This window comes from Spongiactinospora sp. TRM90649 (assembly GCF_029382225.1).
Lineage (GTDB): Bacteria > Actinomycetota > Actinomycetes > Streptosporangiales > Streptosporangiaceae > Spongiactinospora.
This window is the reverse complement of the sequence record NZ_JARLTC010000038.1, coordinates 1-56289: the sequence shown is the minus strand read 5'-3', so window position 1 is coordinate 56289 and position 56289 is coordinate 1. Positions and strand designations below refer to the sequence as shown.

Below are 56289 nucleotides of genomic sequence, written 5' to 3'. Positions count from 1 at the left end.
GCACCTGGCCAGGGTCGTCATGACCCGGGACGGCAAGGCCTACCCCGACACCTGTGTGGGCACCGACTCCCACACCACCATGGAGAACGGCATCGGCGTGCTCGGCTGGGGCGTCGGCGGCATCGAGGCCGAGGCCGCGATGCTCGGCCAGCCGATCTCCATGCTGATCCCCAGGGTGCTCGGCTTCAAGCTGACCGGCAGGCTGCCCGCGGGCGCCACCGCCACCGACCTGGTGCTGACCATCACCGAGATGCTGCGCGAGCACGGCGTGGTCGGCAAGTTCGTGGAGTTCTTCGGCGAGGGCGTCTCCAGCGTGCCGCTGGCCAACCGCGCCACGATCGGCAACATGAGCCCCGAGTTCGGCTCCACCTGCGCGATCTTCCCGATCGACGGCCAGACCATCGACTACCTCACCCTGACCGGCCGCTCCGCCGAGCAGATCGCGCTGGTCGAGGCGTACGCCAAGGCCCAGGGCCTGTGGCACGACCCGTCGAACGAGCCGGTCTACTCCGAGTACATCGAGCTCGACCTCGGCACCGTGGTCCCCTCCATCGCCGGGCCCAAGCGGCCCCAGGACCGCATCGCCCTGTCGTCGGCCAAGGAGACCTGGCGCCGCGACGTGCGCGCGTTCGTGGCCGACCAGGACGGCGTGGACGAGGCCGTCAAGGAGACCTTCCCGGCCTCCGACCCGCCCGCGTCCAACGCCGTCGCCAACGGCGGGCGCAGGCCGCACCAGCCCACCCTGGTCGAGTCCGCCGAGGGCGGCTCCTTCGAGCTCGACCACGGCGCCGTGGTGATCGCCGCGATCACCTCGTGCACCAACACCTCCAACCCCTACGTCATGCTCGGCGCGGCCCTGCTGGCCAAGAACGCCGTGGACGCGGGGCTGGCCACCAAGCCGTGGGTGAAGACCTCGCTCGCGCCCGGCTCCCAGGTCGTCACCGGCTACTTCGAGCGGTCCGGGCTCCAGCCGTACCTGGACAAGCTCGGCTTCAACCTGGTCGGCTACGGCTGCACCACCTGCATCGGCAACTCCGGCCCGCTGCCGGACGAGATCTCCGCCGCCGTGCAGACCGGCGACCTCGCGGTCACCGCGGTGCTGTCCGGCAACCGCAACTTCGAGGGCCGGATCAACCCCGACGTCAAGATGAACTACCTGGCCTCGCCGCCGCTGGTGGTCGCCTACGCGCTGGCCGGCACGATGGACATCGACCTGGACACCGAGCCGCTTGGCACCGGCACCGACGGCAAGCCGGTGTACCTGGCGGACATCTGGCCCACGCCGGAGGCGGTGGCCGAGGTGGTCGGCTCCTCGATCGGCCAGGACATGTTCAAGCGCGACTACGCCGACGTCTTCAAGGGCGACGACACCTGGCGCTCGCTGCCGATCCCGACGGGCGACACCTTCGAGTGGGACCCGGACTCGACCTACGCGCGCAAGGCGCCGTACTTCGACGGCATGCCGTCCGAGCCGACCCCGGTCACCGACGTCGCCGGGGCCAGGGTGCTGGCGCTGCTCGGCGACTCCGTCACCACCGACCACATCTCCCCGGCGGGGGCGATCAAGGCCGACTCCCCGGCCGGGCGGTACCTGCGCGAGAACGGCGTCGAGGTCAAGGACTTCAACTCCTACGGCTCGCGCCGGGGCAACCACGAGGTCATGATCCGCGGCACGTTCGCCAACATCCGCCTGCGCAACCAGCTCGCGCCGGGCACCGAGGGCGGCCTGACCCGCGACTTCACCACCGTGGACGCCCCCGTGACCACCATCTACGACGCCTCGGTCAACTACCAGGCCGCGCAGGTGCCGCTGGTGGTGCTCGCAGGCAAGGAATACGGCTCCGGCTCCTCGCGCGACTGGGCCGCCAAGGGCACCGCCCTGCTGGGCGTCCGGGTCGTCATCGCCGAGTCCTACGAGCGCATCCACCGCTCCAACCTGATCGGCATGGGCGTGCTGCCCCTGCAGTTCCCCGAGGGCGCGTCGGTCGCCTCCCTGGGCCTCACCGGTGAGGAGAGCTTCGACTTCATCGGCGTCGAGGCGCTGAACGAGGGCGGCATCCCCCGGACGGTGAAGGTCCGCGCCGGCGACGTCGAGTTCGACGCCGTAGTCCGTATCGACACCCCCGGCGAGGCCGACTACTACCGCCACGGCGGCATCATGCAGTACGTCCTGCGCTCTCTTCTCAAGAAGAGCTGACACCCGCACTCCCTTCAGGGCCGCCCGGCACACCGCCGGGCGGCCCTGTCGCATGTCCGGCCCCCTCGCGTCCCCCGGCCCGGCCTCGTCAGAGGCGATGATTTGATCATTTGCATGGATCATGAGGCTTTGGTGCTGATATTTGTGGGTTTGGCGGTATTCGTTGGTGCGATCGTGCAGGGCGGAGTCGGGTTCGGGCTGGGGCTGGTGGCCGCACCCGTGGTGACGATCCTGGCTCCGGAGGTGGTGCCCGGGGCACTGCAGGTGGTGAACATGACGCTTCCGCTGTTCACCCTGGCGGCCGAGTGGCGGCGGGCCGACCTGCGCGGCGTGTTGTGGGCGATGCTCGGCAGGCTGCCCGGCAGCGCCCTTGGGGCGCTCGTCGTCGTGTACGTCTCCGTCTCGGCCCTCGGCGTCTTCGTCGGCCTCATGGTGCTGGTCGCGGTGGCGCTCACCGCGCGCTCGGCCGGGGTGCCGCGTAACCCGGCCACCGTCGCCGCCGCGGGGTTCGTCTCCGGTGTCACCGGCACCGCCACGGGCGTCGGCGGCCCGCCGATGGGACTGGTCTACCAGGACGCCAAGGGCCCGCAGATCCGCGCGACCCTCGCCATGTACTTCTTCCTCGGCGCCGCGCAGTCACTGGTCGTCCTGTGGTGGGTGGGGGAGCTGACCGCCGAGGCCGTGCGGTTCGGCGTCGTCCTGGTCCCGTGCCTGGTCGCGGGCTTCCTGCTGTCGGGACGCCTGCGCCGATATCTGGACCGCGGACGGGTTCGTGCGGGGGTCCTGGGCCTGGCCACCGTGTCGGCCCTGGCCCTGATCGCGCAGAGCCTGGTGCGGTGACCCGCGTTTCTGAATTGTTATTGGCAACAACAAACTGACCTTCCAGGAGTCTTCCCAAGCAGGCCGTGGCGGTTTACGTTGCCGCAAACAACATTCAAACCCCCCAACAGAAATCCCCCCAGAAAGGACCCATGCGATGCGCAAGGGGATCCTCAGCCTGCCTGCCGCCCTGGCGGCGTTGACCCTCGGTCTCACCGCCTGCGGGGGCCAGAGCGGTGACACCAGTGCACAACCCGGCGGCCCGGCGTCGGCCAAGGCCGCCGGGAAGATCGGCGTCATCCTGCCCGACAGCAAGTCCTCGGCCCGCTGGGAGACGGCGGACCGCAAGTACCTGACGCAGGCGTTCAAGGCCGCGAACGTCGCCTACGACATCCAGAACGCCCAGGGTGACAAGAACGCGTTCCAGACCATCGCCGACCAGATGGTGACCAACGGGGCCACCGTCCTGATGATCGTCAATCTGGACAGCGGCACCGGCAAGGCCGTCCTCGACAAGGCCAAGGCCCAGGGCGTCGCGACGATCGACTACGACCGGCTGACCCTCGGCGGCGGCGCCGCCTTCTACGTCAGCTTCGACAACACCAAGGTCGGGCAGTTGCAGGGCGAGGGTCTCAGCAAGTGCCTGACCGACGGCAAGGCCGAGAAGCCCATCGTCGCCTACCTCAACGGCTCGCCCACCGACAACAACGCGACCCTCTTCAAGGCCGGCTACGACGGCGTGCTGGCGCCGAAGTTCGAGTCCGGCGAGTACGCCAAGGGCCCCGACGAATCGGTGCCCGAATGGGACAACGCCAAGGCCGGCACGATCTTCGAGCAGATGCTCACCAGCGAGCCCAAGATCGCCGGAGTGCTGGCCGCCAACGACGGCCTGGGCAACGCCGCGATCACCGTGCTGCGCAAGAACAACCTCAACGGCAAGGTGCCGGTGACCGGCCAGGACGCCACCGTGCAGGGGCTGCAGAACATCCTCGCCGGCGACCAGTGCATGACCGTCTACAAGGCGATCAAGAAGGAGGCCGACGCCGCCGCCGGGCTGGCCGTGGCCCTGGCCAAGGGCGAGAAGCCCACCGCCACCGGCACCGTCAAGGACACCGAGTCCGGTAAGGACGTCCCGGCCGTGCTGCTCGACCCCCAGGCGATCCACCTCGACAACGTCAAGGACGTCGTCGCGGACGGATACGTCACCAAGGAAGAACTGTGCACCGGCGACTTCGCCGACAAGTGCGCGAAGGCCGGAATCCAGTAGCGAATCCGTAGGAGCGGTACGGCGGGCGGTCCCGCCGTACCCTCCGCGCCCGGCGGCCAGAGCGTCCCCCGAGGCGTTCCGCGAAGGAGCTTCCCATGACCCCCGTGCTGGAGCTACGCGGGATCGACAAGCGGTTCGGTCCCGTGCAGGTGCTCCACGACGTCGCCTTCTCCGCCTACCCGGGTGAGGTGACGGCGCTCGTCGGCGACAACGGCGCAGGCAAGTCCACACTCGTCAAGTGCGTCGGCGGCATCTACCCGATCGACTCAGGCGAGTACCTCTTCGAGGGCAGGCAGGTCCATGTGAGCGGCCCGCGCGACGCCGCGGAACTGGGCATCGACATCGTCTACCAGGACCTCGCGCTGTGCGACAACCTCGACATCGTGCAGAACATGTTCCTCGGCAGGGAACGGCGCAGCGGGCTGGTCCTGGACGAGGCCACCATGGAGGAGATGGCCGCGCAGACCCTCGCGAGCCTGTCGGTCAGATCCGTCATCTCGATCAGGCAGCACGTCTCCAGCCTGTCCGGAGGGCAGCGGCAGACCGTGGCCATCGCCAAGGCCGTGCTGTGGAACAGCAAGGTCGTCGTGCTGGACGAGCCGACCGCGGCGCTCGGCGTCGCGCAGACCGCCCAGGTGCTCGAACTCGTGCGCAGGCTGGCCGACAAGGGGCTGGCCGTGGTGCTGATCTCGCACAACATGAACGACGTCTTCGCGGTCTCCGACCGGATCGCGGCCCTCTACCTGGGGCGGATGGCCGCGCAGGTGAAGACCGCCGACGTCACGCACGCGCAGATCGTGGAACTCATCACCGCCGGCCGCAGCGGCGAGCTCGGCCTCAGGAACGGCAACGGGGGCGCTTCATGAGCCGGGTCAAGGACCAGGAACTGCCGCGCGACGCGCTCGCCGTCGCCGCGGAGTCGCCCTCGATCGCCGCCAGCGCCCGCGCCTACGTGCTGCGGGTCCGGGGCGGCGAGATGGGCGCGCTGCCCGCCGTGCTGGGGCTGGTGGTGCTGTGCACGGTCTTCACCGTGCTGCGCCCGGTGTTCCTGACGCCGGGCAACTTCGCGAACCTGTTCACCCAGGGCGCCCAGGTCACCGTGATCGCGATGGGCCTGGTGTTCGTGCTGCTGCTCGGCGAGATCGACCTGTCGGCGGGCTTCGCCAGCGGCGTCTGCGCGGCGGTGCTCGCGGTGACGATGACCAACATGGGCCGGCCCTGGTACGTCAGCGTGGCGGCGGCCGTCGTGGCGGGGGTGGTGATCGGGCTGATGCTGGGCCTGCTGATCGCCAAGCTCGGCATCCCCTCATTCATCGTGACGCTCGCCGCGTTCCTCGCCTTCCAGGGCGTGCTGCTCGTCCTCGTCGAGGAGGGCACCAACATCTCCATCCGCGACGAGACGATCCTCGCCATCGCCAACAAGAACCTGCCGCCCGCGCTGGGCTGGGCGGTGCTGGCCGTGGGCGTGGCGGGCTACGCGGTGGTGCAGCTCGCCCGGGCGCGTAAGCGCGCCGCGCGCGGGCTGGCCGCCGACCCGCTGTCGCTGATCGCGGTGCGGGTCGGCGGGCTCGCGCTGTTCGCCGGGCTGGGCGTGTGGGCGCTGAACCTGGAGCGCAGCCGTACCGCGCTGGCCTCGCTGACCGGGGTGCCGATCGTGGTCCCGCTGATCCTGGCGCTGCTCGTGGTGTGGACGTTCGTGCTCCAGCGGACCGCGTTCGGGCGGCACATCTACGCGGTGGGCGGCAACGCGGAGGCGGCGCGCCGGGCGGGCATCAACGTGGACCGGATCAAGATCAGCGCGTTCGTGATCTGCTCCGCGCTCGCCGCCGTGGGAGGGATCATCGCGGCCTCCAGAGGGGCCTCGGTCGATCCCAACACCGGCGGCAGCCAGGTGCTGCTCTACGCCGTGGGCGCCGCTATCATCGGCGGGACCAGCCTGTTCGGCGGCAAGGGCAGGGTGATCGACGCCATCCTGGGCGGCGCCGTCATCGCGGTGATCGACAATGGCATGGGCCTGATGGGCTACGGCTCCAGCGTCAAATTCATGATCACCGGGTCCGTGCTGCTGCTCGCCGCGGGGGTGGACGCCCTCGCGCGCAGGCGGGCGTCGGCCACTGGTCTAAGGTGATCGGCGACTTCCATTCCCCAACCGAACGGCGGGCACCCACGGCCATGCGCGCAGGCCCCTCCCAGGAGGAGATCCGGCGCCACAACCTCGGCGCGCTGCTCCGCCATGTCCACCTCGGCGGGCCCACCTCGCGAGCCGAGCTGACCAGCCGGATGGGGCTGAACCGCAGCACCATCATGGCGCTGACCGCAGATCTCACCGCGGCCGGGCTGGTGCGCGAGGAGCTTCCCCGGGTGACCGGCCGCGCCGGGCGGCCCTCCCTGGTGGTGAGGCCCGAGTCGGCGAAGGTGTACGTCTTCGCCTTCGACGCGGGCGTCGACCGGCTGCGGGCCGCGCGGGTGGGGCTGGGCGGCGTCATCCTGGACCGCCGCGAGGCCGACCGCGAGCGCGGCCCCTTCTCGCTCGACGGCGACGTCGCGACGCTGGTCTCCTTCGCCCGCCAGATGCAGCGCAAGACCCGCGACGACACGGTGTGCGTGGGAGCGGCGGCGGCCTTCCCCGGCGGGATCGGCAACCCGGGCGGCGTGGTGCGGTTCGCCCCCAACATGGGCGCGAGTGACGTGCCGCTGGGCGAGGAACTGGCCAGGCGGCTCGGCCTCGGGCTGCCCGTGACCGTCGGCAACGACGCGAACCTGGCGGCGCTGGCCGAGCAGTCCCGGGGCGTCGGCGTGGGCAGCCGCGACCTCATCTACCTGCACGGCGACGTCGGCATCGGCGGCGGGGTGATCGTCGGTGGCCAGTTGCTCGGCGGGCACCAGGGCTACGGCGGCGAGGTGGGCCACATGGTGGTCAACCCGGGTGGACGGCCGTGCGGATGCGGCTCGCGGGGCTGCCTGGAGGCCGAGGTGGGGGAGCGGGCGCTGCTCGAACAGGCCGGGCGGTTCGGCGGCGGCAAGATCGGCAGGGAGGCCGTGCGCGCGATCGTGGATGCTGCCGACCGCGGCGACGTGATGGTCCAGGAATCGCTCGGCCATGTCGGCGACTGGCTCGGGTTCGGCGTCGCCAACCTGGTCAACATCTTCAACCCGGAGATCGTGGTGTTCGGCGGCATGCTGCGCGAGATCTATCTGGGCGCGGCGGCCCGGGTGCGCAGCCGGATCACGCTCACCGCGCTGGCCGCCGCGCGCGAGAACCTGCGGCTGCGCACGTCGGCCCTGGGTGACGACGTCCTTCTCGTCGGCGCCGCGGAGCTGGCCTTCTCCCACGTGCTCGCCGACCCGCTGGAGGCGCTGGCCAGGGTCGGCTCCTAACCCGGACGCGCGTACGGCCGCGCCCGCCGGGCGCGGCCGTACACTCGGTCATCGGTCGTCGGGGCGGATCAGATCACGCCACGCGGCTCAGGGACGCGGTCCAGGTGTTGCACCCACCAGGTCCGCCCGAGCTGAAACCCCGCTGCATCCAGGACGCCTGGCTGTACCCCTTGCCGTGGTCGTTCTTCGGCCAGGCCTTGTGGCCGTTCTTACGGGTCCAGTCCACCATGCCCTGCCACTCGGTGGAGTTCACCGGCAGCGAGCCCTGGACGCTCCGCAGGAACGCCGAGGCCAGGCAGTCGGCCTGCAGCTCGAAGCGCCGCGACAGCAGGAGCTTGGCCGATCCCCTGGCCCGGTTGAACGAGGGGAAGTAGTAGTTCGGCCCGATCTTGCTGATCGTCTGCACGTGGTGTGCGTACTCGTGCGCCATGAACTGGGCGGAGCCGAGCCCGAAGCCCTGGCCGACGACCTTCCGGGTCACCCCGATGTACATGGTGCGGTTGGAGGAGCAGTAGTAGCCGCCCGCTCCGGTCGGCCACCTGCCACAGGGGCTGCTCACCTTGCTCGTGACAAAGCGCAGCCGGGGCTTGGCGAACGGCAGGCGCGCCTTGCGGAACTGGCGGGCCCACGCGTTGTTCAAACAAGTGTTGATCTTGGTCATGAATCGCTTGTACGACGCGGAGCTGCCCTTGCGGAGCGTTCCCGCGGCGCAGTTGGCGGTGCTGATCCGTCCCGTGCGATAGAGCGGATTGTGGGTGGCCGCGCGCTTGCCGTAGGGGACGGAAGCCTGCACGGCCCGCTGTGTCTGCTCGGCCTCCTTCACGGCGGCCGGTGCTGCGGTGGCCGACGCCTGCGCGGCGGTCCCCGTCCCGAGGAGGGCGAGCACGGTGGCCGCTGCGGCTAGGGTGGAAAATTTCCTGATGGGGAGGGTGTTCATAATGATGCAGAGATTAGACGAATCCGTCGTAAATCGGTGCAGTTTCGGGATCCTTTGAAGGATTCGGGGGCACTGGTGCACTGGCGAACTAGACTCGACCTCATCGGCGAGGGCGAGCAGAGGGGATGGTTCCGTGGGCGAGCTGCCTGGACTCCTGAAGACCATTGAGGGGCCTGGCGACCTCAAGAACGTGGAGGTGGCGGACCTGCCCCGGCTCGCCGCGGAGATCCGCGACCTATTGATCAACTCGGTTGCCGAATCGAAGGCCGGCGGGCACCTGGGGCCCAATCTCGGTGTGGTGGAACTCACGATCGCCATTCACCGCGTTTTCGACTCGCCGCACGACAAGGTGCTGTGGGACACCGGTCACCAGGCGTACGTCCACAAGATGCTCACCGGCCGCGCCGACGACTTCGGCTCGCTGCGCCAGGAGGGCGGCCTGTCCGGCTACCCCAGCCGGGCCGAGTCCGAGCACGACCTCATCGAGAACTCGCACGCCTCCACGGCCCTGTCCTACGCGGACGGCCTGGCCAAGGCGTTCCGCGTGCGCGGCGAGTCCGACCGGTCGGTGGTCGCGGTGATCGGCGACGGCGCGCTGACCGGCGGCATGGCCTGGGAGGCGCTGAACAACATCGCCGCCTGCCGCGACCTGCCGCTGATCATGGTCGTCAACGACAACGGCAGGTCCTACTCCCCGACGATCGGCGGCCTGGCCAGGCACCTCGGCTCGCTGCGGATGACCCGCGGCTACGAGGAGGCGCTGGAGTTCGTCAAGGAGACCCTGGCGCGGGTCCCCGTCGTCGGGTCGCCCTTCTACGAGACCCTGCACGGCGTCAAGAAGGGCCTGAAGGACATCCTGGCCCCGCAGGCGATGTTCGAGGACCTCGGGCTCAAGTACGTCGGGCCGATCGACGGCCACGACGAGCAGGCCGTGGAGACGGCGCTGCGCAAGGCCAGGGGCTTCCGTGGCCCGGTCATCGTGCACGTGATCACCCGCAAGGGCTACGGCTACACCCCCGCCGAGAACCACGACGAGGACTGCTTCCACTCCCCGCAGCCCTTCGACCCTGCCACCGGCCAGGAGCGCCCCAAGGCACGCGGCTGGACCGACGTGTTCGGCGAGGAGATCGTCCGGATCGGCGGCGAGCGCCCCGACGTGGTGGCGATCACCGCCGCCATGCTGCACCCGGTCGGCCTGGCGTCCTTCGCCGAGGCGTATCCCGACCGCATCTACGACGTGGGCATCGCCGAGCAGCACGCGCTGACCTCCGCCGCCGGTCTGGCCATGGGCGGCGTGCACCCGGTGGTGGCTCTCTACTCCACGTTCCTCAACCGCGCCTTCGACCAGTTGCTGATGGACGTTGCGCTGCACCGCCTGCCGGTCACCGTGGTCCTCGACCGCGCGGGCGTCACCGGCGACGACGGCCCCAGCCACAACGGCATGTGGGACCTCTCCATCCTCCAGGTGATCCCCGGCCTGCGCCTGGCCGCCCCGCGCGACGGCGCCCGGCTGCGCGAGCTGCTGTCGGAGGCCGTCGAGGTGAACGACGCGCCCACCGTGGTGCGTTATCCCAAGGGCCCGGTGGCCGACGACATCGAGGCGGTGGGCAGGCTCGGCGAGATGGACGTGCTGCGCGCGGCCGACCCCGACGTGCTGCTGGTGTCGGTCGGCTGCATGGCCGAGACGTGCATGGAGGCCGCCCGCCTGCTCGACGCCCAGGGCATCTCCGCGACCGTCGTCGATCCGCGCTGGGTCATGCCGATCGACCCGGCCCTTCCGCTCGCCGCCGCCGCGCACAAGCTGGTCGCGGTGGTCGAGGATAGCGGCAGGGTGGGCGGCGTCGGCGACGCCGTGGCCCGTGCCCTGCGCGACGCCGACGTCGACGTCCCGGTCCGCACGTACGGCATCCCGCAGACCTTCCTCGACCACGCCAAGCGCGCCAAGATCCTCGGCGAGGCCGGGCTGACCGCCCAGGGCCTGGCCCGCGAGATCACCGAGGCGATCGCCCGGCGCAGCCCCGTGCTGGAGCATCACCCCACCCGATGACCCGGGTTCCCCGCGCCCCAGGCATGACGGCGGCGGCGCGGGGAAAGGACCTCCCACGATCACAGACGATCCCGTGGGAGCTCAAATGAGACCGCCGCGCACGAAAACCGTAGAGGAGTCGATCCGGGACACAGAGGCGCCCGAGCATCGGCTGCGAAGGCACCTCGGGGCGTTGGACCTCACCGTGTTCGGCGTCGGTGTCATCGTCGGCACCGGCATCTTCGTGCTCACCGGTCGCGTCGCCCGCGACAACGCGGGCCCGGCGGTCGCGCTCTCGTTCGTGGTCGCCGCGATCGTGTGCGGGCTGGCCGCGCTGTGCTACGCCGAGTTCGCCGCCACCGTGCCGGTCGCGGGCTCGGCCTACACCTTCGCCTACGCGACGCTCGGCGAGTTCCCCGCCTGGGTGATCGGCTGGGACCTCGTCCTGGAACTGGCACTGGGCGCGGCCGTGGTCTCCGTGGGCTGGTCGGGATACTTCACCACGCTGCTGGCCACACTGGGGGTGGAGCTACCACCCGCGCTGGCGGGCGAGGACGCCACGATCAACATCCCGGCCATGGTCATCGTGCTGATCCTCACCCTCATCCTGGTCCTCGGGATCAGGGTGTCCGCGCGCACCAACCTGGCCCTGGTGATCCTCAAGGTCGCCGTGGTGCTGCTGGTGATCGTCGCCGGGATCTTCTTCATCCGTGGCGCGAACTACACCCCGTTCATCCCGCCGGCCCAGGAGACGCCGCACGTGGAAGGGCTGGGGGCGCCGCTCATCCAGGTGTTGTTCGGGGTCACCCCCACCGCGTACGGCGTCGCCGGGATCTTCTCCGCCGCGGCCATCGTGTTCTTCGCCTTCATCGGGTTCGACATCGTCGCCACCGCCGCCGAGGAGACCAAGAACCCCCCGCGCGACATGCCGATCGGCATCCTCGGCTCGCTGGCCGTGTGCACCGCCCTCTACGTCGGGGTGTCGCTGGTGGTCGTGGGCATGGTGCCGTACCAGCGGCTCAGCTCGGCCGCGCCGCTCGCCGACGCGTTCCGCGAGGTGGGCCAGCCGTGGCTGGCCACGGTGATCAGCATCGGCGCGATCGCCGGGCTGACCACGGTGGTGCTGATCATGATGCTCGGGCAGAGCCGGGTGCTGTTCTCGATGAGCCGCGACAACCTGCTGCCCCGGCCGCTGGCCACGGTGCACCCCAAGTACGGCACACCCGCCCGGGTGACCGTGATCATCGGCGTGGTGACCGCACTGCTCGCCGGGTTCATCCCGCTGTCGGCGCTGGCCGAGCTGGTCAACATCGGCACGCTGTTCGCGTTCGTGATCGTCTCGATCGCCGTCGTGGTGCTCCGCCGCACGCGTCCCGACCTGCCCCGCGCCTTCCGCACCCCGCTGGTCCCGCTGATCCCGATCCTGTCGGTGCTGGCGTCGATCTATCTGATGCTGAACCTGCCGGTCGAGACCTGGCTGCGGTTCATCGTATGGATGATCATCGGCGTGGTCGTCTACTTCCTGTACGGCCGGCGGCACAGCCGCGTCGGCCGCAGCGCGGCCGGAACCAAGGAGGCCCCCCTGGTGTAAGAACACCGGAGGTGCCCAATGAGACGACTGATCGCGCGGATCGCGACGGCCATGACCATCCTCGCCGCCCCGGTGCTGCCCGGGGCGGCGCACGCCGCCGGAGGGTGGGCGGCGACCACGCTCGACCCCGTCCCCGCCCGGTTCACCGCCGGCACGACCTACACCCTCGGCTTCTGGCTGCTCCAGCACGGCTCCCATCCGTACTGGGGGGATGAGAAGTCGCTGGGCCGGGTCGCGCTGCGGTTCATCCCGCAGGGCGGCGGCCGGACGCTGACCTTCGACGGCGTCCGGCTGAGCGAGCCCGCGCACTACGCGGCGGCCGTCGCGCTGCCCGCGGGCGACTACCGGGTCGAGGGGCAGCAGGGCTGGTTCCAGGCGCACCCGATCGGCACGCTGAAGGTGCCCGGCGCCCTGTCGGTCGATCCGCCGTCCGTCGAGGCCCGCCGCGCGATCGCGGCCCTGAAGGTCGACTACTGGGAGGAGATCCGCCCGCCGGGCATCCCGGTGCGCGCGCGCAAGGCCAAGGCGGGCCCGGACGGCGACGTCATCGTGCCGGGCCCCGTCGCGGGACCCTCCGAGACGCCCGCCGGTACCCCGGCGGCCCTGGCCGCCGTGCCGGCCTCGACACCGGAGGCCGTCGCCAGCGTGGCGGTCGTCAACGATCCCGTGCCGTGGTGGCGCACCCCGTATCCGCTGCTCGCCGGGGTGCTCCTGGCGGGCGCGGCGGCGGCCCTGGTGCTTCGCTCCAGGGCCGGCCGCGCCACGACAGGGTCAGGATGACGGCATCGAGGCGACGCCCCGCGCCAGGAACCTCGGCCGGGCCACGCCCTCGCGGTCCAGGTAGGGCGTGATCCCGCCGAGGTGGAACGGCCACCCCGCGCCGAGGATCATGCACAGGTCGATGTCCCCGGCCTCGGCCACCACGCCCTCGTCGAGCATGATCCGGATCTCCTCGGCGAGGGCGCGGAGCACCCGGGTGCGCACCTGCGCGGCACTGGACGGCTCCGCGCCGCCCGAGAACAGCGCCACGGCCTCCGGGTCGAGCGAGAAGTCGGGCAGGTAGACCCCGGGCTTGCCCGCCGCGACCAGCGCCGCGAGGTTCGCCGACACCCCGAACCGCTCGGGGAAGGCGGCGTGCAGCGTCTCGGCCACGTGCAGGCCGACCGCCGGGCCGACGAGCTGCAGCAGCGCGAACGGCGTCATCGGCAGGCCCAGGTCGTTCAGGGCGTGCTCGGCGACCGGCAGCGGGGTGCCCTCGTCCACCGCCGCGACGACCTCGCCCATGAACCTGGTGAGCAGCCGGTTGACCACGAACGCCGGGGCGTCCTTGACCAGCACGCACGACTTCTTCAGCGCCGCGCCGAGCGCGAAGGCGGTCGCCAGCGCGGCGTCGCCGGTGCGCTCGCCCCGCACCACCTCGACCAGCGGCATCACCGCGACCGGGTTGAAGAAGTGGACGCCCACGACCCGCTCGGGGTGCCGCAGCGCGGAGGCCATCTCGGTCACCGACAGCGAGGAGGTGTTGGTGGCCAGCACGCACTCGGCGCTCACGACGGCCTCGACCTCGGCGAACACCTTCTGCTTGACCGCGAGGTCCTCGAAGACGGCCTCGATCACCAGGTCGGCGTCGGCGAAGGCGTCCTTGCTCAGCGAACCGGTGACCAGCGCCGTGAGCCGGTTGGCCTGGTCGGCGGACAGGCGTCCCTTGCCGTGCAGCCGGCCGATCTCCTCGTGGACGTAGGCGACGCCCTTGTCCAGGCGTCCGGCGTCCACGTCGGTGAGCACGACGGGCACCTCAAGCCGCCGCACGAACAGCAGCGCGAGCTGGGAGGCCATCAGGCCCGCGCCGACCACGCCGACCTTGGTGACCTTCTTGGCCAGGGACCGGTCGGGGGCGCCGGAGGGGCGCTTGGCCCGGTGCTGCACCAGGTCGAACGCGTACAGGCCGGAGCGCAACTGCTCGCTGGTCAGCAGGTCGGCCAGGGCCTCGTCCTCGGCGGCGAAGCCCTCGTCGCGGCTCGCCGTCCTGGCCAGTTCGATCAGGTCGAGGGCCCGGTAGGGGGCAGGGGCGGCGCCCCGCAGCTTCAGCTCGACCAGCTCGCGGGCCTTCCGGAGCACTGGGTCCCAGTCGGCGGCGGTGTGGTCGGGGCGGTTCACCCGCTCCTCGCCGCGCAGCACTCGCGCGGCCCAGCGCAGCGACCGCTCCAGGAAGTCGGCGGGCTCCAGCAGGACGTCGGCGACGCCCAGCTCGGCGGCGGCCGGTCCCTTGATCATGCGGTTCTGCGACAGCGGGTTCTCGATGATCAGCTTCACCGCGTTCTCCGGCCCGATCAGGCGGGGCAGGAGCTGGGTGCCGCCCCAGCCGGGCACCAGGCCGAGGAAGCACTCGGGCAGCGCGATGGCGGGGACACCCGAGGAGACCGTCCGGTAGTCGCAGTGCAGGGCGACCTCCAGGCCGCCGCCCATCGCCGCGCCGTTGACGAAAGCGAACGACGGCACGCCCAGCTCGCCCAGCCGCCGCATGACGTGGTGGCCGAGCCCGGCGATCGCCAGCGCCTCCTCGCGGGTGGCCAGCGCCGCCGCGCCCTTCAGGTCGGCGCCCACCGCGAAGATGAACGGCTTGCCGGTGATCCCGACCGCCGCGAGGTCGGTGCGCCCGGCGATCTCGTCGAGCGCGCCGTTCAGCGCCAGCAGGCCCTGCGGCCCGAAGACGTTGGGCTTGGTGTGGTCGAAGCCGTTGTCCAGGGTGATCAGCGCCATGGTGCCCGCCGCGTACGGCAGCGCCACGTCGCGCACCAGCGCCCGGGTGACGATCTCGTCGGTGGCCCGCCCCAGCAGCAGGGACCGCCAGGTGGACAGGCTCACTTGGCCTCCTCGTTCAGGTTCTCCCAGATGACGGTTCCGCCCATGCCCATTCCCACGCACATGGTGGTCATGCCGTAGCGGACGTCGGGGCGCTCGGCGAACTGCCGGGCGAGCTGGATCATCAGCCGCACCCCGGAGGCGGCCAGCGGATGCCCGTAGGCGATCGCGCCGCCGTAGGGGTTCACCCTCGGGTCGTCGCCGTCGATCCCGTAGTGGTCGAGGAACGCCAGCACCTGCACGGCGAACGCCTCGTTGATCTCGAACAGGCCGATGTCGCCGATGCCCAGACCGGCCAGGCGCAGCGCCCGCTCGGTGGAGGGGATCGGGCCGATGCCCATCACCTCGGGGTCCACTCCGGCGAAGGCGTAGGAGACGAGCCGCATCCGGGCCGGGAGCCCCAGCTCGGCGGCGACGTCGGACGCGGCCAGGACGCATCCGGTGGCCCCGTCGTTGATGCCGGAGGAGTTGCCGGCCGTCACCCGGCCGTGCGGGCGGAACGGCGTCTTCAGCGTGGCCAGGACCTCGGTGGTGGTGCCGGGCCGGGGGGCCTCGTCGGCGGTGGCCAGGCCCCAGCCCAGGTCGGCCGACCGGATCGCCATCTCCACCAGGTCGGGCTGGATCTTCTCGTCCGCGTACGCCTTGGCCGCCTTCTCCTGGGAGGCGGCGGCGTAGGCGTCGGCCCGCTCCCGGGTGATCGCCGGGTAGCGGTCGTGCAGGTTCTCCGCGGTCATGCCCATGACCAGGGCCGAGCCGTCCACCAGGCGCTCGGCCAGGAAGCGGGGGTTGGGATCGACGGCCTCGCCCATCGGGTGCCTGCCCATGTGCTCCACGCCGCCGGCCAGCGCCACGTCGTAGGCGCCGAAGGCGATGCCCCCGGCCACGCTGGTGACGGCGGTCATCGCGCCCGCGCACATCCGGTCCACGGCGAAGCCGGGCACGCTCTTGGGCAGCCCGGCCAGCACGGCCGCGGACCTGCCGATGGTCAGCCCCTGGTCGCCGATCTGCGTGGTGGCCGCGATGGCGACCTCGTCCACGCGCTCGGGCGGCAGCCCGGGATTGCGCTCCAGCAGCTCGCGCAGGACCCGGACGACCAGGTCGTCCGCGCGGGTCTCCGCGTACATGCCTTTCGGCCCCGACCTGCCGAACGGCGTGCGCACGCCGTCGACGAACACGACGTCACGAGTGGATGACACGGCCTCGCTCCTTGCGGTGGATGGCTTCCACCACCATGCTACTCGCGGGTAACAACAACTGGCACGCCACCACGCGGAGACCCTCGGACGGGCCCGTGCCCGTCCGAGGGCGGTCATCGATCTCCGGTCAGAACCGGGGCGTGTGCACCGTGCACCGGGGGTCGGGCGCGTTGTTCTTGTCGAAGATGAACTGGATCTGGCCGAACAGGGTGTGCGACTTCGGCCAGGTCTTGTTGATCGGCGCGCGGCCGGTGCCGTTCCTGGCGCTGCCGGTGGACCAGCTGTGCACCCTCTGGTCCGGCAGGTTGTTGCGGTGCTTGCGGACCTGGGCATTGACGTTGTTCGAGGTCCGGCCGCGCTGGCCGCGCAGGGTCCAGGAGTAGTGGCTGACCCGGTGGTTGCTGCCGGAGTTGGTGTAGTTGATGGCGCCGGTGGCGCTGTAGCCGTCGCTGACGCTGCAGCTACCGCGCACGGAGGCCGCGTTCGCGCTCGGCGCGGTGGCCAGCAGGGCGCCGGAGACGATCAGGGACAGGCCGGCTGCGCCGGTGATGAGCTTACGCATGAGATGTTCCCTTTCTATGGATGTTCGCTGGAATCGGGGATGCCTGCGATCGGCCGGTGGGCGCCTCCCTTCTCGTGACGGGCAGTCAGGCGGGCAGGGTCATCGGACGGCGGGCAGCCAGTCGAGCCGGCCGTCCGGGGCGAGGACCGCCAGCTCGCCGTCCTCGGTGAAGCGGGCGGCGGCCACCTGCCGCCGGGTCCACACGGTCCGCCCGGTGGTGTCGAGCACGGTGAGGAGGTCGCCGTCCGTGATCCCGGCGCGGGGCAGCGACGGATGGACGGTGACGCCCGCCTCGGTGCCGAACTCGCGCCGCCAGGCGGTGCGCCCGTCGGGGGCCAGGCCGCGCACGGTCGTGTGGTAACCCCCTCGGCCGTCGGTCGAGCGGGCGACGACGGCCGCCGCCCGCTCGCCGAGGACGCACTCGGCCTTCTCGGTGACGGCTGCGAGCACACAGGTCTCGGCGATCGGCGTCGCGCGGGAGGTCGTGCGCCGCCAGCCGTCGCCGTCGCGGGTGAAGCGGAGCAGCAGCCCGGCGGAGGGGTCGTCGGCCTGCCAGGGATAGGCGAAGCCGGTGCGCCCGTCGGCCGACTCCGTCCACTGGTAGTCCGCGTGGGCGGTGCGGTGCCGGTCGTCCCGGCCGGGCCGTACCACGCGGACCGTGGTGCGGCCTTCGCCGTCCGTCTCCTCCAGCACGGCGTCGCTCCGGGACCTGGCCGTCAGCACGCTCACGTGCCGTGCGCCGGACACGGCGAACGGACGCCTGCCTGACGCGCCGAGCCGGAACGGGGCCATCGGGGCGGCCTCGGCGGACGCGAGCTGGGAGACCGCGACCTCGGGGCACTCGGTCAGGCAACTGACCGACACCACCGACTCGGCCGACGTGCGGTCCAGCCAGACCCGGCGTCCGGACCGGTCGTGGCCGGACAGCGCGCCGGTGCCGGCGTCGTAGAGCACGGCGCCGGTGGACGACGCGCCCAGGAACCGCACGGCCGGCCGTGCCGGCATGACGGCCTCGCCGCCGGCGGGCGCGCAGGCGGCGAGGGCCGCGAGCGCGGTGAGCCCGCCGATCACGTGCAGCGCATTTCGCGGGAATCTCCGGGCGGTGTCGCTCGGCCTTTTCCCGAATTCGCGTGCCTTTTGTCGAGGCATTGCAAACTCGTCCCCTTTGAATAGGCGACTGGCATGGCCGGACCGCACGGCGGGTTTGCCTCCCGCCGGGCCCCGTCTCGGCGATTAATCTCAGTTGATTGCCGTGTCAGAACCATAAACTGAGAATTCGCGAGCCGTCAACTGGGGCGGACGGTGAGGTGTGCGACTCGTCTACGAGAGTTGATGGCTGTAGACTCCGCGCATGTCGTGCACGCCGCGTCCCGCCCGTCCGGAGGTGTGAGCCCTTGCCGGACACGCCGGAGCGGCGCAGTCTCGCCGCCAAGCTGGATCACCTGTTCCGCACCGTGCGGCCGAGCGGGGGAGGTGAGTACACCTTCGAAGAGGTCTCCGAGGCGCTGAAGGCCCGGGGCGGCCCGACGATCTCGGGCACCTACATCTGGCAGCTCCGCAAGGGCCTGCGGGACAACCCGACCATGCGGCACCTGGAGGCGCTGGCGAGCTTCTTCGGCGTCCCGCCCGCCTACTTCTTCGACGACACCGCCGCCGAGCGGATCGACGCCGAGCTCGCCCTCCTCACCGCGCTGCGCGACTCCTCCGTCCGGCAGATCGCGCTGCGCGCCTCCGGCCTGTCCGGCAAGAGCCTCGACGCCATCACCGAGATGCTCGAACGCGTGCGTGAACTCGAAGGACTCGGCGACGGCGGCAGGAACGGCCAGGACGGCGACGCCGATACCGGCGGCTGAACGCCCATCGGGAAATTCGGCTTTTCCGAATGGCGTTCGCGTCTGCGCATAAACTCAAGTCGACCGGCGACCGGGGGAACGTTCGCCGAGCAGGAAACGGGGGCGTGATGCCGCACGATCTTGCGAAATCCGTATGCCGGCTGAGTCGTGGGCTGCCATTCTTGTCCGCCGTCGGGCGCAGGCGCAGGCGGGGGGCGGTTTTCAAACGACTGCGGCGGCGGTGTGAGGACCGGCTGAGTGATCTCACGCTGCCCGTGCCGTTCCTGGTGCGGGGCCTGTGCGCCTCGGTGGCCGAGGAGCGCTCCCGGCCGATCCACCTGCTGCCGATGACCGGCAAGCCGGGGGTGCTGGGGCTGTGGGTGGCCACGGAGACGGCCGACCTGATCTTCTACGAGGAGGCGACCACCCCGCCGCACCAGGACCACATCATCCTGCACGAGCTGAGCCATCTGCTGTGCGACCACTACCGGGAGCCGCTGCCCGCCGTCGAGCAGGCGCTGGCCCTGCTGCCCAACCTCGACCCGGCGATGGTGCTACGGATGCTGGGCCGTACCGCCCACACCGCGTACACGGCCGTGGAGGAGCAGGAGGCGGAGCTGCTCGCCTCGCTGATCCAGCAGCGGGCCCGCCGCGCGCCGCGCGCCGCCCGTCTCGGGGCGTCCGCCCGCCGCCTGATCGCCGCCCTGGACTGGTCGGTGCCGGATCCTCCGGCCCGGGTCCGCTGATCGGCGGTGGGTGAGTCCGTCCGCCTGTACGGCCCGGCGGTGCTGGCCTGGGCGCTGCTGCTCTGGGCGCCGCACGGCCGCCGCCGTCAGTCCGAGCCCAGCCGCCGGGTGGTCCGGCTCATTCTCGCCGGACTCGCCGCCTCCGCCACGCTGGGCACCCCGGCGGTCTACTCCCTGGTCGCCGAGCTCAGCGGTGTGCCCAACCTGGCCAGGCTCCTCGGCCACGCCGGGATGCTCCTGGTCGCCTGGGGGGCCTACGCCTTCTTCCGCCTGATGAGCGACCCCGCCCCGGTGGCGGGGACGCTCGGCGTCCGATACGCCGGTGGCCTGTTCGCCGCGCTCGCGGTGATGGCCGCGCTGTTCGCGGCGGCCCCCACCCCTGTGGACGACGTGCGGTTCGCCGCCCGCTACGCGGCGGCCCCGTGGGTGCTCGAATACTGGCTGGCGTTGCTGGTCGCGGTCGTGCCCGCGTTTTGGGGGGTCATCCTGCGCGGCTGGCGCTGCTCGGTGCTGGCCGCGTCCGCGACGCTGCGCCTCGGGCTGCGGCTGGTGATCGTCGGCGCCCTGTGCGCGAAGCTCTACGTGCTGCACAAGGCGGTGTTCTTCGGCGCCGCGAGGTTCGGGCTGGACTACCCTCCGGAGCCTCGTGCCGCACTGGACGCGCTGCTGCCGCTGTTCGCCCACGTTCTGGTCCTGCTGGGCGCGACGCTGCCGGGGTGGGGGCCGCGACTGCGGGTGCCGCAGGCGCTGGAGTGGCTGGACCGCTACCGCGCCTACCGGGAGCTGCGCCCGCTGTGGCTCGCCCTCTACCGGGCCGTTCCGGAGATCGCCCTGGTGCCGCCGGTCTCGGCGGCGGCCGACCTGTCCCCGGCCGATCTGCGGCTGCGGCTGTACCGCAGGGTGATCGAGATCAGGGACGCGCGGCTGGCGCTGTCGCCGTACTTCGACGCGGGCGTCGGGGCGGCGGCGCGACGGCTGACCGGGTCGATGGCACCACTTGAAGACGGCACGATGGCCCGGGAGGAGGCACTGGCCGAGGCGGGGATGCTCGCCGTGGCGATGACGCGGGACCGGTCGCAAGACGCGCACGGCACGGCCTCGGGGCCGGATCCGCTGGCGGAGCGGGCTCCGGGCGGGGGTGACCTGGAAAGCGATATCGCGTTTCTGGGCGAGGTGGCGTGGGCGTATCGCCGGTATCGGCGGACATTCGCGCGGTGGGGATTGAGCGGCGCTCCCACGGTGGGAGTGGGGGAGCGTACATCCCATCAGCGATCGGCTTAGTGCCGCGAATGCAATTTAAATCAGCATATTTCCGCTGAAAACCGGTCAGACTTCTCCTTTGTTTTCCAGGCGGGCTAAGGCTTTGGCGATGGGATGCGCGGTGAGGCCGATCTGCCAGGAACGCGCGCCGAGCCCGCGCAGCCGCTCGGCCACCGAATCGTCGTCGATCTCCTCGGGGGGTTCCCACGTCAGCCGTCGTACCGAATCGGGCTGAAGGAGGTTCTCGGTGGGCATGCGGTGCTCGTCGGCCAGGGCCGCGACGACCGTGCGGGCCGCGGCGAGCCGCTTGGCGGCTGCCGGGTCGCGGTCGGCCCAGCGGTTGGCCGGGGGCGGCCCGTCGCCGGGGGTGCTCGGCTGCGGGAGCTGGGTCTCGGCCAGCCCCCTGGCCCTGCCGATGGCGGCGAGCCAGTCGCGCAGGTGGCGGCGGGCGCTGCGGCCCGTGAAGGGGGCGATCTCGGTGAGCCCCTTGGTGGTGCGGGGGATCTCCAGGGCGGCCGCGACGATCGCCGAGTCGGGCAGCACGCGCCCGGGGGCGAGGTCGGCCTCCCTGGCCAGCCGGTCGCGGAGGTTCCACAGCTCGCGCACCACCGCCAGGCCGCGCAGCGACCTGACCTTGTGGATGCCCGAGGTGCGCCGCCAGGGGTCGGCCCGGGGGGCGGGCAGCGGAGTGGCCAGCACGGCGGCGAACTCCTCCTGTGCCCACGCCAGCTTCCCGCTCTCCGCCAGCTCGGCCCGCAGCGCGTCGCGCAGCTCGACCAGCACCTCGACGTCGAGCGCCGCGTAGCGCAGCCAGTCTTCCGGCAGGGGACGGGTGGACCAGTCGGCCGCCGAGTGGCCCTTCTCCAGCCGCAGCCCGAGCACCGTCTCGACCATGGTGCCCAGGCCGACGCGCTCGTAGCCCAGCAGCCGGCCGGCCAGCTCGGTGTCGAACAGGCTGCGCGGGCGCAGCCCCAGCTCGGCCAGGCAGGGGAGGTCCTGCGAGGCGGCGTGCAGCACGATCTCGGCGTCGGCGAGCGCGGCGTCCAGCGTGGACAGGTCGGGGCAGCCGGTCGGGTCGATCAGCGCGCTGCCCGCGCCCGCGCGGCGGAGCTGGACCAGATACGCCTTGCCGCTGTAGCGGTAGCCGGAGGCGCGCTCGGCGTCGACCGCGACGGGACCGTGGCCGCGCGCGAACGCCGCCACGGCTTCCGCCAGCTCGCGAGGGCCGGCGATGACGTCTGGGATGCCCTCGCGCGGTTCCAGCAGCGGTATGGCCTCCGGTGCCGGAATGGTTTTCTCGTCGGTCACTTCCTGAAGGACTCCGGATCTTCGCGGCGGTGTGGCGACAGGGCCGCCACACCGGGTGGTAGCGGAGGCATACCCGCCGCGAGGCACATCAGATCGCACCAGGCGGCGACATGGCCGGAGAGGTCGTCGTCCCTGGGGGACCAGGAGGCGCGCAACTCCAGCTCGGTGGTCACGGGATCGGCCGCCTTGTTGCCGAAGCCCTCGGACACCGCCCGGGTCACCGTGCCGCCCGCCGCCGCGTAACCGGCCTGGTGAGCCTCCAGGGCGTCGGTCAGCCAGCTCCAGGCCACGGGGCCGAGCAGCGGGTCGGAGGTGATCTCCGGCTCCATGTCGGCCCTGACGTAGGCCACGAGGCGGAACGGGCCGTCCCAGCCGCGCTGCTCGTCGGGGTCGTAGAGCAGGATCAGCCTGCCGATCGCCAGCTCGTCGCCATCACGGTAGACCGAGGCGCCGATCGCGGCCGAATAGGGCGCGAGCCGCTGCGGCGCGGGGATGTCCTCCAGCTCGATCTCCGGCCTGACCTCTGTTTCGCGCATGCTGTCCACCGCGCGCCGGAAGGCCGCGGGGGCGGGAGCCGCGTCACCGATGGTCATAGTCGAAGAGTAGGTCGAAGGTGGGCGCATGGGGACCACGGGGGTAGGTGTAGGTGCCATGTGAATCGATCAAGCCGCGACCGGCACTCGTCGGGGGGCCGCGGCGATCCGCCGTGGCGGCGGGACGGACGGGCCGGGATCGGCGATGAGCACGGCGTGGCCGCACTCGGTGCACGCCCACCCGGGACACTCGCCCGGATCATGCCCGTCGAGGCATGGCGGCCGTTCGAAGACCCGGTCGTCGGCACATGAGGCACAGCGCTCAGTGCGGCGCTCGGGGGAACTCCACATCGCGGTCATCTCACGGGCCTTTCGTCGCGTCGTGCTCCGAACGTTGGCACGCCCGACCGACAATTCCGCGCAACGCACTCGGCGTGTCCCGAAAGTGGTACCCGAATCGATGCCGCGCGGTGACTTGGCGAACATTTGAACCAGTCGATAGCTCGTCACGGCACACCCATAACGCGCACTGTACTCTTCATGCGGCGTTCAAGCGGCATTCAAGGCCCGCGCCACGCGGCCGACCACCTCTCGCGCCGCGCCGCCGAACCGGATGAAGGCCCTAAACCCATGGTCGGGCCACTGATTATCACTTGGACTCGGCCATGCCCACTTTTCCGACATCCCGCCCCCGCCGGGTGGCGTCCGTTGCGCGGACCGCGACTCGTCCGTGGGACCCTTTGAAGGTGAATCCAGCCGAGTCCCCGTTCGTCCGTGCCTGCAAGCGGCTGCCGGTGCCCCACACCCCGGTGTGGTACATGCGCCAGGCGGGCCGCTCGCTGCCCGAGTACCGCGCGGTGCGCGAGGGCGTCCCGATGCTGACGGCCTGCGCGACGCCCGACCTCATCGTCGAGGTCACCATGCAGCCGGTGCGGCGCTACGGGGTCGACGCGGCCATCTTCTTCAGCGACATCGTGGTCCCGCTCAAGGCGATCGGCGTCGATCTCGACATCAAGCCGGGCGTCGGCCCGGTGGTGGCCGAGCCGATCAGGTCGGCCGAGGCGCTCGGCGCGCTGCGTCCCATCGAGCCCGGCGACGTCCCCTACGTCACCGAGGCCGTGCGGATCCTGGTCAAGGAACTGGGGCCGGTGCCGCTGATCGGGTTCGCCGGGGCGCCGTTCACGCTCGCGTCCTACCTCATCGAGGGCGGGCCGTCCAAGAACCACGACCACACCAAGGCCATGATGTACGGCAGGCCCGACCTGTGGCACGACCTCATGGACCGCCTCACCGAGATCACCATCGAGTACCTGCGGATCCAGGCCGAGGCCGGGGCGTCGGCGCTGCAGCTCTTCGACTCCTGGGTGGGCGCGGTGGCCCCCGACGACTATCGCGCCTTCGTGCTCCCGTACACCGGCCGGATCTTCGCCGCCCTGGCGGAGCTCGACGTGCCGCGCATCCACTTCGGCGTCGGCACCGGCGAACTGCTCGGCCTGCTCGGCGAGGCGGGCGCCGACGTCGTCGGCGTCGACTGGCGGGTGCCGCTCGACCGCGCCGCCGAGCGGGTCGGCCCCGGCCGGGCGCTGCAGGGCAACCTCGACCCCGCCCTGCTGCTGGCCCCCTGGGAGGTCGTCGAGCCGCGCGCCCGCGAGGTGCTGGAGCGGGGCCGCGCGGCCGAGGGCCACGTGTTCAACCTCGGCCACGGCGTGCTTCCGTCCACCGATCCCGACCAGCTCGCGCGGCTGACCGACCTGGTGCACGCCGAGTCGGCACGCTGACGCCCCGCCTCCCGGCGGCTCAGTCCTCGGCGGCGCCCACCTCGGCCGGGACGGCGGGCGCCTCCTCACGGATCCGCCCCTGGCGGGCCCGGCGGCGGCGTCCGCGCAGGTAGAACAGACCGGCCACCACGGGCACGATCAGGATCATCCACGGCAGCAGCACCCCGAGGACGGTCACCGCCACCTTGGTGAAGTCCACCAGTGACTCCCAGCCCGCGCGCAGGCCGCCGAAGAACCCCGCCGACTCGTCCTCCTGCACGGTGGGCGGCGCCGCGGGGCCGATCAGGTTGAGCGTCACCGTGGCCATGCCGGTCCGCGCGGCCAGCGACTTCTGCCGGGCCTGGAGCGACTCCAGGCCCGCCTCGCGGCTGCTGATCTCGCGTTCGACCTGGAGCACCTCGCCGATGGTGTCCGCCCGCTTGAGCAGGGTGCGCAGCGAGTCCAGCGCGGACTGCGCGGACTTCAGCCGGCTCTCGACGTCGGCGACCTTCTGCGTGACGTCCTGGGTGCCCTGGCGGATCGACTCGCGGGTGCCCAGCTCCTTCTGCAGCCGGTTCAGCACGGCGGGATAGGCCGGGGGAGGGATCTTGAACTCAAGTCTCGCCGAGGCGTCGCCGGGACGGAAGGAGTCGCTCTCCTCCCGCGCCAGGTGGCCCTGGGCGGCGGTGACGATCTGCTTGGCCTTGTCCGCGGCCGTCGCGACCTCTTTGACCCGGACCGTCAGCTCGGACACATAGATGACCGCGCGTTCCTGCGGGGTGATGTCGGTCGGCTCGCCGGTCTTGCCCTCATCCGTGTCCGCCTGTGCCTTTGCCTTTGATTCGGGCGCGGGTTCCCTGGCGGCGTTCCCGCCTCCCGCGTCGTCGCGCGCCGCGCCCTGGGAGCCGAGCGCGGGAGCCGAGGACTCGCCGCCGCCGCAGGCCGTACCGAGCAGCAGGCAGGCTAGGATCGGCGCCGCGAGCCGCAGGCTGTGCGTGAATTCGCTCATGACCTCATTGACGGGCGGAGCGGTGACGCGGTTGAACCGGTGGCGTCACGATGACGTCACGTTCCGGGGGTTGTAGCGTCGGATCCCATGAGCGGCAACGGACGGCATGTGGTGGTGGTCGGGGGCGGGATCTCGGGTCTCGCCGCGGCCTATTTCCTGCGACGGCAGGCGGGCGACGCGATCCGCGTGACCGTACTGGAGGGCGCCCCGAGGATCGGCGGCAAGCTGCACGCGAGCGAGGTGGCCGGCGTCACGGTGGACGCGGGCGCCGAGGCCATGCTGGCCAGGCGGCCCGAGGGCAAGGAGCTGGCCAGGCTGACCGGCCTCGGCGACGACCTGGTCTACCCCGGCACCACCAAGGCCTCCGTGCTGAGCAGGGGAGCGCTGCGGCCGTTCCCCTCCGGCCAGGTGATGGGCGTGCCCTCCGACATGATCGCGCTCGGCAGGTCGGGCGTGGTGAGCCCCGGCGGGATCGCCCGCGCGCTGCTCGACCAGGTGCTGCCGCCGACCCTCGTGACCACCGACGTGTCGGTCGCCGCCTACGTCCGGGCGCGGATGGGCGGCGAGATAGTGGACCGGCTGATCGAGCCGATGCTCGGCGGCGTCTACGCCGGGCGGGCGGAGGCGCTGTCCCTCGACGCGACCATGCCGAGGATCGCCTCCGCGGCGCGTTCCGAGCGGTCGCTGGCGAACGCCGCGCGGGCCATCGCCGGTGAGGCCCCCAAGGACGGCGAACCGGTCTTCACCACGCTGCGCGGCGGAATGGGCGGCCTGCCCCGTGCCGTCGCCGCCGCGTCGGGGGCCGACGTACGCACCGGCGTGCCGGTCCGCGAGCTGCGCCGTACGCCCTCGGGGTGGAGCCTGGTCACCGGCCCCGTGCCCGCCCCGCAGACGCTGGAGGCGGACGCGGTGATCCTCGCGGTGCCCGCCGGGCCCGCCGGACGGCTGCTGGCCGAGGAGGCGCCGGCGGCGGCGGCCGAGCTGGCCGCGATCGAGTACGCGAGCATGGCCATCGTGACCCTCGCCTACCCCAGGGCCGCGTTCCCCGAGCCGCCGACGGGCAGCGGCTACCTGGTGCCGCCGGTGGAGGGCCGCCCGGTGAAGGCCGCCACGTTCAGCTCGGTCAAGTGGCCGCACCTGGCCGCCGCCGACCCGAACAGCATCATCCTGCGCTGCTCCGTCGGCCGGATCGGCGAGGAGCTGATCCTGCAGCGCGAGGACGACGAGCTGGTCGCCCTGGGCATGGCGGAGATGTCGGAGCTGATGGGGGTGCGCGGGCTGCCGCTGGACACCCGCGTCACCCGCTGGGGCGGCTCGCTGCCGCAGTACGAGGTGGGGCACCTGAACCGGGTGGCCAGGATCCGCGCGGCGGTGGCGGCGTCCCCCGGCCTCGCCGTGTGCGGGTCCGCCTACGACGGCGTCGGCGTTCCCGCCTGCGTGGCCACCGCCCGCACCGCCGCCGCCCGGGTGCTGGACCACCTCGACCCCGCGAGAGAATGGCAGTCGGCCGGTTCCGTATGAGGCGGTTCGCGGCGCAGGTCTTTCGGAGGGTGTGCTGACATGGCGAGCGAGGGGGCGGCGCGGCCCAAGGCGCGCGACCTGAACCAGGTGATCCGCTACACGATGTGGTCGGTCTTCCGGCTGCGCGACTCCTGCGAGGGCGAGCGCGACGCGCTGGCCGCCGAGGTCTCCGACCTGCTGGCGCAGGCGGCGGGCAAGGACGTGGTGACCAGGGGCTGTTACGACGTGGCCGGGTTCCGCGCCGACGCCGACTTCATGTTCTGGTGGCACGCGCCGACCGCCGAAGACCTGCAGGAGATCTACTCGCGCTTCCGGCGCACCGCGCTCGGCCGCCGCAGCGAGCCGGTGTGGTCGGCGATGGCGCTGCACCGGCCCGCCGAGTTCAACAAGTCGCACATCCCGGCCTTCCTGGCCGAGGAGGAGCCGCGTGCCTACGTGAGCGTGTACCCGTTCGTGCGCTCGCTGGAGTGGTACCTCCTCGACGACGCCGAGCGCCGGGCCATGCTCGCCGAGCATGGCCTGATGGCCCGCGACTACCCCGACGTGCGGGCCAACACGGTCTCCTGCTTCGCGCTCAACGACTTCGAGTGGATGCTCGCCTTCGAGGCCGACGAGCTGCACCGCATCGTCGACCTGATGCGTCATCTGCGCGGCGCGAAGGCGCGCAGGCACACCCGGATCGAGATCCCCTTCTACACCGGCGTGCGCAAGCCGGTCGCCGAGCTGGTGGCCGCCCTGCCCTAACGGGCATAGAGGGCACGGAGGGCACGGAGGGCACGGAAGGCACGGAAGGCACGGTCGCTTCGGCGAAGGGCGGGCCGAACCGCCGGGGATTTGTCATACTCAATCAAGAATCCCGGCGTAGTGAGGCAAAAGGGTGATAGCTGGCGGTAGTGGGGTGTCACGGTCCAGAAACCGTCATGGAGGCGGACGCCGCAGGGAACACCGCGCGCGGCGCCGCAGCGGGCTCGGCTGGGTGGCGGCGGCCTGCGCGGCCGCCCTCGCCGGCCTCGGGTCGGTCGCCCTGGCGCACACGCTGACCGGGGGCGGACGGCCCGCCGTCGTGGCGGCTCCGCCGTCCGCCTCGCCCGTGACGACCGCCCCCGCCGAGGGCGCCGCGCCGCCGGAGCCGGGCGACGAGGGCGCCCGCGCCGAGGTCGAGGCCGCCGACGCGGGCGCGAAGCAGACCAAGAAGAAGCGCGACGCCGACGAGCAGGCGTCCGGGCCCTCCAAGCACACCGACGCCCAGGCGGCCGACTACCTGAAGCGCGACGACGACACCCCAGCCAAACGGGTCAAGGACGTCCGCTCGGTCGGTGGCTATCTGCGGATCTACACCGACCTTCCGGACACAGCGGACAACTCGCGCGACGCGATCGAGCTGTGCCAGCGCGGGCTGCGCTACCTCATCGAGGAACGAGGCGTGGCCGACCCGGTGGTGTTCGTCCAGGCGGAGTTCGGCGAGAACGGCAACCCGGTGCTCGCCAACATCATCGGCCCCGACGACGCCAACTGCCGCGTCAGCCACCCCGAGCCACAGGACTGAAGCCTCACCTGACGCGGACCCTCGTCTTGCCGCACAGCCTGCACCGCTGGGTGACCACGCGGCCGATGACCTCGATGACCTCCCATCGGTGCCGGACATGCACCCGTGGCCACAAGGCCGGTGCCACCGATCGCAAGCACGCCCCCAGCCCCCGGAGCGTGACCATATCGCCGCCGTTGACCGCTACCTCCGATCAGCCGGGCGCCTGGCCCGGCGGCACGTCACCGGTATCGGCGCCCGGCCCGGCCGCCGGAAAGACCCCGGCGGCGGCGGTGGGTGGGCGGCGAGCATCGGACGCTAGTTCCGTGGGGCCTTGACGATGCGCGGGAACGCGGATTCGAACGGTTCACCGAGCACCCCGGCGCCCGCGCGGCCATGGGGCCGCCGCGCGCCGCGGGCGATCGTTTCGTCGAGACGACGGCAGAGTGATACCACTTCCCCCGGTCTGCCGCCCTGTGCGTCCCCTGGCATGAGAGGCCCCCACGTATCGCCGGCTGCACCTCAAGCTTCCAGTCGCCGAGACCGGGCGCGCAAGACCTAAGCGTGACCGGATATGGCTACCTCGCGGGTTGTTCCGAAGGCTCCAGCCGAAGCGCGACGGAGTTGATGCAGTAGCGGTCGTCCGTCGGGGTCGGATAGCCCTCCCCGTGGAAGACGTGGCCCAGGTGGGAGTCGCAGCGGGCGCAGCGCACCTCCGTGCGGACCATGCCCAGCGACCGGTCCTCGATCAGGACGACGGCGTCCGACTCGGACGGCTCGTAGAACGACGGCCAGCCGCAGTGCGACTCGAACTTGGTACCCGAGCGGAACAGTTCCTGCCCGCACGCGCGGCAGGAGTAGACGCCGACCGTCTTGGTGTCGACGTACTCCCCGGTGAACGGCCGCTCGGTGCCGGCCTCGCGGAGCACACGGAATTCGTCGGGCGAGAGCTCGACTCGCCACTCGGCATCGCTCTTGACCACTTTGTCCATGAGTCCAGCCTACGAGCGGGCCTCGCGCGGCGCTCCTCGGATCTGCCCGATGGGCGAAGCATCCTTTCGGGGTGGATTTGGCGTCTTTGTAGATGTGGGGGGTGTATCGCCTTCCATCGAAAGATGGGGAGACCGCTCGTGCGGCCTGCCAGGACGGCGCCGGCCCTCGCCCGTGCTGGGCGCCCGCCGGCAGGCCGGGCAGATCGCCGCCGACCGGGTGACGCGCCAGCGCCCGGCGGATGAAACGGCACTGCGGGTGGTTGTCGTGGTCCGTCCCGTCGTAGCGCCCGGTCCCGCCACTGGGCGGCTCCGGGACGGACCCGCCCTTTCGCTCACCCCGGCCCGTCGCGACCTGGGGGGTTCAATCTGGATGTACGGTCGGGAGCATGGCTTCGCCGTACATTGAGCTCGAAGTCGGGGAACGCACCGTCAAGGTCACGAACCCTGACAAGGTGTATTTCCCGCAGGTCGGTGCGACCAAGCGGGAGCTGGTCGAGTACTACGTCAGCGTCGGCGAGGGCGCGCTGCGCGCGCTTCGCGACCGGCCCACCTACATCAAGCGCCACCCCGACGGCGTGCAGAACGACGCCATCTACCAGAAGCGGCTGCCCGCCAAGCGCCCCGAGTGGGTGCGCGGCGTGACCGTCCGCTTCCCCAGCGGGCGCACTGCCGAGGCGCTGCTCGTGACCGAGGTGGCCGACCTGGCCTACTGCGCCAACCTGGGCACCATCGACTTCCACCCCTGGCAGGCCCGCGCCGCCGACCTCGCGCATCCCGACGAGCTGCGCATCGACATCGACCCCCAGCCGGGCACCGGGTTCGAGCAGGCCAGGGAGGTCGCCCTGGTGGTCCGCGACGTGCTCGGCGAGCTGGGCATCACCGGCTTCCCGAAGACCTCCGGCAGCCGGGGCGTGCACATCAACGTGCGGATCGAGCCGCGCTGGGACTTCGTCCAGGTGCGCCACGCCGCCATCGCCCTGGCCCGCGAGGTCGAGCGCCGCGCGCCCGACCTCGCCACCACCGCCTGGTGGAAGGAGGAGCGCGGCGAGCGCGTCTTCATCGACTTCAACCAGAACGCCCTGGACCGCACCGTCGTCGCCGCCTACTCGGTGCGCGCGAAGCCGCACGCGCCGGTGTCCACCCCGGTCACTTGGGAGGAACTGCCCGGCGTCGATCCCGCCGAGTTCGACATCCGCACGGTTCCCGTGCGCTTCGCCAAGCTCGGAGACGTCCACGCGGCCATCGACGATCAGGCGTACTCACTGGAGACGCTGATCGAGTGGTACGAACAGGACGATCGCGGTGACATGCCGTATCCGCCCAACTACCCTAAGATGCCCGGCGAACCAAAGCGGGTGCAGCCGAGCAAGGCCAGGCCGTCCACCGGCGACTGAGCGCCGCGCGGGCCCTTAGCCTCGCGGCATGACTGATCATCCCCCCTCCGCACGGGAGCTGTTACGTTCGCCCGGCGTTCCCGCGCAGGCGGTGTACGGTCTGGTGGCCCAGCTCACCCAGCAGGTCGCGGCCATCGGCACGGTGCTCGTCGTCAAGGAGGCCACCGGCTCACTGACACTCGGCGGCGTGGTGGCGGCGGCGATCTCCCTGGGAGCCGGGCTGGCCAGGCCGGTGCAGGGCCGGATCATCGACCGGCGGGGCGTGCGGGGCGTGCTGGTGGCCACCGCGATCCTGCACGTGGGAGCGCTGGCCGGGATCGTGCTGGCGGCGGGCGCGGGCGGACCCGCCTGGGCGCTGGTCGCCCTCGCGTTCGCCGCCGGAGTGGGACTGCCGCCGGTGTCGGTGAGCATGCGGGTGGACTGGAGCGCGCGCACCGCGCCGGACAGCCGGACCACCGTCTACAGCCTGGTGTTCCTGGTGCAGGAGCTGGCCATCCTGACCGGGCCGCTGATGTTCGGGGCGCTGGTCGCGGTGGCCTCGGCGTCCCTGGCGCTCGGCTGTGTCGCGGCCCTGGCGGGGGCGGGCACGCTGGCCCTCGCGCGGGCGCTGCACGCCGCCCGGCCGCGGGGCGGCGGCGGTGCGCGCGGCCGGGTCCTGGGCAGGCCCGGCATGCTCGTCCTGCTCGGCGTGGACCTGATGCTCGGCGGGGCGATCGGCGCCCTGGAGGTGGGCCTGCCCGCGCTGGCGTCCGCGCACGGTGCCCCCGCCGTGGCGGGGGTGCTGGTCGCGACGCTGTCGGCGGGCGGGATCGTGGGCGCCGCCGTGTACGGCATGCGGCGCTGGTCGGCCCGCCCCGCCGTGCGGCTCGTGTGGCTGATGGGGTGGCTGGGCACGGCGATGGCGCCGTTGGTCGTACAGGTTCCGCTGGTGGCGGCGGGCGCCGTGCTGCTGGTCGCGGGGATCACCCTCACCCCGGCCCTGACCACCACTTCGCTGATCGTGGACGAACTGGTCCCGGATTCGCGGGCCGAGGCGTTCGGCTGGTTGTCCACGGCGATCGGCGCCGGTGGTGCGGGAGGGGCGGCGGTGGCCGGGGTGGTGGGGGAGGAGTCGGGTCCTTCCGCGGCCTTCGCGGTGGCCGTGGCATGCGCGTTGGCCGGGGCGGCTCTGGCCCTGTTGCTGCGCCGTCGCGTCTAGCCGGCCGCTAGCCGGCGGTTCCGGGGGCGACCGCCGCCAGGAGGCGATTGTCGCCGCGCTGCCATAGCGTGCCGATCTCGGCGAATCCGGCCTCGCGCAGCGTGCGCAGGTGGATGGACAGCAGCAGCGACTCCGAGTGGTCCGCGCCGGTGCTCTGGAACACCCGCGCGCGCTCGGCCAGCGGCCCGGCGAGGGCCGGTTCGGACGCCGTCGCGGCCCACCACTGCTCCCAGTCCTCGGGCGGGCCGTCGTTGAATTTGCGCCGCTTCTCGGTGTCGTGCAGCGCTCGCTCCAGGCGGCTGAGCACGGGGTTCTCGTCCTCCACCTGCATGTGGTCGCCGTTGAGCAGGATCCCGCCGGGACGCAGCAGGGAGAGCACCTCGGTGTAGACGGACCGCAGGTTCTCCTCGGACAGCCAGTGCAGGGCGGTGGTGCTGACCGCCACGTCGGCCGGGCGGCTGAGTTCCAGGGAGCCGCTCCAGCCCGGTACGCGCAGATCGACGTCGGTGAAGCGCAGGCCCTTGACGTGCGAGTATCCGGACCGGCCGAGGGAGAGCAGCAGCGGATCGACGTCGAGCGCGATCACGGTGGCCCTGGGCAGGCGGGAGAGCAGCCGGACGGCCAGCGAGCCGGGGCCGCACCCCAGGTCGAGCACGAGCGGGTCGGGACGCCCGGCCGCGGCCTCGACGGCGTCCACGAGGGCGGTGAAGCGCTCCTCCCGGTCCGGGAGGTAGCCCTCCTGCTGCAGGTCCCAGCGGGCGATCCAGTCGTGTGCGGTCTGCGGGGTGAGTGACGGCACGGGCGTCTCCTTGTCACTGTCGTCTATGCTTTCGACAGTGATGAAGCTATCTCAGGGGAGGTGACTGGTCAAGTGAATTTCAACAGTCACGGGGATCGTGTGGTGGCGGTGGCGGTGGGGCTGGTGAACGTCCTGACGCCGGGGGAGCGGCGCGGCCGGCCGTACCGCGCGCCGCAGGGCGCCGAGCTGTGCGAGGCGGTCACGGAGACGTTGCGCCTCGGGGTCGGCCGTCATCCCGGGGTGAGCGGGGAGGTCGCGGACGAACTGATGGGCGTGGCCGCCGAACTGCGCGTGGTCTTCGAGGCCGTGGACGCCGGAGACGTCGACCGGGCCGCGGGGCACGTCAACGGGCTGCTGGCGCTGTACCGGGCCAGGCCGTACCTCGACCGCCACGACGGCGAGCCGTGGCACCTGCACTTCCACGGCCCCGGCGGCAGCAACGCCGTCGAATGGGGCGCGAGCTGCGCCACCGGCCTGGCCGTGGTGCTCGGCGGCGAACTGCACGACCGGCTCGGCATCTGCACGGCCCCGGCGTGCGACCGCGTCTTCGTGGACACCTCGCGCAACGGAACCCGCCGGTTCTGCTCCACCGCCTGCCAGAACCGCGTCAAGGCCGCCGCCTTCCGCGCCCGCGAGGGCACCTCCCGCCGGGACGCTTGACCCTGCCCCAGGGGCAGGGTCGCATCTTCGGTGCCACGACCGGCTCGTCAGAGAGGAAGGACGCGTGATCACCATCGGCAGGCTCGCCGCCTACGCGGGGGTGACGATCAAGGCCGTCCGGCACTACCACCGGCTGGGCCTGCTGGAGGAGCCGCCGCGCGACGCCTCCGGCTACCGGCGGTACGACGCGGGGCACGCCGTCCGGCTCATCGAGATCAGGACGCTGGCCGAGGCGGGCGTCCCGCTCGCCCGCGTCAAGGCGATGCTGGCCGCCGACCCCGAGGGGTTCGCCGCCGCGGTCGCCGAGATCGACCGCGCCCTCGCACGGCGCGTCGAGGAACTGCTGCGCGTCCGCGAGCGCGTCGCCGCGCTCGGCGCCGGCGACCGGCTGTTCGTCTCCGCCGACGTCGCCGGCTACCTCGAACGGCTGAGCGAGATCGGCGTCAGCGACCGCGCGGTGCGGATGGAACGCGACGTCTGGATCCTGCTGCAGTCGGTCTCGCCCGTCGAGGCCGCCGTCTGGATCGAGGACAAGCTCGACGCCATCGAGGACCCCGAGTTCCGCGCCATCTACCTCGGCTACGACGCCGCCTTCGACTGGTCTCCGGACGACCCCCGGCTCCCCGAACTGGCCGAGCGCGCCCGCCGCTGGACCCAGGCCAGGTACGACGGCTCGCGACTCCCGGTCGGCGACCCGACGCCGTCCGGTTCGCCGCCGCCTCGGCGGGCGCGACGTCTCCCGCCTGGCAGCGCCTCGCCGAACTGGCGTCCGGGGGCGGGTCCAAGCCGACCCTGTGATCCGGACCGGACACGGGTCGGGACACGGGTCGGGACACGGACCGGGTTCGCCCGCAGTGGCCGCGCCAGCGTGCCCCCGGGGGGTAGGCGCGTGGCGTGCACGGTCGGACCTGTGCGGGCGAACCCGGTGCTAGGGGGCTGCGCGCACAATGATGCGACAGCGGGGGTGGCATCAACGTTGCATCGCGCCATGGGCCGATAGCGGCCGGGGACGGGGGAGCGGCATCGACCGATCGGTTGATTTCCGCGTCAGCCGGAGCCGCGCCGGAACGTAACCGCGCGGTCGATCCGCCAAGGGGGCCTCCGAGGCGAGGATTTCCCCATGGCAGTCATCGAGGTGCGCGACCTCACCAAGAAGTACGGCACGTTCACGGCGCTCGACGGCGTCTCCCTGTCCGTGGAAGAGGGCGAGATCTTCGGCATCCTCGGGCCGAACGGCGCCGGCAAGACCACCACCGTGGAATGCATGGAAGGCCTGCGCCGGGCCGACTCCGGGTCGATCAGCGTGCTCGGCGTCGACCCGGCCAAGGACCGGCGGGCGCTGAGCGATCGGATCGGGGTGCAGCTCCAGCAGAGCCTGCTGCCGGAGAACATCAAGGTCAGCGAGGCCCTGCGGCTCTACGCCTCCTTCTACGACCGGCCCCGCGACTGGCGGGAGCTGCTGCGCCAGTGGGGCCTGGAAGACCGCCGCGACGCCCGCTTCGGCAAGCTGTCCGGCGGACAGAAGCAGCGGCTGTTCATCGCCCTGGCACTGGTCGGCGACCCCCGCGTGGCCTTCCTCGACGAGCTGACCACCGGCCTCGACCCCGCCGCCCGCCGGGCCACCTGGGAGCTGGTCAAGCGGGTCCGGGACGAGGGCGTCACCGTGGTCCTGGTCAGCCACTTCATGGACGAGGTCGAGGAACTGTGCGACCGCGTCGCGGTCTTCGACCGTGGCCGCGTGGTCGCCACCGACACGCCCTCCGGCCTGGTCGCCTCCCTCGACGCCGAGCACCGCATGCGCTTCCGCCCGGTCGCCCCCCTCGACGAGGCCCTCATCGCCGCCCTGCCCGGAGTCGCCTCCGTCACCCGCAGCGGATCCATGGTCACGGTCACCGGCACCGGCGACTTCGTCACGACCGTGACCGCGGCCCTGGCCCGCCACCACGTCCCGGTAGCCGACCTCCGAGTCGAACAACGCACTCTGGACGACGCCTTCCTGGCCCTCACCGGCCGCCCCTTCGAATCCTGACCCACCCCCTCTCCGCCACCCCCGGCCCCCCGAACCGTCGCCCCCGGTCGGATCCACCGGCCCCGCCGTCCTCACCTCTCCGGCGCCACCCGCTGGGCCTCGACACTCCCGCCTCGGCACGAACCCCGCCCCCCTCGGGATCCCCGAATCCCCCGCTCCGGCGGTCGAGGAACCGACCGTCGCCCCATCACTCTGGAGTCACCCGATGACCGGCTTTCCGATGCTCACCCGGATCGAGACCAGCCTGTTGCTGCGCGATCCGGCGACGCTCTTCACCATGATCATCCCGTTGTTCATCCTGGTGATCTTCAGCAGCGGCGGTGATCCCGGTGACGGCACGCTGCCCGCCATGACCATGACGATTTCCATCGGGCTGGTCGGCCTCTACATGGTGCCGACCGCGCTGGCCACCTACCGTGAGCGTGGCATCCTGCGGCGCATGTCCACCACGCCCGTCAGTCCGGGCGCGCTGCTCGGGGTGCAGCTCGTACTGCAACTGATCTTCGCGGTGGCCGCCTCGGCGGTCCTCGTCGGGGTGTGGACGTTGCTGTACCGGGCCGCGCCCCCCGCGAGTCCCGCGACGCTGTTCGCGATCTTCCTCGTCGGCGCGGCCGGCGTGTTCGCGATCGGTCTGGTCATCGCCGCGCTGGCGCCCGGCGGGCGGGCGGCCAACGGGATCGGGGTGCTGCTGTACTTCCCCCTCGCGTTCCTCGGCGGGCTCATGCAGCCCAAGGAGATGATGCCGGAGTTCCTGGCCGGGCTCGGTGAGTTCACCCCGCTGGGCGCGTTCCGGCAGGCCGTCCACGACGCATGGACGGGCGCGGCGGTCCAGCCGCACCTGCTTGGCATAATGGCCGCTTACGCGGTGGTCGCCGGTTTCGTGGCGGCACGGTTCTTCCGCTGGGAGTGAGACGGCGATGCAACAGGGCGACGCCCTCGATCTGGCGGAGCGACGGCTGGCCGCGGCCGTGGCGGTCGCGCCCTACCTGCTGCTGGTCGTCTCCACCGGGCTTTCCTGGGTGCTCGACGACAACTCCTGGTCCGGCCGTCTGACCACGCTGGGCCTGGCCCTCCTGGCGGCGGCGTGGCTGCGCTGGGCGCTCCCGGACGACCCGCCCCGATTCCACGACGAGCCCCAGCCCCAGCCCCAGCCCGAGCCCCAGCCCGAAGTAGGGGGCGGGCGCAGAGCAGGTGTCTACATCGTGGGCCTGCTGGTGCTGATCGGCCTGCTGAGCGCGCGCAGCGCGTGGTTCGCCGGGTTCTTCGGCTTCACCGGCTACCTGCACGCCTGGGCCCTGCTGCGGGGACGCTGGCGGATCGCCGGGGTGTCCGCCACCGCCGCGGTGGTCGTCGCCGCCTTCTTCCGGGGACTGCCCGACCCCACCCCCGCCTCGATCTTCTCCTACCTGGCCCTGGTCTTCTGCACCGTGGTCCTGGTGGTGCTGTTCAGCAAGGTCGGCGACGTCACGGCCGGGCAGAGCAGCCGCAGACAGCGGATGGTGGCGCGGCTCGCCGAGGCCAACGCCCGGCTGGAGGAGACGATGCGGGAGAACGCCGGGCTGCAGGCCCAGCTCCTGCTCCAGGCCCGCGAGGCCGGGATCACCGACGAGCGGCAGCGGATGGCCCGCGAGATCCACGACACCCTCGCCCAGGGGTTCATCGGCATCCTCACCCAGATCCAGGCCGCCTCGCTGGCGCGCGAGGACCCCGCGACATGGCAGCGCCACCTCGACAACGCGGCGGCCGTGGCCAGGCACAGCCTGGCCGAGGCGCGTCGCTCCGTGCACGCCGTGGCCCCGGCCGAACTGGAGTCGGCCCGGCTGCCCGAGGCGCTGTCCAACGTCGCCGCGCGGTGGTCGCAGCTGAACGGCGTGCGGGCCGACGTCACGACCAGCGGCGACGTCCGCCCGCTGCACCCGGAGGTCGAGGTGACCCTGCTCAGGATCACCCAGGAGGCGCTGTCCAACGTGGCCAAGCACGCCGACGCCACCAGGGTCGGGGTGACGGTCTCCTACATGCCCGACGTGGTCAGCCTCGACGTCCGCGACGACGGAACGGGGTTCGATCCCGACGCGGTCGCGGACGGCGGGGGCTTCGGGATGACCTCCATGCGGCAGCGGGCCGGCAGCCTGTCCGGCACGCTGGTCGTCGAGTCCGAGCCGGGGGCCGGTACGGCGGTGTCGGCCACCGTCCCGGCGCACGATTCCAGATGACATTCCAGATGACATTCCCGGCGAACACGAGAGAGGCGGTGACGGTGGACGGCGAGCCGATCCGGTTGATGATCGTCGATGACCACCCGGTGGTCCGCGACGGCCTGCGCGGCATGTTCGCGGGCGAGCCCGGCTTCGAGGTGGTGGGGGAGGCCGCCGACGGCGCGCGTGCCGTCGAGCTGGCCGAGGAGCTGCGTCCCGACGTGATCCTGATGGACCTCCGGATGCCCGGCACCGACGGCGTGACCGCGATCAGACGGCTGGCCGAGCGCGGCGTGCCCACCCGGGTGCTGGTCCTCACCACCTTCGACACCGACAGCGACGTGCTGCCCGCGATCGAGGCCGGGGCCACCGGCTACCTGCTGAAGGACGCCATGCCCGACGAGCTGACCCGGGGCGTCCGCGCCGCCGCGCGCGGCGAGTCGGTGCTGTCGCCGTCCGTCGCCACCCGCCTGATCGGCCAGGTCCGTGCGCCCGCCGACCCGCTGAGCCCGCGCGAGCTGGAGGTGCTCGGCCTGATCGCCAGGGGTTCCACCAACCGGGAGGCCGCGGCCCGGCTGTTCATCAGCGAGGCGACGGTGAAGACCCACCTGCTGCACATCTACGCCAAGCTGGGCGTCAACGATCGCGCCTCGGCGGTGGCCGCCGCCTTCGAGCGGGGCCTGTTCGCCAGGTGAGCGCGCCGGCCGGGGCCGGGCCGGTCAGGTGCGTCTGCGGCTGAGCACGAACGCGACGTTGACCGCCACGATGCCGAGCCAGATCAGCAGCATCATCTCGATCGGCGCGTCGTTGGCGATCGCCACGGTGCTGGTGCCGGTGCCGAAGATCAGCGACACGATGGCCAGCGCCAGGCCCTGGTTGTCGTTGGCCCGCGCCTGCCCGGGCGGCCGGGGCAGGTTGCGCGCGGCCATCTCCTGGGCCACCCGCTGCTCGATGCGGCTGTCCACCTTCTCCAGGAAGCCTTCCACGATGGCGTCCTCGTAGTCGGGACCAAGGTCGCGGCGTGCCGCGACGGCGGCCTTCAGCTCGTCGGACGTGCCGGGAGGTGTCATGGTCGAGATGGTGGCATAGATTTGGGCTGCTTTCATCAGGGATCACCCCGATGTGGTCTAGGGGCCGCCGCCCTGCGGATCACCGGGCCAGGATGTCGTCCAGGTCGTAGGAGACCGGCCGTTCGAGCTGCTCGTACGTGCACGACTCCGGGGTGCGGTCCGGCCGCCAGCGGCGGAACTGCGCGGTGTGCCGGAACCGGTCGCCCTCCATGTGGTCGTAGGCGACCTCCACCACCAGCTCCGGGCGCAGCGGGACGAACGAGAGGTCCTTCTTGGCGTTCCAGCGCGACACATTGCCGCCGGGACGGCGCGGCGCGGCGGCAGCGGACGCCTCGTCGCCCTCCTGCCGGGCCGGGGTCATCCACGCGCCCCACGGGTGGCTCTCAAGGTCGGTCAGGTACGGCTTGACCTCGTCGATCAGCTCCGCCCTGCGCGCCATCGGGAACGACGCCGCCACCCCGATGTGATGCAGCCGCCCCGTGTCGTCGTACAGGCCTAGCAGCAGCGACCCGACGATAGGCCCGCTCTTGTGCTCCCGGTAGCCGGCGACCACGACGTCGGCGGTCCGCTCGTGCTTGACCTTGAACATCGTCCGCCGGTCCGGTTCGTACGGCAGGCCGCCGGGCTTCACCACGATCCCGTCGAGTCCCGCCCCCTCGAAGGTGTCGAACCAGCGCTCGGCCACCCGCGCGTCCTCGGTGACCGGCGTCAGCCGGATGGACCCGCCCGGCTCGCCGAAGATCTCCTCCAGCCGCTCCCTGCGCCGCGCGAAGGGCGTCTCCATCAGGTTCTCGTCGCCGAGCGCCAGCAGGTCGAAGGCGATGAACGACGCGGGCGTCTGCTCGGCCAGCAGCTTCACGCGCGAGGCCGCCGGGTGGATGCGCAACTGCAGCGCGTCGAAGTCGAGCACCTGCCCCTGGCGGAGCACGATCTCGCCGTCCATCACCACCCGGTCCGGCAGCTCGCGCCGGGCCGCCTCGACCAGTTCGGGGAAGTAGCGGGTGAACGGCCGCTCGTTGCGGCTGCCCAGGTAGACCTCGTCGCCGTCGCGGAAGATGATGCAGCGGAAGCCGTCCCACTTCGGCTCGTAGAGCAGCGTGCCGTCCTGTGGCGGCAGCTTCTTGATCGCCTTGGCCAGCATCGGCGCCACCGGCGGTTGCACGGGCAGGGTCACGATTCCTCCCTGACATATCTGGTGAAGAGGAACCCGTCCTCCTCCAAAACATCGGCCAGCCGCAGCGGGGTGCGGCCGGCCGGGCCGTCCAGCACCCTGGCCGCGCCGCCGCCGAGCAGCAGCGGGCTGACCGTCAGGCACAGCTCGTCGATCAGGCCGTCGGCGGCGAGCTGGGCGTTGAGCCGCGGCCCGCCCTCGCACAGGATCCGGTCGTGGCCGCGTTCACGCAGCGCGGCGACGGCGCGGCCCATCTCGACCCGGTCGCCTCCGGCGACCACCACGTCGGCCACCGCCGAGGCGGCCTGCCTGCGGTCGAGCGGCGCGGCCTCGCAGGTGATCACGATCGGCCGCGCGGTGCCGGGCGACCCGGCGAAGAAGTCGCCGCCGAGGTCGAGGTCGAGCCCGCGCGTCACCACGGCGATGGGCGGCGTGGGCGGACGCCCGGCCCGCGACTCCCGCCACGACTCGCGCGGCGCCACCGGCCCGTATCCCTCGGCCCGGACCGTGGCGGCCCCCGCCAGGATCACATCGGCCAGCCCGCGCAGCACCTGGAACGCCCGCTTGTCAGGCGGCCCGGACAACCCGCCCGACCGCCCCTCGGTCCAGGCGGCCCCGTCGGCGCTCGCCACCATGTTGACCCGTAGCCAAGGGCGGTCCGGGTACGCGTATGCCGTGGGCAAGTCCACATCGGCTTGCTCGGCAGGATAGATACGCCGCACATCTCCTACCTTGTCACACCCTCCCCGTCACCTGCGATTTCCATGATAATTCGTGCTGGTGTTCGGGTGTGAGTGTGGGGGGCAATGGGTCTGGAAATCTGAAACCCGGCGGCGGTTGCGTGCGCGAGGATCCCGCGGCACGCGGCCTGGCTCCACCACATCGGGGGCGGGCCGCCCAGCCAGGCGTCCTCGGTGCCGCTCCACCGCTCCCAGCCGGTGGTGGCCAGCAGCACGCCCGAGGGGCGCCGCTTCGTAGCCCCGGCGCACCCGTTCGGTCTGCTCGCGCATGTCATCAGGCTAGAGGGCCTGCCCGAGATGCCGCCTTGTTGTAACGGATGGTCATCGGGCGGGTGATATGCGTAGCGTACCAGGCGAGAGACGGAGATCATCAGGAGGAGCTCGTGCCGCTGGTCGCTGTCGGAACGTGGTTGGTGGCGGCCTTGGCCGGAGGGCATCTGCTGTACCTGTGGCTCGCCGGTGGCGGGCTGCGCCGGCAGGCCACCAAGGTCACCAGGTTTCCGGCGACGCTGATCTTCTCCCACATGGCCTTCGCCGTCACCGCGCTCGGCTGCTGGGTGGTCTACCTGCTCGCCGAGGACCCGCGTTACGCCTGGATCTCCTGCGCGGTGCTGGCCGTGGCGGCGTTCCTCGGGTTCACGATGTTCACCCGCTGGCTCGGCGGCGGGCGCCACGCGCGGGGGGCCGAACAGCGCTTCCCGGTGGTCGCGGTGCTGCTGCACGGCCTGGCCGGGGTGGCGACGTTCGTGCTGGTGCTGCTCGCGGCGGCCCTCAAGGGCGGGTGAGCCGGGGCCGGGCCCTTCACCAGCGGGCGCGCGGGCGGCGGAGGATCTGCATCGACCGGCCGGTGACCGGGACCTGCGAACCCGGCGCACACGCCTCTTCGGTGAACCGCTCGTCGCGCGGGCCGTCGTCGTCGGCGGTGTCCAGGACGGGCTGCCAGCCGTCGCCGAACTCCTCGCCGGGCAGGGTGAAGGTGAGGTCTTCGTGGTGGGCGTTGATCAGCAGCAGGAACGAGTCGTCCAGGATCTTCTCGCCGCGCGGGCCGGGTTCGTCGATCGCCTCGCCGTTCAGGAACACCGCCAGCGACTTGGCGTAGCCGGTGTGCCAGTTGGCCGCGGTCATCTCCCGGCCGGCCGGGGTGAACCACACGATGTCGCGCTGGCCGTCGGTGGCGCGGCGGCCGTGGAAGAAGCGGCGGCGCTGGAAGACGGGGTGCGCGCGGCGCAGCGCGGCGATCGAGCGGACGAACTCCAGCAGGCCGGATTCGGTGCGCGCCAGCGACCAGTCCAGCCAGGACACCTCGTTGTCCTGGCAGTAGGCGTTGTTGTTGCCGTCCTGGGTGCGGCCGAACTCGTCGCCCTCGCTCAGCATCGGCACCCCCTGCGAGACGAACAGGGTGGCCAGGAAGTTGCGCCGCTGCCGCCGCCGCAGCCGGACGATCTCCGGGTCCTCGACCGGGCCCTCGGCCCCGCAGTTCCACGACCGGTTGTCGTCGGTGCCGTCGCGGTTGCCCTCGAAGTTGGCCTCGTTGTGCTTGCGGTTGTAGGAGACCAGGTCGTTGAGAGTGAAGCCGTCGTGGCAGGTCACGAAGTTGATGGACGCCACCGGGCGGCGCCCTGAGGAGGCGTAGAGGTCTTGCGAGCCGGTGAGCCGGGAGGCGAACTCCGGGAGCATCGAGCCGTGGCCGCGCCAGAAGTCGCGCATGGAGTCGCGGTACTTGCCGTTCCACTCGGTCCACAGCGGGGGGAAGTTGCCCACCTGGTAGCCGCCGGGGCCGACGTCCCACGGCTCGGCGATCAGCTTGACCTGTGAGATCACCGGGTCCTGCTGGATGAGGTCGAAGAACGCGCTGAGCCGGTCGACGTCGTGCAGTTCGCGGGCCAGCGCGGCGGCGAGGTCGAAGCGGAAGCCGTCCACGTGCATCTCCAGGACCCAGTAGCGCAGGGAGTCCATGATGAGCTGCAGGGCGTGCGGGGAGCGCACGTTGAGCGAGTTGCCGCACCCGGTGTAGTCGAGGTAGTAGCGGCGGTCGCCGTCGTGGAGGCGGTAGTAGGCGGCGTTGTCGATGCCACGGAAGCCGAGCGTGGGGCCCATGTGGTCGCCCTCGGCGGTGTGGTTGTAGACGACGTCGAGGATGACCTCGATGCCCGCCTCGTGCAGTGCCCGCACCATCGCCTTGAACTCCTGGACCTGCTCACCGGCCTGCCCGGAGGAGCTGTAGGCGTTGTGCGGGGCGAGGTAGGCGACGGTGTTGTAGCCCCAGTAGTTGGTCAGCCCCCGCGCCACCATCGCGTGCTCGGGCACGAACTGGTGGACCGGCATCAGCTCGACGGCGGTCACGCCCAGGCCGAGCAGGTGCTCGATGACCGCGGGGTGGGCCAGCCCGGCGTAGGTGCCGCGCTGCTCGCGCGGCACGTCGGGGTGGCGCATGGTGAGGCCGCGCACGTGCGTCTCGTAGATGACGGTCTGGTGGTACGGCGTGCCCGGCCTGCGGTCGGCGCCCCAGTCGAAGAACGGGTTGACCACCACGTTCTTCGGCATGTACGGCGCGCTGTCGTCGCGGTTGAGCCGCCCCGGGTCGGTGAACCGGTAGGAGAACAGCGACTCGTTCCAGGTGACGTCGCCCTCGATCGCCTTGGCGTAGGGATCGAGCAGCAGCTTGGCCGGGTTGCACCGGTGCCCTCTGGCGGGGTCATAGGGGCCGTGCACGCGAAAGCCGTAACGCTGCCCGGGCATGATCCCGGGAAAGTAGCCGTGCCAGACGAAGCCATCCACCTCCGGCAGATCGGCTCGTTCCTCACGCCCGTCGTCGTCGAACAGGCACAGCTCGACTCGCTCGGCGACTTCGGAGAAGACCGAGAAGCTCGTGCCGACGCCGTCCCAGGTGCCGCCGAGCGGATACGCCTGCCCAGGCCAGACCTCACGCATGTGGCCCCATTGTCCTCCTGTCCGTGTCGTTCCCGCAGGCCGTTCCCCAGTTGTGACCCGGACGCCCCGCCACGAAGGAGGGGCGTCCGGGGCGGATCTCAGTCGAGCAACTCGGCGTTGAGCGTGATGGTCGTGCCGGCGAGCGCCTTGCTCACCGGGCAGTTGGCCTTGGCGTTCTCCGCGGCGGTCTGGAAGTCCTCGGCGGAGATGCCGGGCACCTGCGCCTTGACCGACAGCACGATGCCGGTGATGCCCTCGCCGGGCTGGAAGGTCACCTCGGCGCTGGTGTCCACCGTCTGCGGCGGGGTGCCCGCGCCGGCCAGGCCGTGCGACAGCGCCATGGAGAAGCAGGTGGAGTGGGCGGCGGCGATCAGTTCCTCGGGGGAGGTCTTGCCGTTGGCCTGCTCGGCCCGGGACGGCCAGGAGACGTCGAAGCTGCCGACCCCTGAGGATTCGAGGTCGACCGAGCCGTATCCGGTGAGCAGCGGGCCCTTCCAGTGGGCGGTCGCCTTGCGCGTGGTAGCCATGTGTTTCTCCCTTCTTCGAAGCAGAAGCCTATGGGGCGGGGGAGATCACACCGGCACGGCCCGCCCGGTCAGAGCGTCAAGATCCGTCCCAGCGGGGAGAGTGCCGAAGGCGCGGCCCCCGTCCCCCGCGAGCCGGGAGGCGCAGAACGCGTCGGCCACGGCGTGCGGGGCCAGGCGGACCAGCAGCGAACCGGTGAGGGCCAGGGCCATGTCCTCGGCGATCCGCCGGGCCCTGACCTCCAGGTTCTCCTCGTCGGCCAGCGACTTGCGCAGCCGGTCCACCGCGTCGTCGAGCCGCCGGTCGCCGCCCGCCGCCAGCGTCACCTCGGCGAAGTACGCGTCGCGGGCGCCGGGCTCCTTGGCCAGCGAGCGCAGCACGTCCAGGGCGGCCACGTTGCCCGAGCCCTCCCAGATCCCGTTCAGCGGCGACTCGCGGAACAGCCGGGGCATCTGCGACTCCTCGACGTATCCGTTGCCGCCCAGGCACTCCAGCGCCTCGGCGGCGTGGACGGGGGCCCGCTTGCACACCCAGTACTTGGCCGCGGCCAGCGCCGTACGGCGCAGCGCCGACTCCGCGCGGTCGCCGGAAAGGGCCCGGTCGGTGGCGCCGGTCAGCCGGGTCATCAGCGTGGTCGCCGCCTCCGACTCCAGCGCGAGGTCGGCCAGCACGTTGCGCATCAGCGGCTGCTCCGACAGCCGCCTGCCGAAGGCGGAGCGGTGCCGCGCGTGGTGGATCGCCTGGACCACGCCCGCGCGCATCCCGGCCGCCGACCCGATCACGCAGTCGAGCCTGGTGGAGTTGACCATCTCCAGGATGGTCCGCAGGCCCCGGCCCTCCTCGCCGACCAGCCAGGCGACCGCGCCCTCGTACTCGACCTCGGCGGAGGCGTTGGACCGGTTGCCCAGTTTGTCCTTCAGCCGCATCAGGCGCATCGCGTTGCGCGTGCCGTCCGGCAGGACGCGCGGCAGCAGGAAACAGGAGAGCCCGTCGGGCGTCCGGGCGAGCACCAGGAACAGGTCGCACATCGGCGCGGAGTTGAACCACTTGTGCCCGACCAGCGAGTAGGTGCCGTCGCCGAGCCGGTCGGCCGTGGTGGTGCCGGCGCGCACGTCGGAGCCGCCCTGCTTCTCGGTCATCGCCATCCCGGCCAGCACGCCGCGCTTGCCCGCGGGCGGGCGCAGGCCGGGGTCGTAGGAGCGGGAGGACAGCAGCGGCTCCCATTCGGCGGCGAGCGCCGGGCTGTGGCGCAGCGCCGCGACCGAGGCGTAGGTCATCGACACCGGGCAGCCGTGGCCCGCCTCGACCTGTGACCAAATGTAGAACTTGGCGGCCCTGGCCACGTGCGCGCCGGGGCGTTTGGCCGCCCAGGGGGAGGCGTGCAGCCCGTTCTGCACGGCCACGGTCATCAGTTCGTGCCAGGCGGGATGGAACTCCACCTCGTCCACGCGGTTGCCGTAGCGGTCGTGGGTGCGCAGGACCGGGGGGTGGTCGTTGGCCAGCCGTCCCCATTCCAGGGCCCGTTCGGAGCCGGCCAGGAGGCCGAGCCGGTGCAGTTCGCCGGACGCCCAGTCGGCGCCCTCGCGGCGCACTCCCTCGATCAGCGCCGCGTCGGCCGAGACGTCGTTCCCGGTCAACTGCGGAGCCTGGTTGAAGACTTCGTGAGTCACGGGACTGGCCTCCTGATATGGGCATGTGGCGCGCGGGTCCGGACATGTCACCATTGGTCATCATCTGGCTTAACTTTGCCGCCGAATAGTGGCATGCTCGGTTGGCGGTGAGCACGGCAAGGCCTCCGTCCGCGACGCTGGAGCGTGGTCTTAAGTGGAAGCGCCGGACACGGTGGTCGACGACCGCTTGTTGCACCAGCGAATCGTGGGCGGAGACGAGTCCGCTCTAGGGGAACTCTACGATCGCCTCGGGCCGCTGATCTTCAGCATGGCGGTCCGGGTGACCCGTGACAGAACAGTGGCAGAGGACATCACCCAAGAGGTCTTCATCACCTTGTGGGAACGGCCGCTGGCGTACGACCCCGACAAGGGGTCGCTGCGCACGTGGCTGGCCACCATCGCGCACCGCAGGTCGGTGGACCACGTCAGGGCCGAGGAACGCCGCAAGGTCTCGGCCCTCGGGCCGAGGCTGACCGAGCCTCGCCCGCCGGACCTGGAGGACCAGGTGCTGGACGCTGACGAGGCCGACCGCGTGCGGCAGGCCGTCCGGCGATTGCCGGAGGCTTTGCGCGAGGTGATCGAACTGGCCTACTTCGGTGGCCGTACATACCGTCAAGTGGCCGACGAACTCGGCTTGCCCGAGGGAACGGCGAAGTCACGGATACGGCTCGGGTTACGCACCCTGGCCGATGTCCTGACCGAGGAGGCGGTGTGATCATGGCTGATCCGGAGGGAAGGCTGTACATAGACGCCCTGCTGGAGGGTGGGCCGCCGGGCGGCGCCGTGCTGGAGAGCGCCGTCCGGCCGCGCCTGCTGACCGCGGCCCGGGCGCGCAGGCGGCCGATGGCGCAGGCCCCGGCGTGGGCCGAGCCCTTCGCGGGGCGTGTGGCGGCGATGGACGCCCTGCTCGGCTCGGTGGCGCCGGACGACTGGGACAAGGAGATCGTCGAAGGCTGGAACGTTCAGGAACTGGTGGCGCACCTGGCCGCCAAGGACGGGCTGCTCGCCGCGGTGGTCGGGGCGCCGGTCGCGGGGCCGCCGATCGTGGCGGACGATCCGCTCGGCCGTACCGCGCAGTTGCAGGAGCACGAGCGCGACCGCCCGCGCGAGCGGACCCGCGAGGACTGGCGCACCCAGGCCGACGCCCTGTGCGCCCACCTGACCGGGACGGCCCCGGACACGATGGTGGAACAGGGCGGCATGACCGCCCCCGCCATGGACCACCTCCTGGCCAGGATGCTGGAGACCTGGATCCATACCGAGGACGCCGCCGGGGTCGTCGGCGTGCGGCTGCCCCGCCCGCTGCCCGGCCACATCCACCCGGCTGCCGACCTGTGCGTCCGGCTGCTGCCGCTGACCATGCTGCTCTCCGGCATGGACGGCTCGGGCCGCGCCGCCCGCGTGACCCTGACCGGCGACGGCGGCGGCGAATGGGACGCGCCTCTCGGCCTCGGCGAGACGGCGAGCGCCACGGACGTCCACATCACCTGCGAGGTGAAGGACTTCTGCTTCCTGCTCGCCGGCCGGGGCGACCCCACCGCTTTCCCCTCCACCATCGAGGGCGACCAGGGACTCGGCCGCGACATCCTGCTCAGCGCGCCGGTGCTGTCCGGCCCCTGAACGTACTCCTTTCGAAAGGGGCATCCTCCCCAAGGAGGAAGGTAGTTCTCGAACCGGCGGCCTACATTGGTAGGCGTGAGTGATGCGATGCGAGCCTCCGACGCCGAGCGTGAAGCCGTCGTCGAGCGGTTGAAGACCGCCTCGGTGGACGGGAGGCTGACCTTCGGCGAACTGGCCGAGCGCACCGAGGTGGCCTACGGCGCCGCCACCCGCGCGGAACTGGACGCGGTCCTCTCCGACCTGCCCGAGAGCGCCCCCGCCCCCGCCGCGTCCGCCGCCGAGGGGGTCAAGCGGCGCTGGTTCGTATCGGTGATGGGCGAGACCAAGCGCCGCGGCAAGTGGCGCATCGACCGGGAGCTCGGCGCGGTGGCGGTGATGGGCGACGTCCTGCTCGACCTGCGCGAGGCCGAGGTGCGCGGGAACCAGGTCGATCTGATGGCCGTCTCCGTGATGGGCGATGTGAAGATCATCGTTCCCGACGGCGTCGACGTCGAGCTGGAGGGCGTGGCGATCATGGGGGACAAGCGGGTCGACGTGATGGAGGCCCCGGCGGGCACGGACGTCCCGGTGATCCGCGTGAAGGCGTACGCGCTGATGGGCGACATCAAGATCATCGGTGACTCGCGCGCCGATCCCATCCAGCGCGGCTGGGCCGTCTGGCGCGACCACCTGCGCGCCATCCGCGACCGGCACGTCCCGCCGCCGCCTCGATCGCGCTGGTGATCCCGCCGCAGAAGGGATCCGGGCGGATGCAACGCCAGGGGTGTGCCGGAGCGTAGAAGGGGTGACACCCCCCGGCAGTGAGGAGCCCGGATGCGGGATCGGGCCGACTTCGAGCGCTACGTCGAGCAGCGCTCCGCCCGGCTGCTGCGGACCGCGTTCCTGCTGTGCCGCGACTGGGCGACCGCCGAGGACCTGGTGCAGACGGCCCTCGCCAAGGCGTGGCTGGCCTGGCGGCGGGTGGGCGACAACCCGGACCCCTACGTCTACCGGATCCTCGCCAACACCCACGCCTCCTGGTGGCGCCGACGCTGGCGCGCCGAGATCCCCACCTCCTCGCCGCCCGACCGCGCCGTGGACGACGACACGGCAATGCTGCTCGGCGCCCGCGAAGCCGTGCGCCAGGCGCTGGCCGCGCTGCCCGTCAAGCAACGCGCCGTCGTGGTGCTGCGCTATTTCGCCGACCTGTCCGACGCCGAGATCGCCGTCGTCCTCGGCTGCTCGGTACCGACCGTACGCAGCCAGGCCAGCCGTGCCCTGGCCAAACTCCGCATCGACCCCGCGGCCCGTGCCGCGGTGCTCGGGGAGGGCTGACCGATGGACGAGACGGAACTGCGGGCTTTGCTCCAGGCCGATGACGATCCCGCGCCGAGGGCCGTCACCCTGGCCGACGTGCGGCGCAGGGTGCGCGCCATCCGCACGCGCCGGATCCGGACGGCGGGCGGCGTGCTGATGGCGGGGATCGCCCTGGTGGCCGCGGTCGTGCTCCCCGGGCGCGCGGCCTCGCCCTCCGGCGACGTCTGGGACCGTGCGATGACCGGGCCCTCTGCCCAGGTCCGGCCGTTCTACTACAGCTTCTCGCCGGGCAAGGAGCTGTACCAGGCCGAGTACGACCGGGGCGGCAGCCTGAAGCGCTTCGGCTACGACGGGACGGGCAGGCGCGTGGGCGTCACCGTCGAGTGCGCGCAGGGGACCGGCTACATCCTGCTGTGGGTCAACGGGGTGCTCGCCGACCAGGGGGAATGTGGTCCGCAGGGGTACCAGGTGCAGCGCATGGTCACCTGGTGGGACCGTGCGGGCCGCCGCCGTACCGGGCCGGACACCGCCGAGGCGATCGTGCTGCCGATCGCCGCCGTGGCGGCGGAGCGCGCCGCGGACGGCCCGCTGGTCGTCTCGGCCGATCGGGCGGCGCGGCTCGCCGCCGCCGCGCGGCCCTTCCCCATCTACGTGCGGATCAGCGTCAACGAGAACGAGTACGTCCACTGCCCCTATCCGCAGCAGATCGTCATCACCGACGCCCCCACGGGCCGCCGGGTGCTCTCCTCGACCTGCCCGCCCATGGACTGACCCATGATTCTACTTTGTAAAGGCACCCGGCCCCTTGGCGCATGGGTCAAGCGGGGCCCAGACCAGGGCGACGACCCCGATGCTCGGCACGGCCACGTCGACATCACGGCCGGTTTCCGCGCGCTGCGCAGCGAGAGCGACGTGTGACGGTCAGCCGGTGAGTCGCTCGGGGGAGGACAGGGCCTCGGTGTGGCGGTGCAGCACGAGGGTGGCCAGCTCGGGGGCCGGGCCGAGGACGTCGGCGACGACGTGGGCCCCGGCGGCGAGGGCGTCGCGGCGGATCTTGTCGGCGAAGTGCCCGGGGGCCAGCAGGTAGGGCGCGACCGCGATCCTGGGCGCGCCCGCGCGGACCAGGCGCCGGACGGCCTCGGCCGGGGTCGGGGAGCCCGCCGAGGCGTAGGCGGTCGCCACGGACCACCAGGGGCGCTCGCGGCTCCAGTCGCGGGCGATGCCCGCCACCACGGCGTTGGCGCGGGCGTCGCTGGACCCGGCCGACACCAGGACCACGGCGGTGCCCGGGTCGCCGGGCGTGACCCCGGCCTCGCCGAGCCGCCGCTCCAGGGCGGCGACCAGCAGCGGGTGGGGGCCGAGGGTGGTCGCGCGGTGGGTGCGCAGCCGGGGGTTGCGCGCGGTCGTGGCGGCCAGCGCCGCCGGGATGTCCACCCGGCTGTGGTAGGCCTCGGTGAGCAGCAGCGGCAGCACCACCGCCTCGGTGAGGCCGTGCAGGGCCTGGCCGAGGGTGGGCGGCGCGTGGTCGAGATAGGCGGAGCGGACCGGCAGCCCCGGTCGCTCCCGGCGTACCAGGTCGAGCAGGGCCTCCACGGTCGTGGCGGCGCGCGGATCGCGGGATCCGTGCGCCACCGCGACGAGCGGAACCCGCGGACGGCTCGCGGTGATCGGGGTCGTGCCGGGGGTGGACTCAGGGATCAAAGGTGGATTCCGCATTCGGTCTTGCCCATGCCGGACCAGCGGCCGCTGCGGGGGTCCTCGCCGTCGAGGACCTGGCGGGTGCAGGGGGCGCAGCCGATGGAGGGGTAGTTGTCGTAGTGCAGCGGGTTGATCAGCACGCCGTTGTCGGCGACGTAGTTGTCGACGTCCTCCTGCGTCCAGGCGGCGATCGGGTTGATCTTCACCATCTGCCGCTTGGCGTCCCACTCGACGACCTTGGCGTCGGTGCGGGTGACCGACTCGTCGCGGCGAATGCCGGAGACCCACGCCAGGTAGGGCTCCAGCGCCCGGTTGAGCGGCTCCACCTTGCGCAGGAAGCAGCACAGGTCGGGGTTGCGGCCGAACAGCCGGGGCCCGAGGTCGCGCTCCTGCTCCTCGACCGTGCGCGACGGCGTGATGTTGATCACGTTGACGTCGTAGACCTGCTGCACGGCGTCGCGGGTGCCGATCGTCTCGGCGAAGTGGTACCCGGTGTCGATGAAGAGCACGTCGATGCCGGGCTTGACCCGGCTGACCAGGTCGATCAGCAGCGCGTCGCTCATCGAGGAGGTCAGGCACAGCCGGTCGCCGAAGGTCGCCGCCGCCCAGCGGATGATCTCCCGGGCGGGCGCGCCCTCCAGGAACTTGGCGGCCGACTCGACGATGTCCTGAAGGTCGAGGGCGCCGCGCTGCTCGCGCAGCCCCAGTTCTATGTCCACCACACTCATTGGCCGTTCACCACTCCGATTCCGAGGAACTTCAGCTTGAACGCGCGGACGCAGGACCTGCAGAACCAGCCGCCGTCGCCCTCATAGGGCTCCAGGTCCTCTTCGCCGCAGTAGGGGCAGTGGAAGGGCACCGCGCGCTCGCTCATTTGAGGTCGGCCTCTTCCGCCCGCTGCACCCACTCGGCGAAGGTCTCGTTTTCCTTCTTCTGCGCTTCGAACTTGCGCACGACCCGCTCGACGTAGTCGGGTAGCTCGGCGGCCGTGGCCTTCAGGCCGCGGACCTTGCGCCCGAAGCCGGGGTTGACGCCGACCGAGCCGCCGAGGTGGACCTGGTAGCCCTCCACCTGGTTGCCCTCGCCGTCCACCACGAGCTGCCCCTTCAGGCCGATGTCGGCGACCTGGATGCGGGCGCAGGAGTTGGGACACCCGTTGACGTTGATGGTGAGCGGGTCGGTGAAGTCGGGCAGCCGGGTCTCCAGCTCGTCGATCAGCCGGGCCGCGCTGCCCTTGGTCTCGACGATGGCCAGCTTGCAGTACTCGATGCCGGTGCAGGCCATCGTCTGGCGGCGGAACGTGGAGGGGTTGACCTGCAGGTCGTTGGCCTCCAGTTCGGCCACGATGGACTCGACGCGGTCGGCCTCGATGTCGAGGATGACCATCTTCTGCTCGACGGTGGTGCGGACCCGGTCGGAGCCGTGCCGCTCGGCGATGTCGGCGATCAGGTGGAGCTGGTCGCCGCTGACCCTGCCGACCTTGGGGGCGAAGCCGACGTAGAAGCGGCCGTCGCTCTGCGGGAAGACGCCGACGTGGTCGCGCCGTCCGCCGCGCGGCAGCTCCGGGGAGGGGCCGTTGGGCAGGGTGTAGCCGAGGTACTCCTTCTCCAGCACCTCGCGGAAGCGCTCCGCGCCCCAGTCGTTGATCAGGAACTTGATCCGGGCGCGGTGCCGCAGCCTGCGGTAGCCGTAGTCGCGGAAGATTCCGGCGACGCCGGCCCAGACCTCGTGGGCCTGCTCGGGCCGTACGAACACGCCCAGCCGCTTGGCCAGCATCGGGTTGGTGGACAGGCCGCCGCCGACCCACACGTCGAAGCCCGTGCTGCCGTCGGCGAGCCGGACGCCCACGAACGCGACGTCGTTGATCTCGTGGACCGTGCAGTGCGCGGGGCAGCCGCTGATCGCGGTCTTGAACTTGCGCGGCAGGTTGGAGAACGCCGGGTCGCCGATGTAGCGGTCGTAGATGTCGCGGACCTGCGGGGTGCCGTCGATGACCTCTTCGGCGTCGATCCCGGCGAGCGGACAGCCCATGATGACGCGGGGAGTGTCGCCGCAGGCCTCCATGCTGGACAGGCCGACGGCCTCCAGCCGCTCCCAGATGTCGGGGACCGACTCGATCTCGATCCAGTGGAGCTGGATGTTCTGCCGGTCGGTGACGTCGGCGGTGCCCCTGGCGTAATCGTTGGAGATGTCGGCGATCACCCGGAGCTGTTCCACGCTGAGCTGCCCGCCGTCGATGCGGACGCGGAGCATGAAGTAGCGGTCGTCGAGCTCCTCCGGCTCCAGGATCGCGGTCTTGCCGCCGTCGATGCCGGGCTTGCGCTGGGTGTAGAGGCCGAACCAGCGCATCCGGCCGCGGAGGTCAGCGGGGTCGATCGAGTCGAAGCCCTGCTTGGAGTAGATGTCGATGATCCGCTGGCGGACGTTGAGCCCGTCGTCGTTCTTCTTGTTCTCTTCGTTCTTGTTGAGCGGCTCGCGGTAACCGAGGGCCCACTGGCCTTCGCCACGCGGGCGCTTGTGGTGGCGGTTCGCCGGCCTGGCCGGGGTTGTCATGGCGCGTCCTTTGCGTCAACGATCTTGGAGTGGACGCGCGGTTCAGGTTCCCTTCCGCCTCACCGTCGAGTGCGGGGGTGCCGTCTCATGAAAAAGACGCCTGACCGACCACGCGCCCAGGTCAGAGAACAGAACAGGGCAATGGTCAGCGGGCGTCGAAACAGATCGCGCTGCGGACACGCAGGAAGTCGACGTGGCGTCGCACGACGAGAAGCGGATCCGCTGGCATGTCCTAAACGATACCTTCCACGGCACGGATGTCCAATGTCGGGTCCATACTTTGGGACAACGGCTGGTCAACCCTGGCGTGGCCAGGTGACCGGCGGCTCGGCGGGACGCGGCCGCTCCTGGTGCTGACAGTCGCACCACGAGCCGCCCCGGCACTCGTCGTGCCGCCGGTCCTTGCACTTGTCGCAGATCACTTCACCATTATTTCTCCTCGCCGGGCCGCGGGCACCCGGCCCGGGCGGGGCATCATCGGAGCATGCGCACCGTTCTCAACGTGATCTGGCTGATATTCGCGGGAGTGTGGCTCGCCCTGGGGTATGTCCTGGCGGGCATCATCTGCTGCGTTCTGATCATCACCATCCCCTTCGGGATCGCCTCGTTCAGGATCGCGGCGTATGCGCTGTGGCCGTTCGGCCGGAGGGTGGAGCGGGATCAGTCGTCCGGTTGCCTGACCACGGTGGCCAACGTGATCTGGCTGCTGGTGGCCGGTGTGTGGCTGGCCATCGGCCATGTGGTGACCGCGATCCCGCTGTTCGTGTCGATCATCGGGATTCCGCTCGGGCTGGCCAACCTCAAGATGATCCCGATCTCGCTGCTTCCCCTGGGCGCCCGGATCGTGCCCGTGGACGACCCGAACTACCTGCTGAGATGAGTCGTTAGCCGGGTGTGTGCACGGGTAGTCTGCGAGGGATCGTTGCGGGCACGCGCCCGCAGTGCCAGAACCGTTGGGTGCCATGACGTCGACCGACGCTCCCTCGCAGGGCGCAAACAACGCGCGGGCCAAGGCGGAACGTAAAGTCCTGGCCACGCTTCGCCGAGTCCGGCGTCTGCCCCGGGCGGTCGCCGTCCGGGCGCGGGCCGGCCTCGGGCGCGTCCGCGACAGCGGCGCGTGGGCGCTGGTCCGCGCCACCACTTTGGCGGGCGTCGCCTACCGGGTCACCGGCCTGGCGGGTGAGGCCGCGTTCTTCGCGCTGCTGTCGCTGCCGCCGTTCGTGCTCGGCCTCATCGGCGTCCTGGCCCATCTGTCCACCTTCCTCGGCCCCGAGGTCATCCGCGACGTCCGCGACCGCATCGAGGAACAGGCGCACGTGCTGTTCACCGACAACGCGGTGGACCGCGTGGTGACCCCGCTGCTCGACGACGTGCTCGCGGGCGGCCAGGTGCCCCTGATCTCGCTGGGGTTCCTGTTGTCGCTGTGGTCGGGGTCGCGGGCGCTGTTCGTCTACGTCGATCTGATCTCGGTCGCCTACGGCCTGGGCGAGGAGCGGGGCATCATCCGCACCCGCATCATGTCCTTCGGCCTCTACATCGTGGCGCTGCTCATCGCGATCATCGTGATGCCGGTGCTGGTGGTCGGGCCGACCCTCGTCGTGGGGGCGATTCCGGCGCCCTACGCGGTGGTGGTCGACGTCCTTTACTGGCCGGTCCTGATCGTCGGCTCCGTGCTGTTCCTGACCGTGCTCTATCACGTGAGCGTGCCGGTGCGCACCCGTTGGTGGCGCGAGGTGCCCGGCGCGCTGCTCGCGCTGGTGATCTGGATCCTGTGCGCGGCCGTGCTGCGCGCCGTGCTGGCCGCGTGGTTCACGCCGCTGTCGGTGTACGGCTCGCTGGCCGCGCCGATCGCGGTGCTGCTGTGGCTCTACATCACCGCCCTGGCGGTGCTCATCGGGGCCACCCTCAACGCGGAGGTCGATCGCCTGTGGCCTGCGGCCGGGGCGGGACGGGCCGCACGCGGGGGGAGCTGAGCCCGATTCGCGGGTTCCCGGATCCGCTATCGTCTAAGCGTCGCGACTGGCGCGTCGAGGTGGGGAGAAACCACCGGGGAGCGAAGGGGCGGAGGCCGTGCGCCTGGGTCTTCGCGGGACCTCAACTCAAGGAGGAGAAATGAGTCTCGCCCAGGTTGATCCGCAGATCGCCGAGCTCATCAGGGAAGAGGAGCGCCGTCAGGCCGACACGGTCAAGCTGATCCCGTCGGAGAACTACGTCTCCAAGGCCGTGCTCGAGGCCACCGGCACCGTCCTCACCAACAAGTACTCCGAGGGCTACGCGGGCCGCCGCTACTACGAGGGCCAGCAGGTCATCGACCAGATCGAGACGATCGCGGTCGAGCGGGCCAAGTCGCTGTTCGGCGTGGCCCACGCCAACGTACAGCCCTACTCCGGCTCTCCGGCCAACCTCGCCATCTACCTGGCCTTCCTCCAGCCCGGCGACACGGTCATGGGCATGGGCCTGCCGTTCGGCGGCCACCTGACCCACGGCTGGTCGGTGTCGGCCACCGGCAAGTGGTTCACCCCGGTCCGGTACGGCGTGCGCCAGGACACCGGCCGCATCGACATGGACGAGGTCCGTCGGCTCGCCCTGGAGCACCGCCCCAAGGTGATCTTCTGCGGCGGCACCGCCATCCCGCGCCAGATCGACTTCCCGGCGTTCGCCTCGATCGCCAAGGAGGCCGGCGCGGTGCTGGCCGCCGACATCGCCCACATCGCCGGTCTGGTCGTGGGCGGCGCGCACCCGAGCCCGGTCGGCCACGCCGACGTCATCTCCACGACCACGCACAAGACGCTGCGCGGCCCGCGCGGCGCGATGCTGCTGGCCTCCGCCGACGAGCACGCCACCGCGCTGAACAAGGCGGTCTTCCCCGGTCTGCAGGGCGGCCCGCACAACCACACCACCGCGGCGATCGCGGTGGCGCTGCACGAGGCGGCCCAGCCGGAGTTCTCGACCTATGCCCACCAGGTGGTGGCCAACGCCAAGGCGCTCGCCGACGAGCTGCTCGCGCGCGGCTTCGACCTGGTCTCCGGCGGCACCGACAACCACCTGATCCTGATCGACCTGACCTCCAGGGGCGTCGCGGGCAAGCCCGCCGCGCAGGCCCTCGACCGGGCCGGTCTGGAGACGAACTACAACACCGTCCCGTTCGACCCGCGCAAGCCGTTCGACCCCTCGGGCATCCGCATCGGCACCCCGTCGGTGACCTCGCGCGGCATGGGCGAGGCCGAGATGCGGCAGATCGGCGCCTGGATGGACGAGGTCGTCGGCGCGGTCGCCAAGGGCGACGCCGAGGCGATCATCACCCGGGTCAAGAACGAGGTCAGCGAGCTGACCGGCCGTTTCGCCACCCCCGGCCTGTGACGACGGCCGACCACTGAACGCGAAGGGGGCCCCCCGGCCGGCGGGCGCCCCGCGCGCGCACG

At 71.6% G+C, this 56289-nt stretch carries 54 protein-coding genes and 1 riboswitch (1 of these 55 only partly in view); of the genes, 33 read left to right on the top strand and 21 right to left on the bottom strand.

The window, feature by feature from the left end:
- The 6 genes from acnA to P3X83_RS35470 all read left to right on the top strand — a co-directional run.
- Positions 1 to 2197, top strand: the 3' portion of a protein-coding gene (gene acnA / locus P3X83_RS35495; protein WP_277309732.1) for an aconitate hydratase AcnA. It extends 542 nt beyond the left edge of the window; 2197 of the gene's 2739 nt are visible here — the last part of the coding sequence; the start codon falls outside the window, past its left edge; its stop codon occupies positions 2195 to 2197.
- Positions 2198 to 2341: 144 nt separating this feature from the next.
- Entirely contained in the window at positions 2342 to 3037 is a 696-nt protein-coding gene (locus tag P3X83_RS35490; protein ID WP_277309769.1) for a sulfite exporter TauE/SafE family protein, read from the top strand.
- A 136-nt stretch (positions 3038 to 3173) separates the two neighbouring features.
- Positions 3174 to 4283, top strand: a complete 1110-nt coding sequence (locus P3X83_RS35485; RefSeq protein WP_277309731.1) for a substrate-binding domain-containing protein — start codon at positions 3174 to 3176, stop codon at positions 4281 to 4283.
- Between the two features lie 95 nt (positions 4284 to 4378).
- Entirely contained in the window at positions 4379 to 5149 is a 771-nt protein-coding gene (locus tag P3X83_RS35480; RefSeq protein ID WP_277309730.1) for an ATP-binding cassette domain-containing protein, read from the top strand.
- The gene (locus P3X83_RS35475) at positions 5146 to 6411 is read left to right on the top strand and encodes an ABC transporter permease (protein ID WP_277309729.1); all 1266 of its coding nucleotides are present in this window, start codon (positions 5146 to 5148) and stop codon (positions 6409 to 6411) included. Before P3X83_RS35480 ends, P3X83_RS35475 begins: the two co-directional genes overlap by 4 nt.
- Positions 6412 to 6455: 44 nt before the next feature.
- The gene (locus tag P3X83_RS35470; protein ID WP_277309728.1) at positions 6456 to 7661 is read left to right on the top strand and encodes an ROK family transcriptional regulator; all 1206 of its coding nucleotides are present in this window, start codon (positions 6456 to 6458) and stop codon (positions 7659 to 7661) included.
- Between the two features lie 73 nt (positions 7662 to 7734).
- Here P3X83_RS35470 and P3X83_RS35465 read toward each other — a convergent pair whose 3' ends face one another.
- Complete coding sequence (locus P3X83_RS35465; RefSeq protein WP_277309727.1) at positions 7735 to 8598, bottom strand: neutral zinc metallopeptidase; 864 nt, start codon at positions 8596 to 8598, stop codon at positions 7735 to 7737.
- A gap of 142 nt (positions 8599 to 8740) precedes the next feature.
- Between P3X83_RS35465 and dxs the strand changes: the two genes are divergently transcribed.
- The 3 genes from dxs (at position 8741) to P3X83_RS35450 (ending at position 12995) form a co-directional block, all read left to right on the top strand.
- Positions 8741 to 10645 carry a 1-deoxy-D-xylulose-5-phosphate synthase gene (gene dxs / locus P3X83_RS35460; protein WP_277309768.1) on the top strand — a complete coding sequence of 635 codons (1905 nt, stop codon included), beginning with the start codon at positions 8741 to 8743 and terminating at the stop codon, positions 10643 to 10645.
- An 85-nt stretch (positions 10646 to 10730) separates the two neighbouring features.
- Complete coding sequence (locus tag P3X83_RS35455; protein ID WP_277309726.1) at positions 10731 to 12215, top strand: amino acid permease; 1485 nt, start codon at positions 10731 to 10733, stop codon at positions 12213 to 12215.
- Between the two features lie 18 nt (positions 12216 to 12233).
- The gene (locus P3X83_RS35450; protein ID WP_277309725.1) at positions 12234 to 12995 is read left to right on the top strand and encodes a hypothetical protein; all 762 of its coding nucleotides are present in this window, start codon (positions 12234 to 12236) and stop codon (positions 12993 to 12995) included.
- Here P3X83_RS35450 and P3X83_RS35445 read toward each other — a convergent pair.
- From P3X83_RS35445 to P3X83_RS35430, 4 genes are all read right to left on the bottom strand, one after another.
- Positions 12987 to 15080 carry a 3-hydroxyacyl-CoA dehydrogenase NAD-binding domain-containing protein gene (locus tag P3X83_RS35445; RefSeq protein WP_277309724.1) on the bottom strand — a complete coding sequence of 698 codons (2094 nt, stop codon included), beginning with the start codon at positions 15078 to 15080 and terminating at the stop codon, positions 12987 to 12989. The two genes, P3X83_RS35450 and P3X83_RS35445, sit on opposite strands and share 9 nt — an antisense overlap.
- On the bottom strand, positions 15077 to 16252 hold the full coding sequence (locus P3X83_RS35440) for a thiolase family protein (RefSeq protein ID WP_277309767.1): 1176 nt from the start codon (positions 16250 to 16252) through the stop codon (positions 15077 to 15079). The genes P3X83_RS35445 and P3X83_RS35440 overlap by 4 nt, the downstream gene beginning before the upstream one ends.
- Before the next feature lie 148 nt (positions 16253 to 16400).
- On the bottom strand, positions 16401 to 16835 hold the full coding sequence (locus P3X83_RS35435) for a hypothetical protein (protein WP_277309723.1): 435 nt from the start codon (positions 16833 to 16835) through the stop codon (positions 16401 to 16403).
- 99 nt (positions 16836 to 16934) lie between these two features.
- Positions 16935 to 17906 carry a hypothetical protein gene (locus P3X83_RS35430; protein ID WP_277309722.1) on the bottom strand — a complete coding sequence of 324 codons (972 nt, stop codon included), beginning with the start codon at positions 17904 to 17906 and terminating at the stop codon, positions 16935 to 16937.
- 323 nt (positions 17907 to 18229) lie between these two features.
- On the opposite strand from P3X83_RS35430, the gene P3X83_RS35425 reads away from it, so the two are divergent.
- The 3 genes from P3X83_RS35425 to P3X83_RS35415 all read left to right on the top strand — a co-directional run bounded on the left by P3X83_RS35425 (position 18230) and on the right by P3X83_RS35415 (position 20694).
- Positions 18230 to 18688, top strand: coding sequence for a helix-turn-helix domain-containing protein (locus P3X83_RS35425; protein ID WP_277309721.1), 459 nt, complete (start codon positions 18230 to 18232; stop codon positions 18686 to 18688).
- 161 nt (positions 18689 to 18849) lie between these two features.
- On the top strand, positions 18850 to 19413 hold the full coding sequence (locus P3X83_RS35420) for a hypothetical protein (protein WP_277309720.1): 564 nt from the start codon (positions 18850 to 18852) through the stop codon (positions 19411 to 19413).
- Positions 19414 to 19419: 6 nt separating this feature from the next.
- Positions 19420 to 20694: an MAB_1171c family putative transporter gene (locus tag P3X83_RS35415; protein ID WP_277309719.1), complete on the top strand. Its 1275-nt coding sequence runs from the start codon at positions 19420 to 19422 to the stop codon at positions 20692 to 20694.
- 45 nt (positions 20695 to 20739) lie between these two features.
- Here the strand turns inward: P3X83_RS35415 and P3X83_RS35410 are convergent, their stop codons facing one another.
- A complete protein-coding gene (locus P3X83_RS35410) occupies positions 20740 to 21981 on the bottom strand; it encodes a ribonuclease D (RefSeq protein WP_277309718.1) in 1242 nt (413 codons plus the stop codon).
- On the bottom strand, positions 21978 to 22574 hold the full coding sequence (locus P3X83_RS35405) for a DUF3000 domain-containing protein (protein WP_277309717.1): 597 nt from the start codon (positions 22572 to 22574) through the stop codon (positions 21978 to 21980). The genes P3X83_RS35410 and P3X83_RS35405 overlap by 4 nt, the downstream gene beginning before the upstream one ends.
- Positions 22575 to 23260: 686 nt before the next feature.
- On the opposite strand from P3X83_RS35405, the gene hemE reads away from it, so the two are divergent.
- Positions 23261 to 24292 (top strand): uroporphyrinogen decarboxylase, encoded by a 1032-nt coding sequence (gene hemE / locus P3X83_RS35400; protein WP_277309716.1) that lies wholly within the window; start codon positions 23261 to 23263, stop codon positions 24290 to 24292.
- Between the two features lie 19 nt (positions 24293 to 24311).
- Here the strand turns inward: hemE and P3X83_RS35395 are convergent, their stop codons facing one another.
- Entirely contained in the window at positions 24312 to 25280 is a 969-nt protein-coding gene (locus tag P3X83_RS35395) for a DUF4349 domain-containing protein (RefSeq protein WP_277309715.1), read from the bottom strand.
- 87 nt (positions 25281 to 25367) lie between these two features.
- On the opposite strand from P3X83_RS35395, the gene hemG reads away from it, so the two are divergent.
- The 3 genes from hemG to P3X83_RS35380 all read left to right on the top strand — a co-directional run bounded on the left by hemG (position 25368) and on the right by P3X83_RS35380 (position 28347).
- Entirely contained in the window at positions 25368 to 26801 is a 1434-nt protein-coding gene (gene hemG, locus P3X83_RS35390; RefSeq protein WP_277309714.1) for a protoporphyrinogen oxidase, read from the top strand.
- Between the two features lie 39 nt (positions 26802 to 26840).
- Positions 26841 to 27545 carry a hydrogen peroxide-dependent heme synthase gene (gene hemQ, locus P3X83_RS35385; protein ID WP_277309713.1) on the top strand — a complete coding sequence of 235 codons (705 nt, stop codon included), beginning with the start codon at positions 26841 to 26843 and terminating at the stop codon, positions 27543 to 27545.
- 154 nt (positions 27546 to 27699) lie between these two features.
- On the top strand, positions 27700 to 28347 hold the full coding sequence (locus tag P3X83_RS35380; protein WP_277309712.1) for a hypothetical protein: 648 nt from the start codon (positions 27700 to 27702) through the stop codon (positions 28345 to 28347).
- A 557-nt stretch (positions 28348 to 28904) separates the two neighbouring features.
- On the opposite strand, the gene msrB is transcribed toward P3X83_RS35380, so the two are convergent.
- Entirely contained in the window at positions 28905 to 29318 is a 414-nt protein-coding gene (gene msrB, locus P3X83_RS35375; RefSeq protein ID WP_277309711.1) for a peptide-methionine (R)-S-oxide reductase MsrB, read from the bottom strand.
- Between the two features lie 386 nt (positions 29319 to 29704).
- Here msrB and ligD point away from each other — a divergent pair, with 386 nt between their 5' ends.
- Positions 29705 to 30712 carry a non-homologous end-joining DNA ligase gene (gene ligD / locus P3X83_RS35370; protein ID WP_277309710.1) on the top strand — a complete coding sequence of 336 codons (1008 nt, stop codon included), beginning with the start codon at positions 29705 to 29707 and terminating at the stop codon, positions 30710 to 30712.
- Positions 30713 to 30740: 28 nt separating this feature from the next.
- Entirely contained in the window at positions 30741 to 31910 is a 1170-nt protein-coding gene (locus P3X83_RS35365) for an MFS transporter (protein ID WP_277309709.1), read from the top strand.
- A gap of 7 nt (positions 31911 to 31917) precedes the next feature.
- Here P3X83_RS35365 and P3X83_RS35360 read toward each other — a convergent pair whose 3' ends face one another.
- On the bottom strand, positions 31918 to 32709 hold the full coding sequence (locus P3X83_RS35360; RefSeq protein ID WP_277309708.1) for a class I SAM-dependent methyltransferase: 792 nt from the start codon (positions 32707 to 32709) through the stop codon (positions 31918 to 31920).
- A 72-nt stretch (positions 32710 to 32781) separates the two neighbouring features.
- Between P3X83_RS35360 and P3X83_RS35355 the strand changes: the two genes are divergently transcribed.
- The 6 genes from P3X83_RS35355 (at position 32782) to P3X83_RS35330 (ending at position 38288) form a co-directional block, all read left to right on the top strand.
- Positions 32782 to 33369, top strand: a complete 588-nt coding sequence (locus tag P3X83_RS35355; protein ID WP_277309707.1) for a CGNR zinc finger domain-containing protein — start codon at positions 32782 to 32784, stop codon at positions 33367 to 33369.
- A gap of 64 nt (positions 33370 to 33433) precedes the next feature.
- Positions 33434 to 34369, top strand: coding sequence for a MerR family transcriptional regulator (locus P3X83_RS35350; RefSeq protein ID WP_277309706.1), 936 nt, complete (start codon positions 33434 to 33436; stop codon positions 34367 to 34369).
- A gap of 120 nt (positions 34370 to 34489) precedes the next feature.
- Positions 34490 to 35398: an ABC transporter ATP-binding protein gene (locus P3X83_RS35345; protein ID WP_277309705.1), complete on the top strand. Its 909-nt coding sequence runs from the start codon at positions 34490 to 34492 to the stop codon at positions 35396 to 35398.
- Positions 35399 to 35603: 205 nt separating this feature from the next.
- Positions 35604 to 36308 carry an ABC transporter permease gene (locus P3X83_RS35340; RefSeq protein WP_277309704.1) on the top strand — a complete coding sequence of 235 codons (705 nt, stop codon included), beginning with the start codon at positions 35604 to 35606 and terminating at the stop codon, positions 36306 to 36308.
- Between the two features lie 7 nt (positions 36309 to 36315).
- Positions 36316 to 37611: a sensor histidine kinase gene (locus tag P3X83_RS35335; RefSeq protein WP_277309703.1), complete on the top strand. Its 1296-nt coding sequence runs from the start codon at positions 36316 to 36318 to the stop codon at positions 37609 to 37611.
- An 8-nt stretch (positions 37612 to 37619) separates the two neighbouring features.
- Entirely contained in the window at positions 37620 to 38288 is a 669-nt protein-coding gene (locus tag P3X83_RS35330) for a response regulator transcription factor (protein WP_277309702.1), read from the top strand.
- Positions 38289 to 38312: 24 nt separating this feature from the next.
- On the opposite strand, the gene P3X83_RS35325 is transcribed toward P3X83_RS35330, so the two are convergent.
- The 3 genes from P3X83_RS35325 to P3X83_RS35315 form a co-directional block, all read right to left on the bottom strand.
- On the bottom strand, positions 38313 to 38663 hold the full coding sequence (locus P3X83_RS35325; protein WP_277309701.1) for a hypothetical protein: 351 nt from the start codon (positions 38661 to 38663) through the stop codon (positions 38313 to 38315).
- A gap of 79 nt (positions 38664 to 38742) precedes the next feature.
- Positions 38743 to 39837 carry an ATP-dependent DNA ligase gene (locus P3X83_RS35320; protein ID WP_277309700.1) on the bottom strand — a complete coding sequence of 365 codons (1095 nt, stop codon included), beginning with the start codon at positions 39835 to 39837 and terminating at the stop codon, positions 38743 to 38745.
- The gene (locus P3X83_RS35315) at positions 39834 to 40523 is read right to left on the bottom strand and encodes a pyrimidine reductase family protein (RefSeq protein ID WP_346742778.1); all 690 of its coding nucleotides are present in this window, start codon (positions 40521 to 40523) and stop codon (positions 39834 to 39836) included. The genes P3X83_RS35320 and P3X83_RS35315 overlap by 4 nt, the downstream gene beginning before the upstream one ends.
- Before the next feature lie 434 nt (positions 40524 to 40957).
- Between P3X83_RS35315 and P3X83_RS35310 the strand changes: the two genes are divergently transcribed.
- Entirely contained in the window at positions 40958 to 41359 is a 402-nt protein-coding gene (locus P3X83_RS35310; protein WP_277309698.1) for a hypothetical protein, read from the top strand.
- Between the two features lie 16 nt (positions 41360 to 41375).
- On the opposite strand, the gene glgX is transcribed toward P3X83_RS35310, so the two are convergent.
- From glgX to P3X83_RS35295, 3 genes are all read right to left on the bottom strand, one after another.
- Positions 41376 to 43505, bottom strand: a complete 2130-nt coding sequence (glgX, locus tag P3X83_RS35305; protein ID WP_277309697.1) for a glycogen debranching protein GlgX — start codon at positions 43503 to 43505, stop codon at positions 41376 to 41378.
- Between the two features lie 98 nt (positions 43506 to 43603).
- On the bottom strand, positions 43604 to 44032 hold the full coding sequence (locus P3X83_RS35300; RefSeq protein ID WP_277309696.1) for an OsmC family protein: 429 nt from the start codon (positions 44030 to 44032) through the stop codon (positions 43604 to 43606).
- Positions 44033 to 44077: 45 nt separating this feature from the next.
- The gene (locus P3X83_RS35295; RefSeq protein WP_277309695.1) at positions 44078 to 45754 is read right to left on the bottom strand and encodes an isovaleryl-CoA dehydrogenase; all 1677 of its coding nucleotides are present in this window, start codon (positions 45752 to 45754) and stop codon (positions 44078 to 44080) included.
- A gap of 100 nt (positions 45755 to 45854) precedes the next feature.
- Between P3X83_RS35295 and P3X83_RS35290 the strand changes: the two genes are divergently transcribed.
- From P3X83_RS35290 to P3X83_RS35270, 5 genes are all read left to right on the top strand, one after another.
- Complete coding sequence (locus P3X83_RS35290; RefSeq protein WP_277309694.1) at positions 45855 to 46415, top strand: sigma-70 family RNA polymerase sigma factor; 561 nt, start codon at positions 45855 to 45857, stop codon at positions 46413 to 46415.
- Positions 46416 to 46417: 2 nt separating this feature from the next.
- Complete coding sequence (locus P3X83_RS35285) at positions 46418 to 47320, top strand: maleylpyruvate isomerase family mycothiol-dependent enzyme (RefSeq protein ID WP_277309693.1); 903 nt, start codon at positions 46418 to 46420, stop codon at positions 47318 to 47320.
- A gap of 75 nt (positions 47321 to 47395) precedes the next feature.
- Positions 47396 to 48043, top strand: a complete 648-nt coding sequence (locus tag P3X83_RS35280; RefSeq protein ID WP_277309692.1) for a DUF1707 domain-containing protein — start codon at positions 47396 to 47398, stop codon at positions 48041 to 48043.
- A 90-nt stretch (positions 48044 to 48133) separates the two neighbouring features.
- On the top strand, positions 48134 to 48634 hold the full coding sequence (locus P3X83_RS35275) for a SigE family RNA polymerase sigma factor (RefSeq protein ID WP_277309691.1): 501 nt from the start codon (positions 48134 to 48136) through the stop codon (positions 48632 to 48634).
- A gap of 3 nt (positions 48635 to 48637) precedes the next feature.
- Positions 48638 to 49387 carry a hypothetical protein gene (locus P3X83_RS35270; protein ID WP_277309690.1) on the top strand — a complete coding sequence of 250 codons (750 nt, stop codon included), beginning with the start codon at positions 48638 to 48640 and terminating at the stop codon, positions 49385 to 49387.
- Between the two features lie 150 nt (positions 49388 to 49537).
- On the opposite strand, the gene P3X83_RS35265 is transcribed toward P3X83_RS35270, so the two are convergent.
- From P3X83_RS35265 to P3X83_RS35245, 5 genes are all read right to left on the bottom strand, one after another.
- Positions 49538 to 50332 (bottom strand): sirohydrochlorin chelatase, encoded by a 795-nt coding sequence (locus P3X83_RS35265; protein ID WP_277309689.1) that lies wholly within the window; start codon positions 50330 to 50332, stop codon positions 49538 to 49540.
- The gene (locus P3X83_RS35260; RefSeq protein WP_277309688.1) at positions 50314 to 51042 is read right to left on the bottom strand and encodes a phosphoadenylyl-sulfate reductase; all 729 of its coding nucleotides are present in this window, start codon (positions 51040 to 51042) and stop codon (positions 50314 to 50316) included. The genes P3X83_RS35265 and P3X83_RS35260 overlap by 19 nt, the downstream gene beginning before the upstream one ends.
- A complete protein-coding gene (locus P3X83_RS35255) occupies positions 51039 to 51188 on the bottom strand; it encodes an Insertion element protein (protein WP_277309686.1) in 150 nt (49 codons plus the stop codon). Before P3X83_RS35255 ends, P3X83_RS35260 begins: the two co-directional genes overlap by 4 nt.
- A complete protein-coding gene (locus tag P3X83_RS35250; RefSeq protein WP_277309685.1) occupies positions 51185 to 52867 on the bottom strand; it encodes a nitrite/sulfite reductase in 1683 nt (560 codons plus the stop codon). The genes P3X83_RS35255 and P3X83_RS35250 overlap by 4 nt, the downstream gene beginning before the upstream one ends.
- 296 nt (positions 52868 to 53163) lie before the next feature.
- Entirely contained in the window at positions 53164 to 53289 is a 126-nt protein-coding gene (locus tag P3X83_RS35245; RefSeq protein ID WP_277309684.1) for a hypothetical protein, read from the bottom strand.
- Positions 53290 to 53351: 62 nt separating this feature from the next.
- On the opposite strand from P3X83_RS35245, the gene P3X83_RS35240 reads away from it, so the two are divergent.
- The 3 genes from P3X83_RS35240 (at position 53352) to glyA (ending at position 56227) form a co-directional block, all read left to right on the top strand.
- Positions 53352 to 53747: a YccF domain-containing protein gene (locus P3X83_RS35240; protein WP_277309683.1), complete on the top strand. Its 396-nt coding sequence runs from the start codon at positions 53352 to 53354 to the stop codon at positions 53745 to 53747.
- A gap of 82 nt (positions 53748 to 53829) precedes the next feature.
- Positions 53830 to 54840, top strand: coding sequence for a YihY/virulence factor BrkB family protein (locus P3X83_RS35235; RefSeq protein WP_277309682.1), 1011 nt, complete (start codon positions 53830 to 53832; stop codon positions 54838 to 54840).
- A gap of 32 nt (positions 54841 to 54872) precedes the next feature.
- Positions 54873 to 54956: riboswitch (ZMP/ZTP riboswitch) on the top strand.
- A gap of 23 nt (positions 54957 to 54979) precedes the next feature.
- Positions 54980 to 56227 (top strand): serine hydroxymethyltransferase, encoded by a 1248-nt coding sequence (glyA, locus tag P3X83_RS35230; RefSeq protein WP_277309681.1) that lies wholly within the window; start codon positions 54980 to 54982, stop codon positions 56225 to 56227.
- The last annotated feature ends 62 nt before the right edge of the window (positions 56228 to 56289 follow it).

Bases quoted from the DNA above. Each gene is read 5' to 3' on its own strand.
- P3X83_RS35485 (WP_277309731.1), top strand. From the start codon at position 3,174: ATGCGCAAGGGGATCCTCAGCCTGCCTGCCGCCCTGGCGGCGTTGACC.
- P3X83_RS35480 (WP_277309730.1), top strand. From the start codon at position 4,379: ATGACCCCCGTGCTGGAGCTACGCGGGATCGACAAGCGGTTCGGTCCC.
- P3X83_RS35475 (WP_277309729.1), top strand. From the start codon at position 5,146: ATGAGCCGGGTCAAGGACCAGGAACTGCCGCGCGACGCGCTCGCCGTC.
- P3X83_RS35470 (WP_277309728.1), top strand. From the start codon at position 6,456: ATGCGCGCAGGCCCCTCCCAGGAGGAGATCCGGCGCCACAACCTCGGC.
- P3X83_RS35465 (WP_277309727.1), bottom strand. From the start codon at position 8,598: ATGAACACCCTCCCCATCAGGAAATTTTCCACCCTAGCCGCAGCGGCC.
- P3X83_RS35455 (WP_277309726.1), top strand. From the start codon at position 10,731: ATGAGACCGCCGCGCACGAAAACCGTAGAGGAGTCGATCCGGGACACA.
- P3X83_RS35450 (WP_277309725.1), top strand. From the start codon at position 12,234: ATGAGACGACTGATCGCGCGGATCGCGACGGCCATGACCATCCTCGCC.
- P3X83_RS35435 (WP_277309723.1), bottom strand. From the start codon at position 16,835: ATGCGTAAGCTCATCACCGGCGCAGCCGGCCTGTCCCTGATCGTCTCC.
- P3X83_RS35405 (WP_277309717.1), bottom strand. From the start codon at position 22,574: ATGACCATCGGTGACGCGGCTCCCGCCCCCGCGGCCTTCCGGCGCGCG.
- P3X83_RS35395 (WP_277309715.1), bottom strand. From the start codon at position 25,280: ATGAGCGAATTCACGCACAGCCTGCGGCTCGCGGCGCCGATCCTAGCC.
- hemG (WP_277309714.1), top strand. From the start codon at position 25,368: ATGAGCGGCAACGGACGGCATGTGGTGGTGGTCGGGGGCGGGATCTCG.
- hemQ (WP_277309713.1), top strand. From the start codon at position 26,841: ATGGCGAGCGAGGGGGCGGCGCGGCCCAAGGCGCGCGACCTGAACCAG.
- msrB (WP_277309711.1), bottom strand. From the start codon at position 29,318: ATGGACAAAGTGGTCAAGAGCGATGCCGAGTGGCGAGTCGAGCTCTCG.
- ligD (WP_277309710.1), top strand. From the start codon at position 29,705: ATGGCTTCGCCGTACATTGAGCTCGAAGTCGGGGAACGCACCGTCAAG.
- P3X83_RS35365 (WP_277309709.1), top strand. From the start codon at position 30,741: ATGACTGATCATCCCCCCTCCGCACGGGAGCTGTTACGTTCGCCCGGC.
- P3X83_RS35345 (WP_277309705.1), top strand. From the start codon at position 34,490: ATGGCAGTCATCGAGGTGCGCGACCTCACCAAGAAGTACGGCACGTTC.
- P3X83_RS35340 (WP_277309704.1), top strand. From the start codon at position 35,604: ATGACCGGCTTTCCGATGCTCACCCGGATCGAGACCAGCCTGTTGCTG.
- P3X83_RS35335 (WP_277309703.1), top strand. From the start codon at position 36,316: ATGCAACAGGGCGACGCCCTCGATCTGGCGGAGCGACGGCTGGCCGCG.
- P3X83_RS35330 (WP_277309702.1), top strand. From the start codon at position 37,620: ATGACATTCCCGGCGAACACGAGAGAGGCGGTGACGGTGGACGGCGAG.
- P3X83_RS35325 (WP_277309701.1), bottom strand. From the start codon at position 38,663: ATGACACCTCCCGGCACGTCCGACGAGCTGAAGGCCGCCGTCGCGGCA.
- glgX (WP_277309697.1), bottom strand. From the start codon at position 43,505: ATGCGTGAGGTCTGGCCTGGGCAGGCGTATCCGCTCGGCGGCACCTGG.
- P3X83_RS35300 (WP_277309696.1), bottom strand. From the start codon at position 44,032: ATGGCTACCACGCGCAAGGCGACCGCCCACTGGAAGGGCCCGCTGCTC.
- P3X83_RS35295 (WP_277309695.1), bottom strand. From the start codon at position 45,754: ATGGTGACATGTCCGGACCCGCGCGCCACATGCCCATATCAGGAGGCC.
- P3X83_RS35285 (WP_277309693.1), top strand. From the start codon at position 46,418: ATGGCTGATCCGGAGGGAAGGCTGTACATAGACGCCCTGCTGGAGGGT.
- P3X83_RS35275 (WP_277309691.1), top strand. From the start codon at position 48,134: ATGCGGGATCGGGCCGACTTCGAGCGCTACGTCGAGCAGCGCTCCGCC.
- P3X83_RS35270 (WP_277309690.1), top strand. From the start codon at position 48,638: ATGGACGAGACGGAACTGCGGGCTTTGCTCCAGGCCGATGACGATCCC.
- P3X83_RS35265 (WP_277309689.1), bottom strand. From the start codon at position 50,332: ATGCGGAATCCACCTTTGATCCCTGAGTCCACCCCCGGCACGACCCCG.
- P3X83_RS35260 (WP_277309688.1), bottom strand. From the start codon at position 51,042: ATGAGTGTGGTGGACATAGAACTGGGGCTGCGCGAGCAGCGCGGCGCC.
- P3X83_RS35255 (WP_277309686.1), bottom strand. From the start codon at position 51,188: ATGAGCGAGCGCGCGGTGCCCTTCCACTGCCCCTACTGCGGCGAAGAG.
- P3X83_RS35250 (WP_277309685.1), bottom strand. From the start codon at position 52,867: ATGACAACCCCGGCCAGGCCGGCGAACCGCCACCACAAGCGCCCGCGT.
- P3X83_RS35240 (WP_277309683.1), top strand. From the start codon at position 53,352: ATGCGCACCGTTCTCAACGTGATCTGGCTGATATTCGCGGGAGTGTGG.
- P3X83_RS35235 (WP_277309682.1), top strand. From the start codon at position 53,830: ATGACGTCGACCGACGCTCCCTCGCAGGGCGCAAACAACGCGCGGGCC.
- glyA (WP_277309681.1), top strand. From the start codon at position 54,980: ATGAGTCTCGCCCAGGTTGATCCGCAGATCGCCGAGCTCATCAGGGAA.